Source organism: Kitasatospora sp. NPDC094028, from assembly GCF_049543595.1.
Taxonomy (GTDB): Bacteria; Actinomycetota; Actinomycetes; order Streptomycetales; family Streptomycetaceae; genus Kitasatospora.
Genome location: NZ_JBMVFA010000015.1, coordinates 140,871 through 186,810 on the forward strand (window position 1 = coordinate 140,871; position 45,940 = coordinate 186,810).

The 45,940-nt window shown below is 73.9% G+C and carries 39 protein-coding genes and 2 tRNA genes; 21 read left to right on the plus strand and 20 right to left on the minus strand.

Features of this window, described 5'->3' with window-relative positions; translation table 11 throughout:
- Positions 1 to 172: 172 nt before the first annotated feature.
- Together ACPC54_RS22825 and ACPC54_RS22830 are read right to left on the minus strand one after the other, a co-directional pair.
- Positions 173 to 1,078: an alpha/beta fold hydrolase gene (locus ACPC54_RS22825; RefSeq protein ID WP_498967172.1), complete on the minus strand. Its 906-nt coding sequence runs from the start codon at positions 1,076 to 1,078 to the stop codon at positions 173 to 175.
- A 110-nt stretch (positions 1,079 to 1,188) separates the two neighbouring features.
- Positions 1,189 to 2,175: a quinone oxidoreductase family protein gene (locus ACPC54_RS22830; protein ID WP_498967173.1), complete on the minus strand. Its 987-nt coding sequence runs from the start codon at positions 2,173 to 2,175 to the stop codon at positions 1,189 to 1,191.
- A gap of 111 nt (positions 2,176 to 2,286) precedes the next feature.
- On the opposite strand from ACPC54_RS22830, the gene ACPC54_RS22835 reads away from it, so the two are divergent.
- Positions 2,287 to 2,646 carry an ArsR/SmtB family transcription factor gene (locus ACPC54_RS22835; RefSeq protein WP_498967174.1) on the plus strand — a complete coding sequence of 120 codons (360 nt, stop codon included), beginning with the start codon at positions 2,287 to 2,289 and terminating at the stop codon, positions 2,644 to 2,646.
- 335 nt (positions 2,647 to 2,981) lie between these two features.
- Here the strand turns inward: ACPC54_RS22835 and ACPC54_RS22840 are convergent, their stop codons facing one another.
- Positions 2,982 to 3,749 (minus strand): CDP-alcohol phosphatidyltransferase family protein, encoded by a 768-nt coding sequence (locus tag ACPC54_RS22840; protein ID WP_498967176.1) that lies wholly within the window; start codon positions 3,747 to 3,749, stop codon positions 2,982 to 2,984.
- A gap of 301 nt (positions 3,750 to 4,050) precedes the next feature.
- On the opposite strand from ACPC54_RS22840, the gene ACPC54_RS22845 reads away from it, so the two are divergent.
- The gene (locus tag ACPC54_RS22845; protein WP_498967178.1) at positions 4,051 to 4,614 is read left to right on the plus strand and encodes an NUDIX hydrolase; all 564 of its coding nucleotides are present in this window, start codon (positions 4,051 to 4,053) and stop codon (positions 4,612 to 4,614) included.
- Positions 4,615 to 4,672: 58 nt separating this feature from the next.
- A complete protein-coding gene (locus ACPC54_RS22850) occupies positions 4,673 to 5,362 on the plus strand; it encodes an HAD family hydrolase (protein WP_498967180.1) in 690 nt (229 codons plus the stop codon).
- Positions 5,363 to 5,402: 40 nt separating this feature from the next.
- Here the strand turns inward: ACPC54_RS22850 and ACPC54_RS22855 are convergent, their stop codons facing one another.
- Positions 5,403 to 6,095: a YidC/Oxa1 family membrane protein insertase gene (locus ACPC54_RS22855; RefSeq protein ID WP_498967182.1), complete on the minus strand. Its 693-nt coding sequence runs from the start codon at positions 6,093 to 6,095 to the stop codon at positions 5,403 to 5,405.
- A gap of 81 nt (positions 6,096 to 6,176) precedes the next feature.
- A complete protein-coding gene (locus ACPC54_RS22860; RefSeq protein WP_498967184.1) occupies positions 6,177 to 6,470 on the minus strand; it encodes a DUF6412 domain-containing protein in 294 nt (97 codons plus the stop codon).
- A gap of 180 nt (positions 6,471 to 6,650) precedes the next feature.
- On the opposite strand from ACPC54_RS22860, the gene ACPC54_RS22865 reads away from it, so the two are divergent.
- Together ACPC54_RS22865 and ACPC54_RS22870 are read left to right on the plus strand one after the other, a co-directional pair.
- Positions 6,651 to 6,935, plus strand: a complete 285-nt coding sequence (locus ACPC54_RS22865) for a type II toxin-antitoxin system Phd/YefM family antitoxin (protein WP_498967186.1) — start codon at positions 6,651 to 6,653, stop codon at positions 6,933 to 6,935.
- Positions 6,928 to 7,350: a type II toxin-antitoxin system VapC family toxin gene (locus tag ACPC54_RS22870; protein WP_360350217.1), complete on the plus strand. Its 423-nt coding sequence runs from the start codon at positions 6,928 to 6,930 to the stop codon at positions 7,348 to 7,350. Before ACPC54_RS22865 ends, ACPC54_RS22870 begins: the two co-directional genes overlap by 8 nt.
- A gap of 18 nt (positions 7,351 to 7,368) precedes the next feature.
- On the opposite strand, the gene ACPC54_RS22875 is transcribed toward ACPC54_RS22870, so the two are convergent.
- Together ACPC54_RS22875 and ACPC54_RS22880 are read right to left on the minus strand one after the other, a co-directional pair.
- The gene (locus tag ACPC54_RS22875) at positions 7,369 to 7,974 is read right to left on the minus strand and encodes a hypothetical protein (RefSeq protein ID WP_498967188.1); all 606 of its coding nucleotides are present in this window, start codon (positions 7,972 to 7,974) and stop codon (positions 7,369 to 7,371) included.
- Between the two features lie 51 nt (positions 7,975 to 8,025).
- On the minus strand, positions 8,026 to 9,099 hold the full coding sequence (locus ACPC54_RS22880) for a Gfo/Idh/MocA family oxidoreductase (protein ID WP_498967190.1): 1,074 nt from the start codon (positions 9,097 to 9,099) through the stop codon (positions 8,026 to 8,028).
- 201 nt (positions 9,100 to 9,300) lie between these two features.
- On the opposite strand from ACPC54_RS22880, the gene ACPC54_RS22885 reads away from it, so the two are divergent.
- The 5 genes from ACPC54_RS22885 (at position 9,301) to ACPC54_RS22905 (ending at position 14,412) form a co-directional block, all read left to right on the plus strand.
- The gene (locus tag ACPC54_RS22885) at positions 9,301 to 10,122 is read left to right on the plus strand and encodes a lipase family protein (protein ID WP_498967192.1); all 822 of its coding nucleotides are present in this window, start codon (positions 9,301 to 9,303) and stop codon (positions 10,120 to 10,122) included.
- 202 nt (positions 10,123 to 10,324) lie between these two features.
- Positions 10,325 to 11,104, plus strand: a complete 780-nt coding sequence (locus ACPC54_RS22890; RefSeq protein WP_498967194.1) for an HAD-IIA family hydrolase — start codon at positions 10,325 to 10,327, stop codon at positions 11,102 to 11,104.
- A gap of 84 nt (positions 11,105 to 11,188) precedes the next feature.
- The gene (locus ACPC54_RS22895) at positions 11,189 to 12,421 is read left to right on the plus strand and encodes a low temperature requirement protein A (protein WP_498967196.1); all 1,233 of its coding nucleotides are present in this window, start codon (positions 11,189 to 11,191) and stop codon (positions 12,419 to 12,421) included.
- 117 nt (positions 12,422 to 12,538) lie between these two features.
- Positions 12,539 to 13,216, plus strand: coding sequence for a uracil-DNA glycosylase (locus tag ACPC54_RS22900; RefSeq protein WP_498967249.1), 678 nt, complete (start codon positions 12,539 to 12,541; stop codon positions 13,214 to 13,216).
- Positions 13,217 to 13,428: 212 nt separating this feature from the next.
- A complete protein-coding gene (locus tag ACPC54_RS22905) occupies positions 13,429 to 14,412 on the plus strand; it encodes a glycoside hydrolase family 6 protein (RefSeq protein ID WP_498967198.1) in 984 nt (327 codons plus the stop codon).
- 12 nt (positions 14,413 to 14,424) lie between these two features.
- Here the strand turns inward: ACPC54_RS22905 and glxA are convergent, their stop codons facing one another.
- From glxA to ACPC54_RS22925, 4 genes are all read right to left on the minus strand, one after another.
- A complete protein-coding gene (gene glxA / locus ACPC54_RS22910; protein WP_498967200.1) occupies positions 14,425 to 16,365 on the minus strand; it encodes a radical copper oxidase GlxA in 1,941 nt (646 codons plus the stop codon).
- Between the two features lie 55 nt (positions 16,366 to 16,420).
- A complete protein-coding gene (locus ACPC54_RS22915) occupies positions 16,421 to 18,493 on the minus strand; it encodes a glycosyltransferase family 2 protein (RefSeq protein WP_498967202.1) in 2,073 nt (690 codons plus the stop codon).
- Between the two features lie 431 nt (positions 18,494 to 18,924).
- The gene (locus ACPC54_RS22920) at positions 18,925 to 20,205 is read right to left on the minus strand and encodes a polysaccharide deacetylase family protein (RefSeq protein ID WP_498967204.1); all 1,281 of its coding nucleotides are present in this window, start codon (positions 20,203 to 20,205) and stop codon (positions 18,925 to 18,927) included.
- Positions 20,206 to 20,522: 317 nt separating this feature from the next.
- Positions 20,523 to 21,110, minus strand: a complete 588-nt coding sequence (locus ACPC54_RS22925; RefSeq protein WP_498967251.1) for a DedA family protein — start codon at positions 21,108 to 21,110, stop codon at positions 20,523 to 20,525.
- 572 nt (positions 21,111 to 21,682) lie between these two features.
- On the opposite strand from ACPC54_RS22925, the gene ACPC54_RS22930 reads away from it, so the two are divergent.
- Positions 21,683 to 22,774 (plus strand): LLM class flavin-dependent oxidoreductase, encoded by a 1,092-nt coding sequence (locus tag ACPC54_RS22930; protein WP_498967206.1) that lies wholly within the window; start codon positions 21,683 to 21,685, stop codon positions 22,772 to 22,774.
- Between the two features lie 3 nt (positions 22,775 to 22,777).
- Here the strand turns inward: ACPC54_RS22930 and ACPC54_RS22935 are convergent, their stop codons facing one another.
- Positions 22,778 to 24,784, minus strand: a complete 2,007-nt coding sequence (locus tag ACPC54_RS22935; protein WP_498967207.1) for a putative bifunctional diguanylate cyclase/phosphodiesterase — start codon at positions 24,782 to 24,784, stop codon at positions 22,778 to 22,780.
- A gap of 386 nt (positions 24,785 to 25,170) precedes the next feature.
- The gene (locus tag ACPC54_RS22940) at positions 25,171 to 25,596 is read right to left on the minus strand and encodes an OsmC family protein (protein WP_498967208.1); all 426 of its coding nucleotides are present in this window, start codon (positions 25,594 to 25,596) and stop codon (positions 25,171 to 25,173) included.
- Between the two features lie 239 nt (positions 25,597 to 25,835).
- Here ACPC54_RS22940 and ACPC54_RS22945 point away from each other — a divergent pair, with 239 nt between their 5' ends.
- Together ACPC54_RS22945 and lepB are read left to right on the plus strand one after the other, a co-directional pair.
- Positions 25,836 to 26,171 (plus strand): chorismate mutase, encoded by a 336-nt coding sequence (locus tag ACPC54_RS22945; protein WP_498967210.1) that lies wholly within the window; start codon positions 25,836 to 25,838, stop codon positions 26,169 to 26,171.
- Between the two features lie 123 nt (positions 26,172 to 26,294).
- Positions 26,295 to 27,095 carry a signal peptidase I gene (gene lepB / locus ACPC54_RS22950; protein WP_498967212.1) on the plus strand — a complete coding sequence of 267 codons (801 nt, stop codon included), beginning with the start codon at positions 26,295 to 26,297 and terminating at the stop codon, positions 27,093 to 27,095.
- Between the two features lie 8 nt (positions 27,096 to 27,103).
- Here the strand turns inward: lepB and ACPC54_RS22955 are convergent, their stop codons facing one another.
- The 3 genes from ACPC54_RS22955 to ACPC54_RS22965 form a co-directional block, all read right to left on the minus strand.
- Positions 27,104 to 28,093, minus strand: a complete 990-nt coding sequence (locus ACPC54_RS22955) for an EamA family transporter (protein ID WP_498967213.1) — start codon at positions 28,091 to 28,093, stop codon at positions 27,104 to 27,106.
- Positions 28,094 to 28,211: 118 nt separating this feature from the next.
- Positions 28,212 to 30,599 (minus strand): transglycosylase domain-containing protein, encoded by a 2,388-nt coding sequence (locus ACPC54_RS22960; protein WP_498967215.1) that lies wholly within the window; start codon positions 30,597 to 30,599, stop codon positions 28,212 to 28,214.
- Between the two features lie 218 nt (positions 30,600 to 30,817).
- A tRNA-Lys gene (locus ACPC54_RS22965) sits at positions 30,818 to 30,891 on the minus strand.
- A gap of 204 nt (positions 30,892 to 31,095) precedes the next feature.
- Here ACPC54_RS22965 and ACPC54_RS22970 point away from each other — a divergent pair.
- Positions 31,096 to 31,950: an alpha/beta fold hydrolase gene (locus tag ACPC54_RS22970; protein ID WP_498967253.1), complete on the plus strand. Its 855-nt coding sequence runs from the start codon at positions 31,096 to 31,098 to the stop codon at positions 31,948 to 31,950.
- Positions 31,951 to 32,089: 139 nt separating this feature from the next.
- On the opposite strand, the gene ACPC54_RS22975 is transcribed toward ACPC54_RS22970, so the two are convergent.
- Positions 32,090 to 32,163, minus strand: a tRNA-Lys gene (locus ACPC54_RS22975).
- 570 nt (positions 32,164 to 32,733) lie between these two features.
- Between ACPC54_RS22975 and ACPC54_RS22980 the strand changes: the two genes are divergently transcribed.
- The gene (locus tag ACPC54_RS22980) at positions 32,734 to 33,939 is read left to right on the plus strand and encodes a low temperature requirement protein A (protein WP_498967216.1); all 1,206 of its coding nucleotides are present in this window, start codon (positions 32,734 to 32,736) and stop codon (positions 33,937 to 33,939) included.
- A 4-nt stretch (positions 33,940 to 33,943) separates the two neighbouring features.
- On the opposite strand, the gene ACPC54_RS22985 is transcribed toward ACPC54_RS22980, so the two are convergent.
- Positions 33,944 to 34,960: a LysR family transcriptional regulator gene (locus tag ACPC54_RS22985; protein WP_498967218.1), complete on the minus strand. Its 1,017-nt coding sequence runs from the start codon at positions 34,958 to 34,960 to the stop codon at positions 33,944 to 33,946.
- A 216-nt stretch (positions 34,961 to 35,176) separates the two neighbouring features.
- Between ACPC54_RS22985 and snpA (ACPC54_RS22990) the strand changes: the two genes are divergently transcribed.
- The 4 genes from snpA (ACPC54_RS22990) to ACPC54_RS23005 all read left to right on the plus strand — a co-directional run bounded on the left by snpA (ACPC54_RS22990) (position 35,177) and on the right by ACPC54_RS23005 (position 39,841).
- On the plus strand, positions 35,177 to 35,836 hold the full coding sequence (gene snpA, locus ACPC54_RS22990) for a snapalysin (RefSeq protein WP_498967220.1): 660 nt from the start codon (positions 35,177 to 35,179) through the stop codon (positions 35,834 to 35,836).
- 311 nt (positions 35,837 to 36,147) lie between these two features.
- Positions 36,148 to 36,789 carry a snapalysin gene (snpA, locus tag ACPC54_RS22995; protein ID WP_498967221.1) on the plus strand — a complete coding sequence of 214 codons (642 nt, stop codon included), beginning with the start codon at positions 36,148 to 36,150 and terminating at the stop codon, positions 36,787 to 36,789.
- A gap of 188 nt (positions 36,790 to 36,977) precedes the next feature.
- Positions 36,978 to 37,637, plus strand: a complete 660-nt coding sequence (locus ACPC54_RS23000) for a pentapeptide repeat-containing protein (protein ID WP_498967223.1) — start codon at positions 36,978 to 36,980, stop codon at positions 37,635 to 37,637.
- A 164-nt stretch (positions 37,638 to 37,801) separates the two neighbouring features.
- The gene (locus ACPC54_RS23005) at positions 37,802 to 39,841 is read left to right on the plus strand and encodes a phosphocholine-specific phospholipase C (protein ID WP_498967224.1); all 2,040 of its coding nucleotides are present in this window, start codon (positions 37,802 to 37,804) and stop codon (positions 39,839 to 39,841) included.
- Positions 39,842 to 39,896: 55 nt separating this feature from the next.
- Here the strand turns inward: ACPC54_RS23005 and ACPC54_RS23010 are convergent, their stop codons facing one another.
- Positions 39,897 to 40,676 carry a phosphoribosyl-dephospho-CoA transferase MdcG domain-containing protein gene (locus tag ACPC54_RS23010; protein WP_498967225.1) on the minus strand — a complete coding sequence of 260 codons (780 nt, stop codon included), beginning with the start codon at positions 40,674 to 40,676 and terminating at the stop codon, positions 39,897 to 39,899.
- A 200-nt stretch (positions 40,677 to 40,876) separates the two neighbouring features.
- Here ACPC54_RS23010 and ACPC54_RS23015 point away from each other — a divergent pair, with 200 nt between their 5' ends.
- The gene (locus ACPC54_RS23015) at positions 40,877 to 41,107 is read left to right on the plus strand and encodes a hypothetical protein (RefSeq protein WP_498967227.1); all 231 of its coding nucleotides are present in this window, start codon (positions 40,877 to 40,879) and stop codon (positions 41,105 to 41,107) included.
- A gap of 9 nt (positions 41,108 to 41,116) precedes the next feature.
- Here ACPC54_RS23015 and ACPC54_RS23020 read toward each other — a convergent pair whose 3' ends face one another.
- Positions 41,117 to 44,353: a S41 family peptidase gene (locus ACPC54_RS23020; RefSeq protein ID WP_498967229.1), complete on the minus strand. Its 3,237-nt coding sequence runs from the start codon at positions 44,351 to 44,353 to the stop codon at positions 41,117 to 41,119.
- A 278-nt stretch (positions 44,354 to 44,631) separates the two neighbouring features.
- Here ACPC54_RS23020 and ACPC54_RS23025 point away from each other — a divergent pair, with 278 nt between their 5' ends.
- Complete coding sequence (locus ACPC54_RS23025; protein ID WP_498967231.1) at positions 44,632 to 45,849, plus strand: MFS transporter; 1,218 nt, start codon at positions 44,632 to 44,634, stop codon at positions 45,847 to 45,849.
- The last annotated feature ends 91 nt before the right edge of the window (positions 45,850 to 45,940 follow it).

A 45,940-nucleotide genomic window follows, 5' to 3' on the forward strand; every position in this document is an offset into this window, starting at 1 on the left:
CGGGGGGGCCCGCCCCACCCCCCCCCCCCCCCCCCCCCCCCCCCCCCCCCCCCCCCCCCCCCCCCCCCCCCCCCCCCGGGGGCGGGGGGCCCCCCCCCCCCCCCCCCCCCCCCCGCGGCACCGTTTGCCGGCTCGGCCCGCAGATCGGAATTCGGCCCGATATTCCACCCTGCTAGGCGATGTGCTCCCGAATGATCTCGCCGATCTGCCGGGGAAGGCCGGGCGAGAACAATGCGTGCCCCATTCCCGGAATCGGCCGGAACCGGGAACGCGGGATCTCCCCGGCGAGGGCACGGCCGTGCGGGAGCGGGCGCAGCGGGTCCTCGGTGCCGTGCAGGACGAGGGTCGGGGCCTCGATCGAGGACAGTGGGACCAGACGGTCCTCGGTCATGGCGCGTCCGGCCAGGTCGTGGTTGAGGGCCGCGGTGGGGTCGCCGGTCAGGTCGAAGGAGGCCGCCACGAAGCGGCGGGCGGCGGGCTCGTCGAACGGGAGGGCGTCGCCGTGGAGCACCCGCCAGGTCTCCACGTTCGCCGCGACGTACTCGTCCCGGGTGCCCTGGGGGCGGGCGGCCCGCTGGGCGAGGTGCGTCAGGAAGCGGGCCGAGGGCGGCGGCAGGTCGCCGGGGTCGGGGGCCTGCCCCGCCAGGGCGCGGGCCCAGGCCGGGCCGGGGTTGTGGCCCATCGGGCCGGTCATCATCGCGGTCAGGGTCAGCACGCGTTCGGGGCGGTGCACGGCCAGCCACTGGCCGATGGCACCGCCCAGGGACGCCCCGACGACGTGCGCCGCGGCCACGCCGTGGCCGTCGAGCACCGCCGTCGCGTCGGTGGCCAGGTCCGCCAGCGTGTACGGGCGGGCGGCGAAGTCCACGCACGAGGACCGGCCGGTGTCGCGGTGGTCGTAGCGGATGACCTGGCGGCCGCCGGCGGCCAGGGCGTCCACCAGCTCGTCCGGCCAGCCGATGCCCGGCGCGGCCGTGCCCATCACCAGCAGGACCGCCGGGGCGTCCGGGGCGCCGAACCGTTCGGTCCGCAGCCGCAATTCACCGGACCCGACGAATAACTCGGTGTGTGAAGTCATGGCCGCCAACATAGCGAACGGGAAATCAATTATCCATTCGCGCGCGAATATGACTTTCCATTGTTTTCGTGATAAAATAAAGGCTGTCTGGGGGAGTGGGATCGCTCCGCTCAGCCGGCCACGCGCACCACGTACTTGCCCAGCGCCCGCCGCTCCTGCATGGCGTCGTGCGCGGCCGGGACGGCCTCCAGCCCGGCGAGTTCGGTGACCGCCAGGCCGAGCCCGCCGCCTGCGAGCAGGTCGAGGACCCGGCGGATCGCCCGGCCCAGCCGCGCGGGGTCGCCGGCGGCCATGGCGCGGTGGCTGAAGCCGGTGACGGTGAGGTTCTGGGCCATCAGGCGGCCGAGCGGGGGCAGGGCGTCGAGGGCGCCGCCGCCCGCGTTGCCGAACAGGACGATCCGGCCGCCGTGCACGGCGAGGTCGAGGTCCAGGTCCAGCGCCTCGGTGCCGAGTGGGTCGAGCACGAGGTCGACACCCCGCCCGCCGGTCGCCTCCCGGACGGCGTCGAGCAGGCCGGCGTCCCGGGCGAAGGCGTGGTCGTAACCGGCGTCGACGGCCGCGGCGGCCTTCTCGGGCCGGCCCACCGTGCCGATCAGCCGGCCGCCGCCGAGCAGCGGGACGAGCTGGGCGATCGCGTTCCCGATCCCGCCGCCGGCCGAGTGCACCAGCACGGTGTCCCCGGCGGTGAACCGGCCGGCGTCGCCGAGCAGCAGCATCGCGGTGGCCAGGCCGAGCGGGACGGCGGCGGCCTCGCGCAGCGGCACGCCGTCCGGAACGGGCACGGTGAGTGCGGCCGGGGCGAGCGCGACCTCGGCCAGTCCGCCGCCGGCCGGTGCGGCCACCACCCGGTCGCCGACCGTCAGACCGGTGACGCCCTCGCCGAGTTCCCGGACGGTGCCGGCCACTTCCTTGCCCGGCAGGTGCGGCCACGCGGCGGTGTAGCCGCCGTCGCCCCGGCGGGCCATCACGTCGACGAAGTTGAGTCCGGCGTGGGCGACGTCGATCGCGACCTCGCCGGGGCCGGGGCGCGGCGCGTCGATCTCCCGGACCTGCGAGTTCTCGCTCCCGCCGGCCGCCGTCATCACCAGTGCACGCATGGCGAAACCCCCTCCGTTACGATGTTCTACGAACATCGAATTTGGTGTTGCGACAGTGGTACCACTCCTTTTCGGTGATTGTCGAACATCGCAGATCAGGGAGGTCGTCAGATGCCCCGAAGCACCCGCCGCCGACCGGCGCTCGCGCACCCCGAGCCCGAGCAGATCGATCTCTTCGACGTCCTGCACGCGCTCTCCGACCCCACCCGGATGACCATCGTCAGCGTGCTGCGCGCCGAACCGGAACGCGTCTGCGGCACCTTCCCGGTGAACGTCGCGCCCTCCACGCTCAGCCACCACTTCAAGGTGCTGCGCGAGGCCGGCCTGATCCGCCAGCGGGAGGAGGGCAACCGCCGGTTCAGCGCTCTGCGCATCGTCGACCTGGAGCAGCGCTTCCCCGGCCTGCTCGACAGCGTCCTCGCCGCCCACGCCCGCCCGGTGGATGCGGCGGGCGCGGACGACGAGGGCTGAACGGTCGGTCAGCGCATCGGGGGCGGGGTCGGGCCGGGCGCGGAAAGCCGACGACCCCGGCCGCACGGGGGTGGCGGCCGAGGTCATCGGTCAAGGGGGAGCGGGCTGGCGCCCGGCTCCCGGTCCGGTGGTCGAGGGGCCTCGACGGTGACGGCGGCGCACTGGCCCGCTGTCATGTCCTCAGCCTCCCACCGGAACCGGTGCCGCCGCCTCCGACCTGCGACGGGCTTCGCGCCGCCGCCTCCCCCCGGTGGGGGAGGACCGGCTCCACCCGGAAGACGGGCTGCTCAGCGCCGCCATGGGGTATACGAAGGGTTCGGCGCGGGCGGCGGGCCTCAGCGCAGCCGCGAGGAGGACAGGATCGACGCCAGGTGCGCCACCACCATCCCCCAGGTGATCACCGTGATCCCGGCGAGCGTCCACCGCGTCGCGTCCAGGTTGTGCAGGCCCGCGTCCACCACGGCCGCCGCCAGCAGGACGAGGGAGGCCTCGATGCCGTTCGTCACCCGGTGGATCTTGAAGATCGAGGCGAGCCGGCGGGCCGTCGCGATGCCCTGCGAGCGCGGCTGGGTCGACTCCTCGTCCGCCGGCGCCTGCCCGCTGCGGGCCCGGGCCACGTCCACCAGGTCCGTCGAGGCCTTCAGCAGCACCACGCCGAGCGCGGCCGCCAGGCCCGCCGACACCCACAGGTCCGAGCCGCCGCGGGCCGCCCGGACGCCGGCGCCGATCATCAGCGCGGCGTCCGCCAGGTAGGCGCCGAGCCGGTCCACGTACACCCCGGCCATGCTGAACTGGCGCTTCCAGCGCGCCACTTCGCCGTCCACGCAGTCGAACAGCAGGAACAGCTGGAACAGCACGGCGGCCAGCACCGCGCCGGTCAGGCCGGGGATCAACAGTGCCGCGCCGCCGCCGACCCCGCACACCACCATCACCCAGGTGAGCGTGTTCGGCGACACCGAGGTGCGCACCAACTGCCGGGTGGTGCGCAGCGAGAGGGCCCGCATGTACAGCCGGCCCGCCCAGTGCTCACCGTTGCGGCTCTGCAGCTTGGCCTGCGGCTGGCACACCTCGCGCAGTTCGGCGAGCGCCGGAGCAGCCACCATGACGAATTCCCTCCACCTGTCCCGAAACGATCACCACGAAGGCTAAGGCCTGCGGGAGGGTGCTCCGACCAGCTCTCAGACCAGCCCGCCGGCCAGCTCTCAGGCCAGCCCTCCGACCAGTCCTCCGGCCGGCCCGCCGGACCGACCGGCGGGCCCCGAAAACCGGTGGGCCGCCGAAGGCCCCCGGGCTAGGCTGCCCGGGTTCGCCGGAACCGGAGCCCCCGGGCCCGATCACCCGCTCCCGCAAGCCGGTTGAGGCGGTCCGACGCGGCCGCGGGGCGGATGACGAGGAGCACACACCATGGTGACCACGGGCGCCCCGCAGAGCCCCGAACTGGCCCGACTCCTGGACGGCCACCGGCCGCAGGGCCCGGCCGAGACCGCCGACCACGCCCGGGTCCGCCCGCGGGCCGACGCCCCGGACGCCTGGGAGCGCGCCACCCCGCTGCACTTCACCGCCTCGGCGCTGATCGTCCACCCGCCGACCCGCCGGGTCCTGCTGCGCTGGCACGCCCGCCAGCAGGCCTGGCTGCAGGTCGGCGGCCACGGCGACCCGGGGGAGACCGGCCCGCTGGACATCGCCCTGCGCGAGGGCCGCGAGGAGACCGGCCTCGCCGACCTCGCCCCCTGGCCCGACGCGGCGCTCGTCCACCTGGTCGTGGTGCCCGTCCCCGCCTCGCCCGTCGAGCCCGCCCACGAGCACGCCGACCTGCGCTTCCTGCTGGCCACCGACACCCCGGACGACGCCCGCCCGGAGAACCCGGCCGCGCCGCTGGCATGGCTGACCATCGAGGAGGCCAAGGAGCGGACCACCGAGGAGAACCTGCGGGAGACCCTGGACCGCGCCGCCCGCCTGCTCGCCTGACGCCCCCGCCCGTTCGCCCGCTGCCCCCGCCCGCCGTCCAGACGGAGAGAACCCCCCGATGCACACCGACCAGATCCTCATCTTCGACGCCGACGACACCCTCTGGGAGAACAACGTCCTCTTCGAGCGGGTCACCGAAGGCTTCCTGGACTGGGTCGCCGCCCCGGCCGAGCGGGACGGCGCCCTCGCCCTCCTCAACGAGATCGAGGCCGCCAACACCCCCGTCCTCGGCTACGGCGCCGGTGCCTTCCGGCAGAGCCTCGCCGACTGCCTCGGCCGACTGCGCGGCGACCGCACCCCCACCGCCGCCGAGCTGGCCCGGATCGACGACCTGCTCGCCCCGCTCACCAGGCGCGACGGGATCGAGCTGATCCCCGGCGTCGCCGACACCCTCGCCGAACTCGCCGGCCGCCACCACCTGCTGCTGCTCACCAAGGGCGACCGGCGGGAGCAGCTGGCGAAGGTGGCGGTCTCCGCCATCGACCACCACTTCCGCGGCATCCACGTGGTGGCCGAGAAGTCGACCGACACCTACCACCGGTTCACCGCCGACCTCGGCCTCGACCCCGCCCGCAGCTGGATGATCGGCAACTCGCCGAAGTCCGACATCGCCCCCGCCCGCCGGGCCGGCCTGCGCACGGTCTTCATCCCGCACGAGCACACCTGGGTGCTGGAGCACCAGGAGCTGGGCCCGGACGAGGCGACGCTGCAGCTCACGGCCTTCCCGGAGCTGCTGCGCCACTTCTGAGCCGCACCGCCGCGTCGTACCGCCGAGTCGTCCCGCCGAGCTACATCGCGAGCGCGGCGACCGGGGCCTGGCTCGTCCCCCGGTACAGCCAGGCCCGCTCGGCGGCCGACCAGACGCTCGTCGTCAGCAGGTAGAGCGCCGCGGCCACCGGCACCAGCAGCGCGAAGAACACCGACCCGAACGACAGGTACGGCAGCAGCGCCGCCCCCGGCTGCGGGGTGGTCTGCGCCGCCGCCGCGCGCCGGGCCCGGCGGTAGTTGACGTACCCCACCGCCGCCAGCCCGGCGTACAGCACCGCGAACACCGCGACCTGCCCGGCGCCGTGCGCGTTCCCGGCGTGCAGGCCGAGCGGGACGCCGAACAGGGTGTGGTCCAGCAGGTCGTTCGGGGTGGTGAACAGCCGGTACATCACCGAGAAGAACGGGATCTGGATCAGCACCGGCAGGCACCCGGCGACCGGCGAGACCTGCTCCTTCCGGTACAGCTCCGCCATCGCCTCCCGCAGCTTCTCCGGCTGGTTCTTGTGCTTCTTGTTCAGCTCGGCGACCTTCGGCGCGAGCTTCGAGCGGGCCTTCTCCCCGCGCGCCGCCGCCCGCGCCAGCGGGTGCAGCGACAGGCGGACGACGAGGACGAACAGGACGATCGCGAGTGCGGTCGGCAGGACGTGGGCGAGAGCGGCGACCGCGGCGTGGGCGACGGTGACGGCCGGGTCGAGAACGGCGAGAACGGACATGGTGGAGCGAGCCCTCCGGGGTCTCAGGACATGAGTGGTCGACGGAGGACGGCCGCGCGGAACGCGTGCGAACGTGCGGGGTTACGCGGCCGCCGGGGCCGCACCCGGTGCCCTGGGACGTCGCCTGCCCCGGGCGTCCGGATCACGCTGCGGAAGGAACGCGGTACGGAAGGCCCGGCGCCGCAGCACTCCGCTGCGCACCACGGCGGGCGCCCGCGCGCCCAGCAGCCGGGCACCGGCCAGTGTCCCGGCGACCGCCCCGGCCACCAGGGCCAGGGCCGCCACGGTGGCGACGGACGTCAGCACGCCGCCCTCGGTCACCAGCTCCCCGGTCAGCACCCGGAGCAGCCCGAGCAGCATCGCGACGACGCCCACAGCGCATTCCCCCTCGGTGTTGTCCCGGTTCCGATGTCCACGCGTCCAGCAGGACGATCGTACGGCCCCCCGAGTTCCCGCCCTCCCCGGGGCGTCGTACCGGCTGTCGTAACCGGCTGTCGTAACCGGTTGTCGCGCGGGGTGTAGCCGCCGGTGCTACGCGGGGCTACCGTGGAGGACATGAAGACCATTACCCAGCGGGAGTTCCGGAACAACTCCGCCGCCGTGATGGACGCGGTGGAGGCCGGGGAGACCTTCCACATCACCCGGAACGGGGTCGAGGTCGCCGAGCTGCGGCCGGTCACCGGGCGGCGCCGGCTCACGGCCGAGGAGCTGGTGGCCCGGCACGTGAAGCTGCCCAAGGTGGACTACCAGCAGATGCGCAAGGAGGCCGAGGAGTACTTCGGCCCCGAGGAACTGGTCGGCGACGAGGGCGACGACCCGTTCGAGCGCCGGCGTGGCTGAGCGCCGCCGCGCCCCCCGCCGCCGGCCGGCCGGGGTGCTGGACACCTGCGTCTACATCGACCTCGCGCTGCTCAACCCGGCCGACCTGCCGGCCGTGCCCGAGCTGACCGCGATCACCTTCGCCGAGCTGCAGCAGGGCGTGTCGATGGCCCGCGACCCGGCCAGCCGCGCCGCCCGGCTGGAGGTGCTGGGCGCCGCGATGGCCGACTTCGACCCGCTGCCCTTCGACGCGGCCGCCGCCGCCCGCTACGGGACGCTGGTGACGCTCACCATCGCCGCCGGACGGCAGCCGAGGCCGCGCCGGATCGACCTGATGATCGCCGCCGTCGCCTCCGCGCACGGGCTGCCGCTCTACACCCGCAACGTGGCGGACTTCCGCGGGCTGGGCTCGGCGGTGGAGGTCATCGGGATCTGACCCGGCCCGGGGCGGCGCTCAGCGGGACCGGAGGGCGACGGCTCCGTCCCGCTCGATCCGGTCGGCCAGGGCGGCCGCGTACCGGAGGGCATCCGACCGGCGCCGGGTGCGCAGCAGGACGGTGTTCCCGCCGCCCTTGGCCCGCTCGCTCCCCGCCTTGGCGGCGACGGCCCAGCGTGGGCGGCCGAGCAGGGCGAGGAGCAGCCAGCGGACCCCGAAGTTCAGGCCCACCAGGAGGGCGATGGGGATCAGCAGCAGGACCCCTTCGCCGCCGGCGTTGCCGCTGAGGTGGCGCATGGGGTCGTAGGCGTGCAGCGGCCTGGCGGTGGCCCGGAGCCGGCCGAGCCACACGACGGCGATCCGGACCGGTTCCCCGTCCGGCCCGGTCGTGTCGACGTGGCCGATGGAGCCGGTCCGCCTGCCCCCGCTCCAGGACTCCCGCTCCCTGGCGGTGTTCTCGATCCGCTGCCGCTCGCGCAGCTCGGCCTCCCCTGCGGCCGCGCGCTGCGCGAACTCGGCGTTCCAGACCTTCTCGCGCTGCTTCTGCGCGGCCGCCCACTCCCGCTCGCGCTGCCGCCGCTCGTCCGCGTCGGCCGGGGCCCGCCACCCTCGCTGATCAGCCATCCGATCAGCTTAGAAGATCAACGGGAGGCAGGTCTGCCCCCCGACCCGGCATCAGCCCACCCTGACCGTCGTCCCCGTGGCGGCCGAGCTGCGGGCGGCCTCCAGCACCGCGAGGACGGCCACCGCGTCGTACGGGTCGACCGGCGGCGGGGTGCCCGGGGTGGCCAGGGCTGCGGCGACGCCCGCGTAGAAGGCGGGGTAGTCGCCCGGGTCGGTGGGCAGCGAGATCGCCGACTCGTCGGTGCCCAGGGTGCCGTACCGCTCGGGCCGGTCCGCGCCCCACGGGCGGCCGCCGTCCGGGCGCAGGCCCGCCCGCAGGTCGGCCTCCTGCGGGTCCATGCCGGTCTTGACGTACCCGGCGGTGTCGCCGAGCACCCGCAGCCGGGGGCCGATCAGCGGGGCGACGGCGCTGGTCCACAGGTGCGAGCGGGTGCCGGAGGCGTGGGTCAGGGCGAGGAAGGCGTCGTCGTCCACCACCGCGCCGTCGCGCCGCACGTCGATCTCCGCGTACACCGTGTCGACCGGGCCGAACAGCGTGAGCGCCTGGTCGACCAGGTGGCTGCCCAGGTCGTACAGCGTGCCGCCGGCCTCGGCCGGATCGGCCAGCTCTCGCCAGCCCGGCTTCGGCTTGGGCCGGAACCGCTCGAACCGGGACTCGAAGCGGTGCACCCGGCCCAGCGCGCCGCCGCGCACCAGCCGGCTCGCGGTGAGGAAGTCCCCGTCCCAGCGCCGGTTCTGGAACACGGACAGCAGGACGCCCCGGGCCTCGGCGAGCCGGCACAGCTCCAGCGCCTCGGCCGCCGTGCCGGCCAGCGGCTTGTCCACCACGGTGGCCAGCCCGGCCCGCAGCGCGGCGCGGGCGAGCGGGGCGTGGGTGCGGTTCGGGGTGGCGACGACCACCAGGTCCAGCGCGTCCGGATCGGCCAGCAACTGCTCCGGCGTGTCCACGGCCCGCGCTCCCGGATGCTCCCGCGCCAGCCGTTCCCGGCGCTCGGCGTTCGCGGTGACCACGGCCGCCAGCCGCAGCCCCGGGGTGGTGGCGATCAGCGGGGCGTGGAACGCGGAGCCGGCCAGGCCGTACCCGACCAGGCCGACCCGGATCGGGCCAGGGTTCTCGGAACTCATGCCGCCCACTCAACCACGCCCCGCCCGATCGCTCCCGGTATCACCCCGTGCGGGCCGATGGGGGCGGTTCCCGTTCGGGCGAAGCCGGAGCGCTCCCACGGCGACAAGCGGGCGAGGGCCCGATACGAAGGTGGGGGAACAAGTTCGAGGCCGAACCGACACCTCGTCGGCCTCCCCCGGCCTCCGGAAAGGACCTCCCCCATGGCCGTGCCCACCACCTTCGACCACCACGCCACCGGCTACAGCCTCGCGCACGCGTACTGCCTCGCCCTCGCCTCCGACCTGGCGTACAAGGACGACGCCGTCATCGACCGGCAGGCCGCCGACTGGGGCTACACCGCGACCCGCCACCACGAGACGCGCTTCACCCCGCCGTTCCCGCTGGAGGACACCCAGGCCTACACGATGGCGAGCGACCGGATGATCGTGGTCGCCTTCCGCGGCACCGAGCCCAGGGAGATCCGCGACTGGCTCTCCGACGCCACCACCCCGCCCTGGCCGGGCCCGGCCGGCACCGGATACGTCCACTACGGCTTCGCCCAGGCCCTCGAATCGATCTTCCCGGACGTCCGGAAGGCGATCGCCGAACTGCGCACCGACGACCAGAGCGTGTGGCTCACCGGCCACAGCCTCGGCGGCGCCCTCGCGATGCTCGCCGCCGCCCGGCTGGAGCTGGAGGAGCCCGCCCTCCGGGCGGACGGCGTCTACACCTTCGGCCAGCCGCGGACCTGCGACCGCCTCCTGGCCGCCGCGTACAACAAGGGCCTGAAGGAACGCAGTTACCGCTTCGTCAACGCCAACGACATCGTGCCGCAGCTGCCGCCCGAGCCCGCCTTCACCCACGTCGCCGCCCTGCGGTACCTCGACACCGCCGGAAAGCTGCACGACAGCCTCCCGCTGATGGCCGGGCTCACCGAGCGCGCCAAGGGCCTGTCCGCCGCCGCGTTCGAGCCCACCGGCGAGGGCCTGCGCGACCACTTCATGGCCAACTACCTCGCGGCGCTGCGCAAGAACCTCGCCTGACACCGCCCGCGGCCGCGCCGCCCGGACCTCCCGGACACCCTCCCCGGAGGTCCGGGAGCCCGGGCCCTGTGGGCCGCACAGGCGGGCGACTACGCTGGTCGGCGTTGGGGCAGCCTGTGGCGCCCGGCCGGCCGAGGGTGTCCGGTCCGGAGCGATGTGCGAAATCGTTCAGAACCGTTGCAAGACCGAGGGAGACACCTACGTGGCAGAGCGCAAGCCCATCGAGTCGTGGCTGACCGACATGGACGGGGTCCTCATCCACGAGGGCACGCCGATCCCGGGGGCCGCCGAGTTCATCAGCAAGCTGCGGGAGTCCGGCAAGCCGTTCCTGGTGCTGACCAACAACTCCATCTACACCCAGCGCGACCTGCACGCCCGGCTCTCCCGGATGGGGCTCGACATCCCCGCCGAGAACATCTGGACGTCGGCGCTGGCCACCGCCAAGTTCCTCAGCACGCAGCGCCCGGGCGGTACCGCCTACGTGATCGGCGAGGCCGGCCTCACCACGGCCCTGCACGACGCCGGGTACGTGCTGACCGACAGCGAGCCCGATTTCGTCGTCCTCGGCGAGACCCGGACCTACTCCTTCGAGGCGCTCACCAAGGCGATCCGCCTGATCAACCAGGGCGCCCGGTTCATCTGCACCAACCCGGACGAGACCGGCCCCTCCACCGAGGGCGTGCTGCCGGCCACCGGCTCGGTCGCGGCGCTGATCACCAAGGCCACCGGCGTGGAGCCGTACTTCGTCGGCAAGCCGAACCCGCTGATGATGCGGGAGGCCCTGAACACCGCCGGCGCCCACTCGGAGACCGCGGTGATGATCGGCGACCGGATGGACACCGACATCGTGGCCGGCATGGAGGCCGGGATGGAGACCATCCTGGTGCTCACCGGCCTGACCGCCGCCGAGGACGTCGAGCGGTTCCCGTACCGGCCGACCCGGGTGGTCAAGTCGATCGCGGACCTGGTCGAGCTGGTCTAGCCTCTGCGGTGCTGTCGTGAGCCCCGTTCCGGCCGAGTGCCGGCGCGGGGCTCGTCTCGTACCTGCGGGGAGGGCCGGGCGGAGATGAGTGTCACCGGGGAAACGGTGGGGTCGGTGGGGCCGGGGGAGCAGGGGGAGCCGGCGGAGTCGGCGGGGGAGAAGCGGGTCACCTGGGCCGAGTTGTACTTCGACCTGGTCTTCGTCTTCGCCATCACCCAGGTCTCGGCCCTGCTGCACCACCACCACGACCTGACCGGCCTGGTCGAGGCGCTGGTGGTGTTCGTCCCGGTCTACTGGTGCTGGGTCGGCACCACCGTGCAGGCCAACATCCGGGACGTGGACAACCCGCGCGACCGCCTGGGCATCCTGCTGGTCGGCCTGGCCGGGCTGTTCATGGCGCTCGCCATCCCGGGCGCGTACGGCCGGCGCGGTCTGCTGCTCGGCGTCGCGTACTGGCTGGCCCGGGTGGTGCTGCTGCTCCTGGTGGCCCGCCTCCCGGGGGTCTGGCGCGGCCCGTACGGGGTGGCCGTGCTGATCAGCGGGCCGCTGCTGGTGGCGGGCGGGCTGCTGCCGGACGGGCCACGGCTGGCGCTGTGGTCGGTGGCCGCGCTGTGCGACCTGGCGGCGCCGCTGGTGTTCCGGCGGCGGCTCGCCGCGGTGTCCTACCACCCGGCGCACATGCCCGAGCGGTTCGCGCTGTTCCTGCTGGTGGCGCTCGGCGAGTCGGTCGTCGGGATCGGCGGCCCGGCCGCCGCCGCCCGGCTGGACGCGGCCGAACTCACCGCCGTCGCGGCCGCGTTCACCATCTCGGTGGGCCTGTGGTGGCAGTACTTCGTGCACGCGGCGGACGCGATGCGGCACGCCGTGGAGACCGCCGACTCGCGCCGGGACGTCGTCCGGCGGATCTTCCAGTACGGCCACCTGGCGCTGGCCGCCGGGGTGATCGGGGTGGCGGTCGGCTTCGAGGAGACGGTCGCCGACCCGTGGGCGGCGCTCGGCCCCGGCTCGGTGGCGCTGCTGTACGGCGGGTGCGGGCTGTACCTGCTGACCTTCGGCTACACCCGCTGGATGATGTTCCGCCGGGTCGCCGTCACCCGGCTCACCGCCGCGGCGGTAGTGCTGGCGCTGCTGCCGGCGATGGTGCGGCTGCCCGCGCTGGTGGTGCTGGTGACGCTGGCGGTGCTGCTGGTGGCCCTCAACGTGGTGGAGCACGTGGCGATCGCGCGGGCGGCCGCCGCCGCGAAGACCGGTGTCCGGGAGGCTCCGCCGGAGCCCGTGACCGCTCCGGCGGACCGGGCTGTCGGTGGGCCTGTGTAGCGTTCGGGGTGAAAGCGGGCGTGCGGCACAACAGCCGCGATGTGGGAGGTAGATGTCGTGACGGAGACGGTCGAGTCGGTCGGGGCGGGCGCGGTCGAGGCCGGCGCGGGCGGCGGGCTGGAGCTGCCCGAGTCCTGGCGCGCGGTGCTGGGCGCCGAGGCGGAGAAGCCGTACTTCGCGCAGCTGGCGGACTTCGTGGCGGCCGAGCGCGCGGAGCACCAGGTGTTCCCGCCGAGCGGCCAGGAGTTCGCCGCGCTGGAGGCCACGCCGTACGAGAAGGTCCGGGTGCTCGTCCTCGGCCAGGACCCGTACCACGACGACGGCCAGGCGCACGGCATGAGCTTCTCGGTGCTGCCCGGCACGAAGACGCCGCCCTCGCTGCGCAACATCTTCAAGGAGCTGGACGCCGACCTGGGCGTCCCGGCCCCGGACAACGGCTACCTGATGCACTGGGCCGAGCAGGGCGTGCTGCTGCTCAACGCGGTGCTCACGGTCCGCGCGCACGAGGCCAACTCGCACAAGGCGAAGGGCTGGGAGAAGTTCACCGACGCCGTGATCAAGGCGGTGAGCGCGCGCGAGGAGCCGGTGGTCTTCGTGCTGTGGGGCAACTACGCGAAGAAGAAGCTGCCGCTGATCGACACCGAGAAGCACGTGGTCGTGCAGGGCGCGCACCCGTCGCCGCTGTCCGCCAAGCTGTTCTTCGGCAGCCGCCCGTTCTCGCAGATCAACTCGGCGCTGGACGGCTTCGGCGGCGAGCCGATCGACTGGCGGGTGCCGGACCTCAAGCAGGGCTGAGCCCGCCCCCGGGGGGCACGGGTGGCCGCGAGCGGACGGAAGTCCACCCGCGGCCGCCCGGCGTTCACCGATGCGGGCCGTACGGCCACCCCGGGTGTGCTTAGCTGGTGCCGGCAGGCCCTGGGCTGGGTGGGGAAGGGCGGTACGTGCACGTGCGACGACGGGCAGGATCGTTTCGGTGGGCCGCTCCGGCCGCGGGACTCGCGCTGGCGGTGACCGGCTGCGGCGGCTCGGACGGCGGCGGCGCGAACGGCGGGCCGCCCCCGGCGGCCCCGCCCGCCACGACCACCGGCCCGGCAGCCGACGCCCTGCCCCAGCTCCCCGGCCAGGCCTTCTACGTGTCCGACCGCACCAACGCCGCCCAGCAGCTCACCGCGCTGCGCGGCCAGGGCCGGACGGCCGACGCCGACAGCCTGCTGAAGATCGCCGCCCAGCCCTCCGCGCAGTGGCTCGGCGAGCAGGGCGCCCGGGAGATCGCCGACCAGGTCAGCCGCCGGGCCACCGAGGCGGACCGCACCGCGGTCTTCGTCGCCTACAACATCCCGCACCGCGACTGCGGCCTCTACTCGGCCGGCGGCGCCGCCGACGCCGCCGCCTACCGCGCCTGGATCACCGGCGTCGCCGAGGCCCTCGCCGACCGCCGGGCCTGGGTGGTGCTGGAGCCGGACGCCGTCCCGCACACCCTGGACGGCTGCGGCGTCAAGGGCGACCAGGCCGCCGAGCGGTACGGCCTGCTGGCCTTCGCCGTCCAGGAGCTGAAGAAGCGCCCGAACGTCCGGGTCTACCTGGACGCGGGCAACCCCGGCTGGGCGCAGGACCCGGCCGAACTCGCCGGCGCCCTGCGCAAGTCGGGCATCGCCGCGGCGGACGGCTTCGCCGTCAACGTCGCCAACTTCTACGACACCGGCCGGAACGCGGCCTACGGCGACGGTCTCTCCACCGCCCTGGGCGGGAAGCACTTCGTCATCGACACCAGCCGCAACGGCAACGGCCCGCTGGGCGGCGACTCCTGGTGCAACCCGCCCGGGCGCGCGCTGGGCGAGCGGCCCACCGCCGACACCGGGCGGCCCGGGGTCGACGCCTACCTGTGGGTCAAGAACCCGGGGGAGTCGGACGGCGAGTGCGGCCGGGGCGAGCCCAGGGCGGGCGAGTTCTGGCTGCCGTACGCCCTGGGGCTGGCCCGGGCCGCCCGCTGATCCGACGTACGGTCAGGCCTTCACCTCGACCCAGCGCGCCACCGAGGGCGTGCCCTGGCCGTCCGTCAGGAACAGCATGTACCAGCCGGGCGGCAGCAGGTCGGGGTTGGCCGGCAGGGCGAGCGAGACCCCGTCCGCGGTCCGCCCGGTGATGTCCAGGGCCACCGAGCGCTGCTCGACGTCCGTCACGTGGGTGACCGAACTCGGCCGGATCAGCTTGGCGGTGGCCACCGCGTCCGGCCGCGCGGTGCCGACCCGGACGGTGCCGCCGAGCTTCGCCGCCGCGGGCGCGTCCGTCACCTGCGGGCGGTCGCCGTGGTACAGGTACGGCGGGGTGTAGATCTCGATCCGCTGCTCGAAGCCGCCCGGCTGGGTCTCGTCCTTGTCCGCGAACAGCGGGTTGGAGCCGAGCACGGCGACCCGCCCGTCCGGGAGCAGCACCGCCTCGGAGTGGTAGTTGCGGCCCACCGTGGGCTCGGCGGCCTTCTTGAAGGTGTTGGAATCCGGGTGGTACACCTGCGCCTTGAGCAGGTCGCTGTCGCCGCGGCCGCGGTAGCCGCTGGAGCCGCCGGTGGTGAACACGGTGTCGTCCGGGAGGATCACGCTGTTGAGGTAGCGGGTGCCGCCGGCCGGCAGGTCCGGGCCCGGGGTGAAGACGGGCTTGGCGGCCGAGAGGTCGGCGATGTCGGTGCGCGCGGTGGACAGCGGGGACTCGCCGACGCCGCCGCCGCCGAGCAGCATCACCTTCTGCGCCTGCGCGGGCGGCAGCAGCACCGAGGAGGAGGTCTCGGTCAGGTTCTGGTCGCGCAGGCCGGGGACGGGCTGGAAGCTGTTGTCCGCGAGGTTCCACAGGCCGGGCTGGCGGCCCTTGTCGGCGGGCCCGTAGCCCGCGTTGGAGCCGGAGTAGAAGAGCTTCCCGTTCGCCGTCAGGAAGATCGACGGGTAGGTCGGGAAGTAGCGGTCGGGGCCCTTCGCCCAGGTCCTGGTCTTCGGGTCGTAGATCTCGTTGTCGTTGCCGTTGAGGATCTCGCCGGTGTCGTCGAGGCCGGAGACGGTGACCACCCGGCCGTCGCCCAGCCCGGTGAGGGTCGGGTACCAGCGGGCGTGGGCCATGTCGGTGACCTGCTCGTACAGCTCGGTGTCCGGGTTGAACTCGAAGGCGGAGCGGATGCCCTGGTACTCCTGCTTGTCCAGGGTGATCCTGGCGCTCTGCCCGTACAGGTTGTGCGAGTCGACCCCGGCCAGGCCCTTGATCCGGTACTGGGCCGGCGCGCCGGAGACCCAGTCCTTGCCCTCGCCGAGGGCCTCGACGAAGACGTGCGTCTCGCCGGCGGTGACCTTGGTCTGCGCGCCGGCGCCGGCCTTGGTCGCGGCCGGGACGGTCACGTCCGCGGTGGAGGCGTACTCGCGGCCGTTCGGGGCGACGAAGACGGTGCCCTTGGGGAAGCTCCGGGCGCGCTCCGGGCTCTCGTTGCGCACGCGCATCACGCCGCCCGCCTTCTTCACGGCGCCGTCCAGCTTCTCGTACCGGGCGGTGCCGCCGGCGACCAGCACCCGGCCGTCCGGGAGGGACGTGTGGCCGCCGCAGAACATGTCTGCGGGGGTGGGTATCAGCTTGTACGTGTTCGCGGCCGGGTCCCACAGCAGGCTCTTGAAGGTGCCCGCGTTGAACTGCTTCTCGTCGTTGCCGGAGCCGGCCACGATGAGCACCTTGCCGGTGCGCAGCACGGTGGCGTGCACGGCGTTGACGCGGAACTGGGCGGGCAGGCCGAGGGTCTGCCAGTGGCCGTACTCCGCCTTGTAGCCGGGCTGGTTGATCACGTAGTCGTGGTACCGGTCGTTGGCGAAGCCGAGCACGGCCGGGGCGTTCATCCCGGCGACGGTCAGCGCGACGGTGCTGCCGAGGGCGAAGCGCTTGGTCCGGCCGGTCTTGTGGATCTTCTGGATCTTCACGGTGCAGAGGTCCCCTCAGGAGGCTGGCAGGGTGCCGGGCGTGGGGCGGGCCGGCTCAGTGGGGCCCGCGGCCGGCGCGGTCGGGCGCGACCAGGCGCAGCGGGACGGTCGGGCTGTCGAGCGGGCCGCCCTGGGCGGGCACGGTCGGCGGCGGCGCGGGGGCGGCGCCGCGGGCGTGGCGCGGGCGGCGCTTCTCCAGGACGACCTTCGGGGCCGCGGTGGCGCCGGTGACGGTGAGGGTGGCGGTGGGCCTGGTCCGGCGCCGCCGGACGGCGTCGGCGGCCAGCACCAGGATCGGCAGCAGGGTCAGGCCCAGCGCGATCGCGGCCCAGGTGCGCATCGCGACGTGGTCGTAGCCGGTGTGGAAGGACGCGGCGATGGCGCCGCCGAACACCAGCGTCCAGAACAGGTGGTAGCGGAAGGTGCCGAGCCGGTCGGCGCTGGCCGAGCGGCCCTTCGGGGTGACCACGAAGCGGCTGCGCCGGCGCACCAGCGCCTGGAGCAGTGAGGCGGCGTACACCGGGCCGCAGAGCGCCGACATCACCATGCCCGCGACCCCGGAGGAGCCGGCCGGCTCGTGCGGGCTCACGTTGTGCTTGCGGTTCCAGGTGTAGAGCAGCAGTTGGAGTGCGGCGGCGTCGCTGTAGAGCATCATCCAGATCTCCGAGGAGACGTGGACGCCGGAGGAGCCGAAGCCCAGGTAGAGCACGCTGGAGACGCCGCCGAGCAGCCAGGTGAGCGCCGCCATCGGGTAGAAGCCCACCATCAGCGTGTAGTTGAGCAGCCGGCCGGGCGACAGCCGCCACATGACCCGCCAGTACTGGGTGAGCAGGGTCTCGTAGGTGCCGCGGCTCCAGCGCAGTTGCTGGGAGAAGAAGTCGGTCCAGGAGGACGGGCCCTCGCCGACCGCGAGCACGTCCGGGGTGTACACGGACTTCCAGCGTTCCCCGGTCTCCGGGTTTCGGCGCCGGTGGAACTCCAGGCCGGTCGCCATGTCCTCGGTGATCGAGTCGGACAACCCGCCGATCGACTGGAGGGCGCGGATTCTGACGGCGTTGTTGGTGCCGACGAACATCGGCGCGCCGTAACGGTTTCCGGCGCGCTGGATGAGGGCGTGGAAGAGGTACTGCTGGCTCTCGGAGAATTTGGTCACGGCCGAGCCCGAGCTGCGGTAGTTCCCGTATACCTGCGGGCCGACCACGAATGCCACGTCGGGGTCGCGGAAGTAGCCGAGCATGCGTTCGCAGAAGTCCGGGAGCGGCACGTGGTCGGTGTCCACGGAGACCCAGAAGTCGTAGTCGTCGCCGTGCGCCTGGAGCCAGGCGTTGTAGTTGCCGTGCTTGGTCCCGGCGCGGAACCGGCCCTTCGGCCGGTTCCAGTGCGGCCGGCCGACGCGGCTGAAGTGGCGTACGCCCAGCTCGGTGCACAGGGACCGCATTGCAGGATCGTTTCCCTCGTCCAGCAGCCAGACGTCGTACGGGCCGTCGTGCCGGACGCCGCGCGCCGCGAGCAGCGTGGCCCGCACCATCTCCGGCGGTTCCTTGCCCGGGACGCAGGTGGTCAGGAAGGCGACCCGGGTGCCGGCCTCGGGCGTCACGGGTATCGGATCGCGGGCGACGAGGGTGGCGTGGGTGTTGGAGATGACGTTGACCAGCCGGAACACCTCGACCACGGCGATGATCCCGATCATCACCTTGTCGCCCAGCAGCACCAGGACGTTGGTCTCGTCGGCGCGTTCGGGCCAGTGCTCCGGCAGCAGCAGCCACACCAGCAGCACCGCCTCCAGCAGCGGGGCCGCCACCAGCAGCAGGGCGGCCCTGACGCGGTGCGGCTCGCGGCGCAGCAGGCTGCGGTACCGGACCCGGTACGGGGTGGCCGGGGCGGCCTTCGCGGCGGTGCCCGGGTCGGGCCGGTAGACGCCGCCGAGGTCGTCATGGTCGTCGCGGTCGCCGTGGCCGAACGGGCCGGCCGGGTCGTCCGGATCGGTAGCGGGGCCGGCGAGGCGGCTGAAGTGGACGTAGTCGTACGGGGCTTCGGGCGTGGGAACGGTGGCCAGGGTGTGGTCGAACCGTTCCCCGTCACTGCTCTCCCGGGCCGTTCCGACGTCCCCTCGTCGTGAGAACGGCATGGTCATATGGCTCCCCCCGGAGTGTTGCGACGTGCTTCTTCGTGCGGTTCCGCTCGGCCTTCGAGGGCCGTACCGAGTCCCCGCCGTGGCGCTGTTCCAGACAGAACGGCCCGGTGAACTGCACTCTCCAGTGCAGTTTCCGGGCGGTCCAGCACGTGAATCGTGCGGCGGGTTCAGTTATTCGTCTGTTCCTCGGCGCGTTCAACTCTGCGGGAACGCAAGGGAGATCGCAACCGATCCGAGGAATGATCACCACTTGGGCATGAACATACTATGGTTCCAGGCCAACTTGGCTCGCGAAGGTGGTAGCGGCACGAATTTCCGAAGGCCGCCGCGGGCCCCCGGCCCGATGGGTCCGTCCCCGAACGAGTGCGGCCGGTGGCGGAGTTCGACTCCACCACCGGTCGCCCGGCTGCGCACCCGTCGCGACGTCAGCCCGCCGCGCCGAGGAAGGCCTCCCAGCCGCCGGCCGGGGCCTGGCCGACCCCGAGCGAGCGCAGCTTGCGCAGCGTCGACTGGTCCTGCACCTCCAGCCACTCGACCAGCTGCTTGAAGGAGACCAGTCGCACGTCGGGCTTGCCCGCGATCTGCTTGAGGGTCTCCTCGACGGCGTCCATGTAGATGCCGCCGTTCCACTGCTCGAAGTGGTTGCCGACGAAGAACGGCGCCCGGTTGCTGTTGTAGGCGCGGTCGAAGCCCGCCAGGTACGAGTTGGTCGCCTGGGTGCGCCAGTCGTTGTACTTCGACGGGTCGCCCTTGGTGCTGCCGGCGGACTGGTTGGCCAGGATGTTGTAGTCCATCGACAGCACCTGGAAGGTGTGCCCGGGGAACGGGATGCCCTGCAGCGGGAAGTCCCAGATCTTGCCGTCCTGCACCTTCTGCGGCCATATCTGCAGGCCGCCCGGCGAGCTGGCGTCGTACTTCCAGCCGAGCTTGGCGATGGTCGGCAGCAGTGCCTTCTGGCCCTCCAGGCACGGCGTGCGGCCGCCGATCAGCTCCTTCCTGTAGTCGAAGGGCAGCGGGTCGACGTCGGTGAAGCCGGTGTTGGTGCGCCACTGGGTGACGAAGCCGATCGCCTGGTCGATCTCGCTCTGCCAGTCGTCCGGGGTCCACATGTTGACCCCGTTCTTGTCCGGACGGCTGGAGCAGAAGTGCCCGTTGAAGTGGGTGCCGATCTCGTGCCCGGCCAGCCAGGCCTGGCTGATCAGCTTGAGGGTGCTCTTGACCGCGCCGTCCGACAGGTACGGGATGTCCGAGGCGCCGACCGAGTGCTTCGGCGGGTGGTACAGCTCGGACTTGCCCTTCGGCAGGGCGTAGATCCCGGACAGAAAGAAGGTCATGGTGGCCTTGTACTGCTCCGCCAGCTTCAGGAACCGGGGGAACTGGCCGTCGTCGGTGCCGCCCGCGCCGTCCCAGGAGAACACCACGAACTGGGGCGGGCGCTCGCCCGGCTTGAGCTTCTCCGGCTTGGGCTGGTTCGGCTGCGGGCCGGTGTCGGCGTTGGAGCCGTCGCCGATCGGGGTGCCCTTGGGCACCTGCGCCTTGGTCGGGTCGCCGGTGGAGCCCTTGGGGGTGCCCGCGTCACCGCCGGGGGGTGCGGAGGAGGAGCCCTGGCCCGAACCCGACCCGCCGCTGGAACAGGCCGCGACCGCGCCGAGGGCGGCGGTCGCGGCGGTCGCACTGAGCACCGTCCTGCGCGAGATCTTGGTCATGGTCTCCCCTGGTCGCCGACGCCGGTGGGTGAGGTGGCGGGGGCCACACCGGTCAAATCGGGCAATTGATGAACATTCCGCCGTAAGCATGTCATGTGGCCGGAGCCGCCACCAAGGTCGTGGAGCTCCGACGACGGTGTACACGCCGGGAGGGCCGGTCCGGGCTGCGGCGACCGGCAGTCTGTTGCCGTCCTGTGACGCTTCGCTCGCCACACCGCCAGGGCAGTACGGTACCGCCGGTCCGTCCGGATCGGTCAGGGTTCGTCAGCGGCCGGTAGGATCCGTCGCCCGTCCGGGCAGACTTCCGGCCGGTCCGCTCAGAGCGCTGCCAGCCGCCGGTTGCGGCGCACGATCCGGGCGATCGCGGTGCTGATCGCGGTGGCCGCGGCGCAGGACACCGCCATGCTCAGCCAGGCCGTGTCGAACCAGTGGCTGTTCAGCCAGCCCAGCGTCACGATGTACGCGGCCCAGACCAGTGCCGCCAGCGCCGACCAACGCAGGAACCGGTGCGGATGGGCGGGGGAGTGGCCGATGGCCACGTCCAGCACCGTCCGCCCGCCCGGGACGAACCGCGCGATCACCACCATCGCGGCGGCCCCGCCGTGCGGGCGCTCGACCAGCGCCTGCTGGACCCGGGCCACGCTCGCCGCCAGCTTCGGCCGGCGGGCGAGCCGGCGCTGCAGCAGCGGCGCGCCGCGTCTGGCCAGGTGGAGCAGCAGCACGTCGCCGAGGAACGAGGCCACCGCCACGCCCAGGCCGAGCAGCACCGGGGCGCCGTCGATCCGCGCGGTCTTGAGCACGGCCAGGATCACCAGCGTCCCGCTGGGGAGGAACGGCAGCAGGGCGTCCCCGAGCACGGCGCACAGCGCCAGGGCGCAGATCCACGAGGATCCGATCGCCGCCACGAAGTCCAAGGCCCTAACTCCCTCCACCGCCGCCCGAGGGAGCAGGTGGCTGCTGGGTCAACGCTAGCGTCTCGACTTTTCATGCCCTGAAGCACCCCGGGGAAGCCGCGGTTCCCGGCCAATGCGTGGACGGACGGTCCCGGCGCGGTGTTCCTGCGAGCCCCCGCCGCAACGGCACGAGCCCCCGGGGCGGGGTGCCGCGCCGAGGGCTCGCCGGGGTCGTTCGGCGCTGGTCCGGCCCGACGACCTTGCAGGTGGGAGCCGGACCCCGCTCGCGGATCCGCTCCTGGCTCCCAGCCTGCCGGACGCTGCCGGCCGATCGCGAGCACCCGGCCTGGCGACTTCCGACCCTGGCGTGAAGTCGCCACCCGTAGCCGTCCGTTGACTCTGCGCTGAGCGGGAGGCCGGCCGCAGGGTGCCCCGGAACACGCCGGGCGGCGGGAACAGCGGGCCCGCGGCGGTGGTTGACCCCGGTCGGCAGCAGCGACCGCGGGGCCACCCGAGCCCGTGCGGTCGCCGACGACGGAGCCGGCGGCGAGGCCGGCCCGAGGAGAGCCCGGAGGACGGACGGCATGACCAGCGAGGACCAGCAGACGCACGTGACAGGGCCGGGAGCAGAGACCGCGATCCGGGGCACCGCGCGCGGCACCGCCCCCGCCCCGCTCTCGATCCTCGACCTCGCCACGGTCGGCTCCGGCTACACCCCCGCCCAGGCCCTGGCCGCCACCACGACGCTGGCCCAGGAGGCCGAGCGCTGGGGCTACCACCGCTTCTGGGTCGCCGAGCACCACGGCATGCCCGGCGTGGCCAGCTCCTCCCCGCCCGTCCTGCTCGCCCACCTCGGCGCCCGCACCACGACGCTGCGGCTCGGGTCGGGCGGCGTCATGCTGCCCAATCACGCCCCGCTGACCGTCGCCGAGCAGTTCGGCCTGCTGGAGGCCCTGCACCCCGGCCGGATCGACCTCGGCCTCGGCCGCGCCCCCGGCACCGACCCGGCCACCGCCCGGGCGCTGCGCCGCGGCCGGACGGACGGCCCGGACGAGTTCCCGCAGCAGCTCGCCGAGCTGACCCACTTCCTCGACGGCGACTTCCCGGCCGGCCACCCCTACCGCGGGCTGACCGCCGTCCCCAAGGGCGACGGCCGCCCGCCGGTCTGGCTGCTCGGCTCCTCCGGCTTCAGCGCCCAGCTGGCCGGCCGCCTCGGCCTCCCGTTCGCCTTCGCCCACCACTTCAGCGGCGCCAACACCGTCCCCGCGCTGGACCTGTACCGCTCGTCCTTCCGCCCCTCCGCGGTGCTCTCCGAGCCGTACGCGCTGATCGGCGTGACGGCGGTCGCCGCCGACGACGAGCCGGCCGCCCGCCGCCTGGCGCGCTCCGCGGCCCTCGCGATGCTCCGGCTGCGGCGCGGCACCCCCGGCCCGATCCCCACCCCGGAGGAGGCGGAGGAGTACCCGTACAGCCCGGCCGAGGCGGACTTCGTCGACGACTGGTTCGCGAACGTGGTGCTCGGCGCCCCCGGCCACGTCGCGGACGGCCTGGAGGCGCTGCGCAAGCGCACCGGCGCGGACGAGCTGATGGTCACCTCGCACGTCCACGGCCACGAGGCCCGGCTCCGCTCCTACGGCCTGATCGCCGAGGCCTACGGCCTGACCGGGGCCGTTTAGCGTTCAGGACGCGGCGGCCGGGCGGCCCTCGCGCAGTATGGCCGCGACCAGCTCGGCCTCGCCGGGCCGGGCGAAGTACCAGCCCTGGGCGGTGTCGCAGCCGGTGAGCCGGAGGCGCTCCGCCTGGGCGGCGCTCTCGATCCCCTCGGCGGTGACGGTCAGGCCCAGGGTGTGGGCCAGCTGCACCATGGCGCCGACGATCTGCTCGTCGGCGTCGCTGCGCCGGGTGCCCGGCTCGGGGAGGTTCGGCCGGGCCGCCGGGGCCGGGTCCCGGAAGCTCTTGATGAAGGTGCCGTCGAGCTTCAGCACGTGCACCGGGAGCCGGGACAGGTAGGCCAGGTTGGAGTAGCCGGTGCCGAAGTCGTCGATCGCGATCCGCACGCCCATGTCGGCGAGCGCCTGGAGGGCCTGCGAGGGCCGGCCGCCCGGGCCGAGCAGGGCGCTCTCGGTGATCTCCAGCTGGAGCAGCCGGGCCGGCAGCCCGGTCAGTTCGAGCGCCCGGGCCACGTCGGCGACCACGTCGGAGTCCCAGATCTGCCGGGCGGCAAGGTTGACGCTGACGAAGGTCTCGGTCTCGGGGAACTCGGCGAGCCACCGCCGCGCCTGCCGGCAGGACTCCTCCAGCACCCACTTCCCGAGCGGCACGATCGCGCCGGACTCCTCGGCGAGCGGGATGAAACGGTCCGGCGAGAGCGTCCCGTAGCGGGGGTGCCGCCAGCGGACCAGGGCCTCGGCGCCGTGCACGGTGCCGTCCGCCAGGCCGACCAGCGGCTGGTACTCGATGGTGAACTCGCCCCGCTCCAGGGCGGGCCGCAGCGCGGTGGCGAGCAGTTGGCGGGTGAGCTGGTGGGCGCCGCGGTCCGGGTCGTAGAGCGTCCAGCGGGCGCGGCCGTCCGCCTTCGACCAGTACAGCGTGGCGTCGGCGTCCTTGACCAGGTCGGTCGGGGTGGTCTCGTGCACGGACCGCTCCACCACGCCGACGCTGGCGGTGATCACCAGCCGGTGCCCGGCGACGTCGAAGGGACGTTCCAGCACCTCCAGGACGCGGGCGGCCAGCTCGGTCAGCTGCTCGTGGCCGAGGCTGTCGGTGACCAGGAGGGCGAACTCGTCGCCGCCCATCCGGGCCACCAGCGGGGCGCCGGGGCCGGCGAAGCCGCTGCGCAGCCGGGCGGCGACGGCGATCAGCAGCTGGTCGCCGATGTGGTGTCCGAGGGTCTCGTTGATCGCCGCGAAGCCGTCGAGGTCCAGGTAGCAGACGCCGACCCGGCGCCCGTCCGCGGCGTCGGTCCCCTCGCTCCCCTCGGCCCCCGGGGCCGCGGCGGTGAGGCAGGCGGCGTCGAGCCGTTCGAAGAAGGAGGTCCGGTTGGGCAGCCGGGTCAGCGGGTCGTGCAGGGCCTGGTACTCCAGCCGGTCGCCGAGCCGGCGCTGCTCGGTCAGGTCCTCCACCAGGGCGAGGGTGTAGAGCGGCTCGCCGGCGCCGTCCCGGATCAGCGAGACGGTGAGCTTGCTCCACACCGTGTGGCCGGCCCGGTGCCGGAGCTGCTTCTCCACGCGGAACCGTTCCCGCCCGCCGTCGACGAGCTCCGGGAACAGGCTGCTCGGCATGCCCTCCGGGTCGACGATCTCGTGCAGGTGGGTGCGGACCAGCTCGCCGACGCTGCGTCCGACCAGGGCGGCGAAGGCGGGGTTGACCTCGATGATCCGGTCGTCCGGCCCGATCAGCGCCATCCCGATGACGGCGTCGCAGAAGGCGGCGCGGAACCGGGACTCGCTGGCGCGCAGCGCGGCGAGCGGGGCCGCCTCGAGGGAGGGGTCGGAGTCACCCGCCGGGGTGCCGAGGTGCGCGTCGCCGGCCAGCGGGGCCGAGCAGGTGGGGCAGAGCAGCACCCCCGGCTCCTCCAGCGTGCCGCACCCCGCGCCCGCGCCGGCCGGGCCGGGGCGGCGGCGTGGCGGATCCTCGTGCCGCACGCCCGAGTGGTGTGCGTCGGCCCCCTCGTTCTGGCCCGGCACGGCATGCTCCCGTCCGCTGCTGACGCTCGATGCTGGTCAGGCCGGCCGAACGGGGCTCCGGCGGCCGGCTCCGCACTCTGTCGCGGTCCTCGGAGTCGGTCCGCCGGCGGGGCGCCCGCCGTGGGGCGCTGTCGCGCGGAGACCCGCGTGAAGAACAGGGCGCTGCGGCCGATCATAGGCCGCGGCGGCAACGCGCGGTGACCGCCGCCAGGGTGATTCGACCCCTTTGTGATCATGTGTGGCGGTACGCGCGGACGCCCCCGGTGCACATCACATGACGTGCGCCGGGAGCGTACGCGCCGAACCCGCGCCCCCGGGCGCTGGTCGCGCGCCGGAACGGGCCGAAGCGGACGGGCGCGCCCGCCTTGGGCCCGCGCCCCCGGGGGTCAGGCCAGCGAGGCCGACAGCGTGATGGTCGTGCCGGTCAGGGCCTGGCTGACCGGGCAGTTGGCCTTGGCGTCCTCGGCGGCCTTGACGAAGCCGGCCTCGTCCAGGCCGGGCACCTCGCCGACGACGGTCAGGTGGACGCCGGTGATGCCCTTGCCGGGCTGGAAGGTCACGTCGGCCTTGGTGTGCAACTTGGTGGGCGGGTTGCCGGCGCTGCTCAGACCGTTCGAGAGGGCCATCGAGAAGCAGGCGGAGTGGGCGCCGGCGATCAGCTCCTCCGGGCTGGTCTTCCCGTTCGGCTGCTCGGCGCGGGCCGGCCAGGAGACCGGGAACTCGCCGATCCCGGACGAGTCGAAGGTCACCAGGCCACTGCCGTCGAGCAGGTTGCCTTCCCACTCGGTGTGCGCGGTGCGGGTGGTTGCCACGATCGGTACCTCCATCACTGGGGGACTGCTGGTACGAGGACTGCGAAGTCGTCACATCCGGTCATGCGCGCAACAGCCTACGGGCCGTGCCCGCACCACCGGTCCACCGACGTGTCCGCATGCTGGAACCGGGCCGTCCGGCGTGGGGTCCGGGGGCGGCCGCCCTGTTAGATTTGCCCGGGCCCGAGCCCGGCCGCCGTACGGTCGGGCGCCCCACCCAGACACCGGGAGCCGCCTCGATGACGGACCACCCCACGACCCCCGCCGCCGGCCCGACCGAGGGGATCGACGACGCCGTGCTGGCGGAGCTGACCGGCCTGCGCGAGAGCATCGACAACATCGACGCCGCGGTGGTCCACATGCTGGCCGAGCGGTTCAAGGCGACCCAGCGGGTGGGCCGGCTCAAGGCCGAGCACAAGCTGCCGCCGGCCGACCCGGCGCGCGAGCGGGACCAGATCAAGCGCCTGCGGGAGCTGGCCGCCGGGGCGAAGCTGGACCCGGTCTTCGCCGAGAAGTTCCTCAACTTCATCATCGCCGAGGTGATCCGGCACCACGAGGCCATCGCCCGCGCCTGACGGCCCGCGCCGGACCGGCCCGCGCCCCCGGGATGTCGGGGGCGGCTAAACGCCCGATTTCTCCACGCCCCGGGGTTGGCGTAGCGTGCAGGTTTCCCCAGCCGGAGAGGTGGAGCAGCGACGATGGCGGTGAACCTGCCCGAAACGCCGAGCGAGTCCGGCCCCGGTCCGGCCCCGGGCGTCGCCGCCGAGGCCGCCGGGCATCCCGCTCCCGGTGGCCGGGCCGAGACCCGGCGCCGTGCCCGCGGCCTGCGCGGCCGCCGGGCCGGGCGGCCGGGGCGCCGGCCGCGGCCGTGGTGGGTCGAGCTGCCGGTGATGGTGGTGGTGGGCCTGGCGGTCGCGCTGCTGATCAAGACCTGCCTGTTCCAGGTGTTCACCATCCCGTCCGGCTCGATGGAGAACACCCTGCGGGTCGGCGACCGGGTCGGGGTGAACAAGCTGGCCCCGCTGACCGGTTGGAAGCCGGAGCCGGGGCAGCCGGTGGTGTTCAAGGACCCGGGCGGCTGGCTGCCGCCGCAGCCCGCCGACTCGAACCCGCTGACCGGTGCGGCGAGTTCGGTGCTCTCCTTCGTCGGGCTGGTCCCGCCGAAGGACGACAACTACCTGGTGAAGCGGGTGATCGCGACCGGCGGCCAGACCGTGCAGTGCTCGGGCAGCGCGCTGACCGTCGACGGGAAGAAGGTCGACGAGCCGTACCTGCACCCCGGCGACGACTCCTGCGCGGGCCTGGACTTCGGCCCGGTGACGGTGCCGGCGGACCACATCTGGGTCGAGGGCGACCACCGCAGCGACTCGGCGGACTCCCGCTACCACCAGCGCGGCCCGGGCGGCGGCGCCGTGCCGGTGGACAACGTGGTCGGCCCGGTCGCGGCCGTGGTCTGGCCGGTCGGCCACTTCGACTGGTTCGGCTGGGACGGGCGCTAGGAAGCGTCCTAGACGCCCTTCGCGGTGGCCCGCTCCCGCTCCGGCTCCGGGGCGGGTACCTCCGGCGCCTTGCCGGTCTGGGCGGCGAAGGCACCGGCCAGCACGAGCAGGCCGCCCGCGATCTGCGGCAGGCCCAGGTGCTCCCCGAGCAGGACCCAGGCCAGCACGGTGGCGACCACCGCCTCCAGGTTGGCCACCACCCCGGCGACCGGCGGCGAGAGGTAGCCGACCGAGACGACGCCGGTCAGGTAGGCGAGCACGGTCGCGACCAGCACCATCCAGGCGGCCGGGAGCAGCGCGGGCAGGCTGTGCCCGTTCATCACCACGGACCCGCCGAGCGGGCTCCAGTCGGCCTCCCAGGGCCGGGTGAAGGCGGTGAGCAGCACGGCGCCGATGAGCAGCCCGAACGCGCTGACGGCCAGCGGGTCGACGGGGCGTTCGCCGCGCCGTCCGGCGTCGGCGAGCACGAAGTAGCCGACCTGGCAGCAGGCCGCGCCGAGGGCGAAGAGCACGCCGAGCGCGTCGAAGCTCAAACCGTTCCACGCCTCCACCACGCAGGCCAGCCCGGCCACCGCGACGCCGGCGCCGATGGCCGAGCCCCGGCCGATCGGCTTGCGCTGGACGAACTTGACGTAGCCGATGAGCAGCGGCGGCCCGAGGTACTCGATGAGCAGCGCGACGCCGACCGGGATGCGGGAGATCGCCGCGAAGTAGCAGGCCTGGACGCCGGCCACGGCGAGCAGGCCGAAGCCGAGCAGCAGGCCGGGGCGGCGCAGGAGGGCGTCCCGGTGCCGGTAGGCGATCGGGAGCAGGGCGACGGCGGCGCCGGTGACCCGCAGCCACACGACGTGCAGCGGGGACAGGCCGGCCTCGATCAGCGGCTTGGCGGCGGTGCCGGAGCCGCCGAAGGCGAAGGCGGAGACCAGGGCGAGGGTGAGGCCGAGGGTGCGGCCCGAGGGGCGGGCCGTCGTGGCGGCTGAGGCGGTTGAGCTGGGCACCGACGCATTCTGACAGTCGTACCGGCACCTCGGTAAGGTGCCATTCCGTCATTCGGTCCTGCGCCGAACTGTCCGCAGTGGCGTGGTCACCGGCGGCCGGTGACCACGCCATGGCGCCCTAGTTGCCCGCGGCACCCGTGTTCGTGCCGGTGCCGGTGCCGGTGCCCGCGTCCGTGCCGCCCGTGGGCTGGGTGGTCGGCTGCGTCGTCGGCTGGGTGGTGGGCTGGGGCGTCGGCTGGCCGGTCGGGGTCGGCCGGGTGGTGGGCCGGGTGGTGGGCCGGCTGGTCGGCTGCGTCGTCGGGGCCGTGGTCGCTCCGCCGCCGGTGGTGCCGCCGTTGCCGCCCCAGCCGGTGCCGTCGCTCGGCGGCGTGGTGGCGCCGCCGGTCGGGCCGGTGGACGGGGTGCCGGTCGGCGTGCTCGGCGCGGTCGGCAGGTCGGTGGCGCCCGCGTCGCCGGCGTCGTCGGCCGGGGTCGGGAAGTCGCTCACCGGCTGGCCCTTGAGCGCGGCCTTCATGTAACTGGTCCAGATCTGCGCCGGGTACTGGCCGCCCGCCGCGCCGTCGATCCCGCCGACGCCGCTGAGCGAGACCTGGGCGCCGGTGCCCGGGTCCTGGCCGAACAGCGCGACCGAGGTGACCAGCTCGGGGGTGTAACCGACGAACCAGACCGACTTCTGGTCGTCCGTGGTGCCGGTCTTGCCCGCCACCGGACGGCCCAGCGCCTTCGCCCGCCAGCCGGTGCCGCCCGGGTCGCTCACCACGCCCTGCAGCATCGAGGTGACCTGGTTCGCGGTGTCCGCGCCGATCGCCTGGGTGGTCTTGTGCGCGGGCAGCTGCACGGCCTCGCCCTCGCGGTCCACCGACTGCACCAGCCACGGGGTGATCTGCTTGCCGCCGTTGTCCAGCGCGGCGTACACGCCGGCCATGTCGAGCACGCTCGGGGTGGCCGCACCCAGCGGGATGGACGGCACCGGGTCGAGCCCGGGAGTGTTGGCGGGCAGGCCCAGCGCGATGCCGGTGTCCTTCACCTTCTGCAGCCCGGTGTCCTGCGCGAGCTGGGCGAAGGCCGAGTTGACCGACCAGTCGGTGGCCTGCTGGAGGCTGATCTGGCCGTAGCTCTTGTCGCCCTCGTTCGGCGGCGCGTACGGGGTGCCCTTGCCGCCGCGGACCTTGCGGCCGCTGGTGCCGTCGTAGACGGTGCGCGGGGTGACGGTGCGGCCGTCCTGGGTCTTGGCGTTGTTCTCGAACGCGGCCGCCAGGGCGATCGCCTTGAAGGTCGAGCCGGCCTGGTAGTCGCGCCGGGTCGCGTTGTCGACGTAGTGCTTCACGTAGTCGACACCGCCGTACAGGGCGACGACCGCGCCGCTCTTCGGGTCGACGGAGACGGCGCCGGCCTGCGCGGCCGCGTCCTTCTTCCGCTTGTCCGGGTTCAGGGTGTCGCGCAGCTGCGCCTGGACGGCGTCCTGCAGGGCCTGCTGGCGGGTCGGGTCGATGCTCAGCTTGATCGTGTAGCCGCCCTTGGCCAGCTCGGTCTCGTTGATGATCCCGTTCGAGGTGAGGTACTGGGTGGCCGCGTCGACCAGGTAGCCGGCCTGGCCGGACAGGCCCGGGTTGGGCTGCGGGTCCTTGACGTCCGGGAAGGCGGTCTTGGCCCGCTCGTCGGCGGACAGCCAGTTCTCCTTGACCATCCCGTCCATCACGTAGTTCCACCGGTTGACGGCGTTCTGCTTGCCGGCCGGGGTCGCGGTGGCCACGTCGTAGGCGCTCGGCGCGTTCAGCAGGGTCGCCAGGTAGGCGCCCTGGGCCGGATTGAGCGCGGACGCGTCGACGCCGAAGTAGGCCTGGGCGGCGGCCTGGATGCCGTAGGCGCCGCGGCCGTAGTAGGAGGTGTTCAGGTAGCCGGCGAGGATGTCGTCCTTGCTCTCGGTGGCGTCCACCTTGACGGCGATGAACAGCTCCTGCACCTTGCGGCTGATCGACTGCTTCTGGTTCAGGTACGTGTTCTTCACGTACTGCTGCGTGATCGTGGAGCCGCCCTGGGTGCCCTCGCCCTTGGCGGTGTTGAGGGCGGCCCGCACCAGGCCCTGCACGTTGACGGCGCCCTCGTTGTAGAAGTTGCGGTCCTCGGCGGCCAGGGCGGCGTGCTGGGCGGCGGGGGAGACCTTGTCCAGGGTCACGTTCTGCCGGTTGGTCTGGCCGGTGCGGGTGATCACCGAACCGTCCGAGTACAGCCAGGTGTTGCTCTGCGCGACGGCGGTGGCGTTCGCGTCCGGCACCTTCACCAGGGCGATGCCCAGCGCGAACAGGCCGATGCCGAGCAGCACTGCGGAGACGAAGCCGAGCAGCGTCATCCGCCAGGTGGGTATCAGCCGGCGCCAGCCGGTGCGCTTGGGCCGGCGCGGCTGCTTGCCGCCGCCGACCGCCGGGCCGGTGGTGGAGCGCTTGAACCGCTTGACCGGCCGGAGACTGATCGACGGCATCCGGCCGCCCTGGGAGTTTCTGGACAAAGCGCGGCCTTTCCTGCGGGCGGACGGGCCGGCCTGCACAGACTGGGGACGACGGTCGGGGACCTTTGTCCCGATTCCGGTGTACTGCCCAGGACGACTCGGCGGGCCGAATGGCTCCGCCCGAGCGGCGATCGAGACCGACATCACACGCAAAACGGACGTCGAGGGCCAAAAAATCGGGGAGCCCCTCGCTGCTGCGAGAGGCTCCCCGATGTCTGTGCGCCGCCAGGGACTCGAACCCCGGACCCGCTGATTAAGAGTCAGCTGCTCTAACCAACTGAGCTAGCGGCGCCTGCTGACCTGGAAAACAATACACGCTCCCGGGGGGTGCTCCGGACCACCCGGGAGCCGCGGCCGCCGAATCGCCCCTTTCCGCCCGATTGGGGCGCAGTTCACCTGCGGTTAGGGTGGAACGGTGCCCAGCCCCCAGCCAGCACGCCGCGAACCGCCGCACCCCGCCCCGGAGCAGCGCGGCGAGCGGGCCCGTTTCCTGCGGATCGGCGGGGTGCCGCTGCACGTGCGCACCGAGGGCGGCGGTCCGGTGTGCGTCCTCACCGGCGGCCTCGGCAGCAGCTGGTTCGACTGGGACCTGGTCGTCCCGTTCCTCACCCCCTACCGCACCGTCGTCCGCTTCGACCGGCCCGGCTACGGGCTGAGCGCCCCCGAGCCCGCCGCCGGGCGGCCCGCACCCACGGCGGCCGGCGAGGCCGGGCGGATCCTGGCCGTGCTGGACGGCCTCGGGCTGCCCGGGCCCTGCACCCTGGTCGGCCACTCGCTGGCCGGCTTCCACGTCGAGGCCTTCGCCCGGTTGCACCCCGAGCGGGCCGCCGCCCTGGTGCTGGTCGACGGCAGCGTCGAGCCGGGGGCCCGCCCGTACCCCGCGCCCGGGGTCCGCGACCTGGCCGTCCGCGCCCTCGCCGGGGTCGCCACCGCCGTCGCGGTGCCCTACCTGTTCGGCCCGGCCGCCCGCCGGGCGGCGGCCCGGCTCAGCACCGTCCGTCACGAGGACCTCGCCCCGGCGCCGCTGGCCCGGCACTGCTACCGCACCGGCCGGGCGCTGCGCGCGCTGCTGCGGGAGAACGCCCGCTACCTCGACGTCGCCGCCGAGGTGGACGGGCTGCGCCGCACCCGGCCGCTGCCCGCGGGGCTGCCGGTCACCGTCCTGGCGGCCGACGACGGCTGCCGCAGCCGTCGCACCGAGACCTGGCTGGCCGAGCAGCGGGAGCTGGCGGCGCTGCTCGGCGCCGAGTACCGCACCACCGCCCCGGCCGGGCACCTGGTGATGTTCGACCGCCCGGACGCGGTGGCCTCCGCGGTCCTCGACACCGGCGGGGCCGTGCCGGGCGGCTGAGCCGGGCGGCCGGGAGGGGCGGCGGCCACCGCGCCCGGGCCGCCGGGGTCAGTCGTCGAAGGGGGGCATGGGAACACCTGGACCCGCCCCGGAAACGACTCAGGCCGCCCACCGAAGTGGACGGCCTGAGACTGTCGGGTGCGCCGCCAGGGACTCGAACCCCGGACCCGCTGATTAAGAGTCAGCTGCTCTAACCAACTGAGCTAGCGGCGCTTGCTGACGTGGAAGACATTACACGGCGCCCGGCCGATCCGCCGAATCGTATCCGACCGGTGACTCCTGGTGACGGTCGGCGTCCGGGGTGGCGGAAGCGCCGGTGGGGGTGGTGGTGGAAGGCGGCACGGCGGGCGCTGGCGAGCAGCGCGGTGATCACGAGGCCGGTGGGGCGGGCAGAGCGCGGCCGGTCGCGCCGCCCCCGTCCTTCCGCCACCAGCCTTGACCTTCCGCAGTGCCCGCAGGCCGCCCGTGTCGTGGGGCCCCGCAGGGCCCGCGCTCGCTTCCAACCGGGCACGAATGTAGCGGGGTGCTCCGGCCGGTCGCCGCATCGCGCGCGGGGCGCGCCCGGAAATCCGCCGTGCTGTCACCCACTTCGCGCACCTTGCCGTCAACTGGGGCTGACGACAAGGAAAAAAGGGACATACGTCATCATCTCGACCGTGTTCGGGTCGGGTTGACGCGGGTGTTCGGGTCGGAGCGGCGCGTCGCGCCGGTGCGTGCGTCCGGCCCCCGTCGCTGCCAGGATGCGCGGGACGGCCCACCCCGGCACCCTGTGGAGCAGCACCGATGGCCAGCGATCCCGCCGCCGCAGCACCGCGGCCGCACCACGTCGACCCGCGACCGGTGCGCCGGATGGTCCCGCGCGACCGTGCCGAGCCGCACCGGGTGGCGACCCCCCTGGAGCTCTTCTTCGACCTCTGCTTCGTGGTCGCGGTCGGCCAGGCCGGGCGCGAACTCGCCCACGCGCTGACGGTCGGCCACTACGCGGACGGCCTGCGCGGCTTCGTGCTGACCTTCTTCGCGATCTGGTGGGCCTGGATGAACTTCACCTGGTTCGCCTCCGCCTACGACTGCGACGACGTGCCGTACCGGGTCACCACCCTGGTGCAGATCGCCGGGGTGCTGATCCTCGCGGCCGGGGTTCCGCGGCTGTTCACCGCCCAGGACTTCGCGCTGGCGATCACCGGGTACGTGGTGATGCGCCTGGCGATGGTGACCCAGTGGCTGCGCGCGGCGGCCAGCGAGCAGGGCGAGGCGCGCCGGGTCGCGCTGCGCTACGCGGCCGGGATCGCGCTCTGCCAGGTCGGCTGGGTGGTGATGCTGTTCCTGCCGGACGCCGCCCGGCCGGTGGTCATCCCGCTCGGCGTGCTGTGCGAGCTGGCCGTGCCGGTGATCGCCGAACTGCGGATGCAGACCACCTGGCACCCGCACCACATCGCCGAGCGGTACGGGCTGTTCACCCTGATCGTGCTCGGCGAGACGGTGGCGGCGGCGACCGTCGCGGTGCAGTCGGCGGTGGACGAGCACGAGGAACTGGGCCGGCTGGTGCCGGTCGCGGCCGGCGGGCTGCTGATCTGCTTCGCGGCCTGGTGGATCTACTTCGCCCGGCCGGTGCACGAGCACCTGCGCTCCAACCGGCAGGCGTTCGCCTGGGGCTACGGCCACTACGTGGTGTTCGGCTCGGCGGCGGCGATCGGCACCGGGCTGGAGGTGGCGGTCGAGTCGGCCGTGCACAAGGCGGAGATCTCCGGGACGGCCGCCGCCGCGACCGTCACCGTGCCGACCGCCGTCTACCTGCTGACCGTCTGGTTCCTGCACTCCCGGCACACCAAGCGGGGCCTGCTCGCCCAGGCGGTGGCGCCGACCGCGGCCGTCCTGGTGCTGGCGTGCACGGCGTTCGGCGGCTCCGGGGTGCCGGCGGCGGGCCTGGTCTGTGCGGTGATGATCGCGTTCGGCGTGTGGCTGCACAGCCGGGAGACCGCGGCCGCCTGACGACCTACACCCGGTCCAGCAGCACCGGTTCGTGCCGGGCCAGCCAGTCCAGGTACGCCGGGTTCACCTTGGCCAGATCCAGGTAGGCGGCGCGCAGGTCGGCGTAGAGCGCGTCCAGGGCGGGCGGGCTGAGCACCTGCGGCCGCCAGGTGAACAGCAGCCGGACGGCCAGCGGGTCCCCGTGCACCGGGCGGACGACGGTGCCCGGCCCGGGCAGGGAGGTCGGCTGGCAGTGCCGGACGGCCTCGCCGGAGGCGACCAGCTCGGCGGCGGTGGCGTTGTCCCGCACCTGCACCACCCGGGGGTTGAGGCCCGCCTCGCTGAACACCCGGCGCATCGCCGCGTACTCGTGGTCGGCGGTCGGGTCCACCATCCAGGTGTCCTCGGCCAGGTCGGCCAGGTGGACGACCGGGCGGGCGGCGGCCGGGTGCCCGGCGGAGAGCGCGACGAACTGCGGTTCGCGGGCCATCAGGACGCGGTGCTCGGCGTCCGGCGGCACCCGGAGCGGGAAGCCCTCGCTCTCGTACACGAAGGCCACGTCCAGCTGGTCGGCGGCGACCATCCGCAGCAGCGCGCTGGCCGAGATGTCGACGTGGATGGTGGTGTCGGTGTCCGGCAGCCGCTCGTGCACCCGGCGCAGCCAGGCCGCGACCGCCCGGCTGCCGACGCTGCCGATGCGCAGCCGCCGGTGCCGCCCGGGGCCGGCGGTGTCGCGGGCCTCCTGGCGGGCGGCGGAGACCAGTGCCGCCATCTCGGCGATCACCGGCCGGGCCCGGGACAGCACCGAGTGGCCGAGCGCGGTGGGCCGGCTGCCGGTCTGCTCGCGGGTGAACAGGCTGCCGCCGATGGCTCGTTCGATCCGGTGCAGCTGGGTGGTGAGGGAGGGCTGGGTCATGCCGAGCTGGAGCGCGGCCTTGCGGAGGCTGCCGGTGTCGGCGATCGCGCACAGCACCCGCAGGTGTCTCACGTCGAGCTCCACGTCCGGAGCATAGACGCCGGTGACCTGACTCGCCAAGGACATGACATTCACTCAACTGTGCCCGTGTCCGCGCCTCCCGTGCCATAAGGCCGGGCTATCGCCGGTTGGCATCATCCGCGACGGCCCCCGGCGGGTCGAAGCTCGGGGTCGGCACACCGCCCCGGCCCGGCCGGGGCGGCCCCCACCACGCGCCGCCGCCGTACGCCGGCCCCCACCGGCCCCGGCGGGCCGGCGCGTCGCGATCTACGGAGCCCCCACATGAAGCGATCCGTGCTGTCCGCCACCCTCGGCCTGGCCCTCGCGGCCGGCCTCGCCGTACTGCCCGTCACCGCCGCGTCCGCCGCCCCGGCCGCGCCCGCCGCCGTGCAGGGCTACACCGCGACGGCGAACTCCGCCTCGACGTACGCCGGTTCGGCCGAGGAGGCGGCGAACAACCAGGCCTTCTTCCAGGCCGTGATGGCCTCCGCCAAGGCCAAACAGGCCGCCAACCCCTGGCTGCAGACCGTCACCGTCACCTACGACACCTCGGGCGCACCCTCCTTCACCGGCCAGATCGCCAACGCGGCGCAGATCTGGAACAGCTCGGTGCAGAACGTCCAGCTCCAGCAGTCCAGCGGCACCGGCGACTTCTCGTACTACGAGGGCAATGACAGCCGTGGCTCCTATGCCAGCACCGACGGTCACGGTCACGGCTACGTCTTCCTCGACTACTCGCAGAACCAGCAGTACGACTCGCTGCGCGTCACCGCGCACGAGACCGGGCACGTGCTCGGCCTGCCGGACCACTACTCCGGGCCGTGCAGCGAGCTGATGTCCGGTGGCGGCCCCGGCCCGTCCTGCACCAACCCGTACCCCGACAGCAACGAGCGCAGCCAGGTCGACTACCTCTGGGCGAACGGCGTGGCACCGGCCAACTAAGGCCCACGACGAGGGAGTTCGGGCACGGCGGGCCGACCGGCCGGAAACGGTCGGCCCGCCGCTCGTAACTTCCCCGCCGGTGAGCCTAGCCGCCGACCGAACGGAATGCCAGGGGCATGGGTCGGTCAAGGCCGATTAAAGGCCCCCTGAATCCCGGGGAATCGCGGGCTATTGGACCGAGCTATCGCAGGCTGGCATCATCCGCTCGCCCCTCGGGCTGTCCGAAGCTCTGGGGACACCACCCGTTCATCGGGTGTCCCCCCGCGCCGGCCCCAACCCGGCTCGGTACTCCAGGAATTCGGAGCCCCCACATGAAGCGATCCGTGCTGTCCGCCACCCTCGGCCTGGCCCTCGCGGCCGGCCTCGCCGTGCTGCCCGCCACCGCCGCCTCCGCCGCCCCGGCCGCGCCCGCCGCCGTGCAGGGCTACACCGCGATGGCGAACTCCGCCTCGACGTACGCCGGTTCGACCGCCGAGGCGGCCGACAACCAGGCCTTCTTCCAGGCCGTGATGGCCTCCGCCAAGGCCAAGCAGGCCGCCAACCCGGGCCTGGCGACCGTCACCGTCACCTACGACGCCAGCTCGGCGCCCAGCTTCCGCAACCAGATAGCCCAGGCCGCGCAGATCTGGAACAGCTCGGTCTCGAACGTCCAGCTGCGGTCCGGCTCGGCCGCCGACTTCCGCTACTACGAGGGCAACGACAGCCGCGGCTCCTACGCCAGCACCGACGGCCACGGGCGCGGCTACATCTTCCTCGACTACCAGCAGAACCGGCAGTACAGCTCCGTCCGCGTGACCGCCCACGAGACCGGGCACGTGCTCGGCCTGCCGGACCACTACTCCGGGCCGTGCAGCGAGCTGATGTCCGGCGGCGGCCCCGGCACCTCCTGCACCAACCCGTACCCGAACGGCACCGAGCGCAGCCGGGTGAACTCCCTCTGGGCGCGCGGCTGAGCCCCTGGCAGCTGACCCCCGGGTGCTGATCCCCGGGTGCTGACCCTGAGAGCTGACCCCTGAGCACTCGCCCTGAGCGCCACCGGCCGGTCGCGACGCCCGCGGCCGGCCGGTGGCGCTGCCGGTCCGGGGCGGTGTCGGTGGGGCGTGCGAGCATGCGGGCGAGACCCGTCCCGAAAGGTGCCGCCATGCCCCGTGCCGTCCCCGAGCAGCTCGCCGACCTGCCGTACGCCGACCTGCTGCGCCCGCACAGCGGGCCGCTGCGCGCCGACGAGCGCTACGACACCGTGCACTTCGACGGCGGCGAGCACACCGACGAGTCGGGCGCGGGCGCGGCCTTCCTGGAGTGCGCCTTCACCGGGGTCGCGTTCAGCGGGGTCAAGCTGCGCCAGGCCCGGTTCAACGAGGCCTGGGTGCAGGCCGGCCGCTGGGTCGCCTGCGACCTGAGCGACTCCGACTGGCAGGACAGCGCCGTCACCGGCGGCGTGCTGGCCGGGATCTCCGCGTACGGCTCGGCGCTGCGCCGGGTGGTGTTCCGCGGCTGCAAGCTGGAGGCGGTCAACCTGCGCTCGGCGGTGCTGCGCGACGTGGTCTTCGAGGACTGCCTGCTGCGCGACGTGGACCTCGGCGGGGCGAAGCTGACCGGGGTCTCCTTCCCCGGCTCGACGCTGGAGGAGGTCCGGCTGCGCGGGGCCACCCTGAGCAGGGTCGACCTGCGCGGCGCCGCCCGGCTCGACCTGCCGGACGGCCATGAGGGGCTGCGCGGCGCGCTCATCAGTTCCACCCAACTACTGGACCTGGCACCGCAGTTCGCCCATGCTTTGGGAATCCAGGTGAAGGATGTCTGAACAACTCGTTCACCGGCCGGTCGTTCGGCGATGGGCCGGTGAACAGTCCGCCAAAGCTTGAGCGAAGGGTCTGTCCGGCGGTCGCGACCTGCGCAAAGATGCTCGCCGTTCGGGGGCTGGGACACGACCTGTATACACACCTCGGGATTGGACGGGCCGGTCAGATGGCTGAGCTGAATCGCAGGAAGTTCATGGCGCTCTCCGCGGGAGCGGCGGGGGCGGCGGTGACCGGCGGATCCGTCGTCGCCGGCGGCGCCCCGGCGGCGGCCGCGACACCGGGCACCACCGGGACCATCACCGACGTCCGGCACGTCGTGATCCTCATGCAGGAGAACCGGAGCTTCGACCACTACTTCGGCACCCTCAAGGGCGTCCGCGGCTTCGCCGACAAGGCCACCATCCAGATCTCCGGCGGTTACAGCGTCTTCAACCAGCCGAACGGCCTGTTCGCCCGCCAGTACCCGTGGGCCCTCAGCGCGAGCAGCGGCGAGCAGATCGCGCAGTGCAACGGCGATCTCTCGCACGCCTGGTCCGACCAGCACAAGGCCTGGAACGGCGGCAAGATGGACTCCTGGGTGTCCGCCAAGGGCACCGTCCGCACCCTCGGCTACCTGCAGCGCGCCGACATCCCGTTCCACTACGCGCTCGCCGACAACTGGACCATCTGCGACGCCTACCACTGCTCGGTGCTCAGCGCGACCGGCCCCAACCGCACCTACCACTGGTCGGGTTGGATCGACCCGGCCGCCACCGCGGGCGGCCCGGCCTACGACGGCGGCGACGAGAAGGGCCTGCACTGGCAGACCTACGCCGAGGCGCTGGAGAACGCCGGCGTCAGCTGGAAGGTCTACCAGAACGCCGCCGACAACTTCGGCGACAACGCCCTCGCCTACTTCACCCAGTTCTCCGGCGCCCCGGCCGGCAGCCCGCTCGCCGTCAAGGGCATGGGATCCGTCCCCAAGGTCACCGGCCGGACCCCGGACGACATCGCCGCCGCGATCAAGGCCGACGTGCTGGCCGGCACCCTGCCGCAGGTCTCCTGGATCGTCGCCGACCAGCAGTCCTCCGAGCACCCGTACGCCACCCCCGAGGACGGCGCGCACTTCGTCCACATGGTGATGGACGCCCTGAACGCGGACGCGAACGTGTTCAACTCGACCGTCCTGCTGCTCAACTACGACGAGAACGACGGCTTCTTCGACCACGTCCCGCCGCCCGCCGCGCCCGCCGGCACCGCGGACGAGTTCTACAGCTCCACCAACATCGGCCTCGGCTTCCGCGTCCCGATGATCGCCATCTCCCCGTGGAGCCGCGGCGGTTGGGTCAACTCCGAGACCTTCGACCACACCTCGGTGCTGCGCTTCCTGGAGGTGTGGACCGCCGCGATCGGCCGGCCCGCCCAGTGCGCCAACATCAGCGCCTGGCGCCGGAAGGTCTGCGGCGACCTCACCTCGGTCTTCGACTTCGCCAACCCGGTGTACGGCATGCCCGCGCTGCCCGACACCTCGCAGACCATCGGACTGTCCACCTGCGGCCCGCTGCCCAACCCCTCGCCGACCAACAACGCGCTGCCCGCCCAGGAGCCCGGCACCCGCCCGGCCCGCGCCCTGCCGTACCAGCCGAACGCCAACCTGGACCACTGGGACACCAACGCCAGCGGCGTCATGCACGTCTGGCTGAAGATGACCGACGACGGCGCCGCCCGGCCCGCGCACTTCTCCGCCTACGCCAACGCCTACCGCGGCGGCGGCCCCTGGCAGTACACGGTGGACCCGGGCGGCCAGGTCACCGACTTCTTCAACTGCGGCACCAACGGCTTCGGCAACGGCAAGTACGACCTGTCCGTGGTCGGCCCGAACCGCTTCCTGCGCCGCTTCACCGGCGACCTCACCCAGGCGGGCAGGAACGCCGCCGTCACCGCCTCGTACGCGGTCGAGCCGGGCACCGGCAAGCTCGCGGTCTACTTCGCGATGGCCAACGCCGGCAGCACGCCGATCACCTTCACCATCACGTCCGACAACTACCGCACGGACGGCCCCTGGACGTACCAGGTCCCGGCCGGCGGCAGCGTCACCGACTTCTTCAACGCCGTCGCCTACACCAACGGCTGGTACGACTTCACCGTCACCGTGGACGTCGACGGCAGCTGGTCGCAGCGCTTCACCGGCCACCTGGAGACGGGCACGGCCAGCATCAGCGGCTGATCCGCCCGGCTCGCGTCCGGACGGCTCGGGCCGGCACGGCCCGCAGCCGCCCGCCTCACACGAACGGGCCCCGGGGGAACCACGGATCGTGGACCTCCCGGGGCCCGTACGGCGTCAGCAGGGTGACGGTGAGCGGTGAGGCGGCGTACTCGGCGAGCAGCACCGCGCCGTGCCGGGTCACCAGCTCGGCCTGCACCGGCACCGGCAGCTTGCTCAGTGCCCGGCGCAACTGCAGCGCGTCCCGCCGGCTGACCGGCTGCGGTGCGCGCAGCACCAGCCGCAGCGGGCTGAGCGGCCCGGTCACCGGCACGCCGGAGGCCAGCTCGTAGCCGACCGCGCCGATCGGGCCCCAGGGCAGCCGGTGGTCCGCGACCAGCCGCCCGGCCTCCGGCAGCAGCGCCAGCGCGGGGACGGCGGCGATCCGCTCCGGGGCCAGCCGGCCGCGCCGCTCGGCGAGCCGTTCCGGCCGCAGGGTCCGGGCCACGGCCGCCCAGGGGGCCAGCGCGTCCAGCCGCTGCCCGGGGCGGGGGCCGCGCACGGTCACCGGGATCCAGTGCTCGGGCGCCGCCTCCGGGTCGCGGGTGCAGCGCTGCGGGTGCGGCAGGTCGGCCGGGGTGCCGGTCACGGTGGGCGCCCGGCCGACCGTCACCCACGGGTGGGCGCGCAGCACCGCCCGTGCCCAGTCGGGCAGTTCGCCGCCGGTCACCGGGCGCAGCGAGCTCGGGCACTGCATCAGCAGCAGGTCGTGCGGGCCGGGCAGCCGCCCGTCCAGCGCGGCCAGCGGGCCGACCTGCCGGCGCGGCCCGTCGTGCGGGTCGTCGATCGCGTTCCTCACACCGCCACCCTGCGCCCGGCGCGGGCCGCCCGGCTACGGCCGTTGGGCGCGACCGGCCGGGACCAAAGACTCAAGGGGCCGAGGTTCCCGAGCCCGAGGTTCCCGGGCCCGGGGCTCCCGGGGCCGAGGTGCATCCGCGCGGCCCCGGTGTGAGAGTGGGGGCAGCCCGGCATTCCGTCATTCCGTCCGGAGGAGGAGTCATGGGCATCTTCGACAGGTTGTTCCACCGCGCCCCGCACCACGAGGAGACCGGTGAGGGCGCCGCCCAGCGGGCCGCCCTCGCCCACGATGAGGCCGCCGACGCGTTCGGCGACGACGTCGAGCGCACCCGGGAGTCGCAGGAGCGCACGGCCCGGGAGCGGATGGCGCAGGAGGAGGCCGACCGGCGCGCCGCCGAGAACATGACCGCCGAGGGCGACCCCTGGGGCTGAGCCCCCGGCTCACCGGGCCCGCGGCGGCAGCGGCGGGCGCCGCAGGTCCGGCCGGGGCGTGTCCTCGGGCGGGGGCGTCGCCGCGGGCGCGTCCTCCAGCAGTTCCAGGGCCAGCTGGACGGCGGCGACCAGTTCGGGCTGGTGCCCGCGCGCCCAGTCCCGGGGGGCGCGCAGCACGTGCACGTCCGGTTCGACGCCGCGGTTCTCCACCGACCAGCCGAGCCCGCCGCCGAACCAGGAGGCGTTCTTCGGCACCGAGATCTGGGTGCCGTCGCCGAGGGTGTGCCGCCCGGTCATCCCGACCACCCCGCCCCAGGTGCGGGTGCCGACGACCGGGCCGAGGCCGAGCAGTTTGATCGCCGCGATGACGACGTCGCCGTCCGAGCTGGTGGCCTCGTCGGCGAGTGCGACCAGCGGGCCGCGCAGGGCGTGGCGGGGCCAGCGGACGGGCCGGCGGTCGCGGCTGAAGTCCCAGGCGAGGACCTGCCGGGTGAGCTTCTCCAGGACGAGCTCGGAGACGTTGCCGCCGGCGTTGCCGCGCACGTCCAGGACCAGGGCGGGCTTGTCGAGTTCGCGCCGCAGGTCCCGGTTGAACTGCGCCCAGCCGGAGCCGCCGAGGTCGGGGATGTGCAGGTAGCCGCACCGGCCGTCACTGAACTCCCGGACCAGGGCGCGGCGTCTGGTCACCCAGTCCTGGTAGCGGATCGGCCGCTCGTCGGTCAGCGGGGAGATCGCGATCCGCCGCACCGGGCCGTCCGGGCCGGTGCGCAGGGCGAGTTCGACGGTGGTGCCGCCGGTGCCGGCCAGCAGCGGCAGCGGGCCGCGCCCCGGGTCGACCGGGCGGCCGCCGACCTCCAGCAGTTCGTCGCCGTCGCGCACGCCCTGGGCGGCGAGCGGGGCGCGGGCGCGCGGGTCGGAGGACTCGCCGGGCAGCACCCGGTCGAGCAGCCAGCGGCCGTCCGGGGTGCGGTGGGCGGTGGCGCCGAGCAGGCCGAGCGGCTGCTGGCCGAGGGAGGGGCCCTCGCCGCGCCGGGAGGGGGTGACGTAGGCGTGCGAGGTGCCGAGTTCGCCGAGGAGTTCGCGCAGCAGGTCGGCGAAGTCGTCGGGTGAGCAGACGCGTTCCAGCAGCGGTTCGTACTGGGCGACCAGCGCGGGCCAGTCCAGGCCGGACATCCGCTCGTCCCAGAACTGGTCCCGGACGATCCGGGCGGCCTCGTGGTAGGCCTGGCGCCACTCGGCGGCCGGGTGCACGGTGTGGGTGATCCGGCGCAGGTCGACGGCCGTGCCGGCGGAGGGCGCGGTGGCGGGGACGATCCGCAGGGTGCCGGCCGAGTAGACGGCGATGGAGCCGCCGTCCCCGGAGACGGCGTAGCCGTCCAGCTTGTCGACCAGGGTGGTGCGGGTGCCGCGGGCCAGGTCGAAGTGCTCCAGCGAGGGGCGGGCGGAGGTGTCGTCGGGGTTGGCGAAGGTCTGCCCGAGGGTGCCGGAGATCGGCCAGCGCAGCCAGACCAGGCCGCCGCGCACCGCGTCGGTGGCCGAGTACTTGGAGGAGATCACCGGGAACTGCAGCAGCCGTTCGCCGATGCCCTGCGGGTCGACGCGCACGGTGCCGTCGCCGCCGCCGTCGCCGCGCGGGGCGCCGTCCTCGCTCGGGGCGGCGAACGGGGAGGGCGTGTCGGCGGCGAGCGGGACGAGGTAGGGGCGGCAGCCGAGCGGGAAGGAGAGGTCGCCGGTGTGTACGTCGTGGACGGGATCGAAGCCGCGCCAGGACAGGAAGGCCAGGTAGCGGCCGTCCCGGGTGAAGACCGGCTGCTCGTCCTCGAAGCGCCCGTCGGTGACCTCGGTGATCGGTGCGGGCGCGTCGGTGCGGGTGAGCCGGATGCGGCGCAGCGACCGGCCGGCGACCGGCTGGGACCAGGCGATCCAGTGCGAGTCGGGGGAGAAGCGGGCGCTGGAGACCGGCCCGTAGCCGGAGGCGGCGAGTTCGCGGACCTCGCCGTCCCCGGCGGAGACCAGCAGCAGCCGCCCGTCCGAGGCGACGACGGCGAGGCGGGCGCCGTCCGGGGCGGCGGTCAGTTCCAGGACGCGGCCGAGCCGGCCGGCGGCGAGCACCCGGTGGTGGTGCTTGGGGCCGCTCTCGTGCCCGGGGGCGGCCTCGTGCCCGGGCAGCGGCATCACCTCGATCGCGTCGGCGCCCTCGGCGTCGGTGATCCAGGCGGCCTCGCCGGTGTGCCCGAGCACCACCGGCAGCCTGGTCCGCACACCGGGGGTGTCGGCGAGCGCGCGGGCCGGGCCGTCCTTGTGGGTGAGCCAGTACTGGCTGCCGCGCACGGTGATCACCCCGGCCCGGCCGGTCTGGTCGCAGGCGAGGTCCTTGACCTGGGCGGCGGCGCCGACCTGGTACGGGCGGCGGCCGGCCCGGGCGCCGCCGAGCGGGACGTGCAGCCGGCGCGGGGCGGGGGCGTCCAGGCCGTCCAGCAGCCAGAGGTCGCCGGCGTGCTGGTAGACGATCCGGGTGCCGTCGCTGGCGGCCTCGCGGGCGTAGTAGGAGGCGTGGTCGGTGTGCCGGCGCAGGTCGGTGCCGTCCGGGCGGCAGGAGTAGACGTTGCCGATGCCCTCGTGGTCGGAGAGGAAGGCGATCCGGTCCCCGTGCGGCCCGGTGACGGGCATGGGGGAGGAGAGGTGGCCGGGGTGGTCGGGCAGGATCCGCTCGCCGTCGACCCAGAGCCGGCCGGTGGCGCCGCCGCGGTAGCGCTTCCAGGCGGCGGGCGCGTGCGGGGCGGTGCCGGTGAGCAGCACGGTGTGCGCGCGGTCCATCTGGGCGTCGCCGACCGGGCCCCAGGGCATCCGGCGGCCGGGGGCGCCGTCCGGCGGCAGGGCGTGCGCCCAGGTGTAGTGGCCGAAGGGCTCGTGGTAGGAGGTGACGGCCAGCACCTCGCCGTCCGGCAGCCAGCCGCGCACCCGGGTGTCCTGGCTGCCCCAGAAGCTGAGCCGGGCGGCCTCGCCGCCCTCGACCGGGGCGGTCCACACCTCGGGGGTGGGGCCGAGCCAGCTGGTCCAGGCGAGGACGGTGCCGTCCGGGGAGAAGCGGGGGTGGCTGACCCGGGTGCGGTCGCCGCTGACGCGCCAGGCCCGGCCGGTGCCGCCGTCGCCGTCCAGCGGGGCGACCCAGACGTCGTCCTCGGCGGTGAAGGCGAGCAGGCCGCCGTGCAGGTGGGGGTGGCGGAGGTAGCCGGGCTGGGTCACCTCTCCATCCTTCGACGGGGTGTCACCCCCGGCAACCGGGGCGGGCTGCGAAGGGGTGACGACACCGGTCTGGACCATTGACAGCGCACTGGCGAATCCACTTCAGTGGTCTAGTCCAACTTGGGTGCCAGGCCGGGCCGTTCCCCCCACTGGCGCGTGCTCCGGCGTGCCCTCGGACGTCCCCCACCAACTTCGACGGCTACTTCGGCCGCTGAGCCCGGGCCCGGGCGGGGGCCGTGCTTGAACCTGACACCGGTGTGAGGTCCGAGGATGGCCCCATGGCGACCACGCGGCTCACAACCCCCGTACCCCCCAAGGCCTTTCCGCTCCCGGCGCTGCTCGCCCTGGCCACCGCCGTCTTCGTCACCGCGCTCACCGAGAACCTGCCGGCCGGCGTGCTGCCCGGCATGGGCGGGTCGCTCGGGGTGAGCGAGTCGGCCGCCGGGCAGACCGTCACCGTCTACGCGGTCGGCTCCGCCGCCACCGCGATCCCGCTCAGCGCGGCCACCGCGGGCTGGGGCCGCCGGCGGCTGCTGCTCGCCGCGATGGCCGGCTTCGCGGTGGCCAACACCGTGACCGCGGCCTCCACCGGCTACCCGATCACGCTGGCCGCCCGCTTCCTCGCGGGCGTCGCGGCCGGGCTGGCCTGGGCGCTGCTGGCCGGGTACGCGCGGCGGCTGGTGCCGGTCGAGCAGCAGGGCCGGGCCATGGCGGTGGCGATGGCGGGCGTGCCGGTGGCGCTGTCCCTGGGAGTGCCGGTCGGCACCTTCCTCGGCCGTGTGCTCGACTGGCGGGTGCCCTTCCTGGCCATGACGGCACTGGCGCTCGGCGTGGTCGGCTGGATCGCCGCCCTGCTGCCCGAGCAGCCCGGCCGGGCGCCCGGCGAGCGGTCCGAGCCGGGCGGGGGAGTCCGGCGCGCGCTCGCCGTGCCCGGGGTGGCGCCGGTGCTCGCCGTGACGGTGCTCCTCGTGCTCGCCCACACCATCCTGTTCACCTACGTCGCCCCCTTCCTCGACCGGGCCGGCCTCGACGGGAGCGTCGGCACCGTGCTGCTGGTCTTCGGACTGGCCTCGCTGCTGAGCATCTGGTTCGTCGGCGCCCGCATCGACCGCCGGCTGCGGCAGTTGACGATCGGCGGCGCGCTGCTGATCGCCCTGACCGCGGGCCTGCTCGGCCTCTGGTCGCGCAGCGCGCCGCTGGTCCACCTCGCCGCCCTGCTCTGGGGCCTCGGCTGGGGCGGCGCGCCGACACTGCTGCAGACCGCGGTCGGTGACGCGGGCGGCGAACGGGCGGACGCCGCCCAGGCGATGCTGGTCACCCTGTGGAACGCGGCGATGGCGGGCGGCGGGCTGGTCGGCGGCCTGGTGCTCGGCCGCCTCGGCACCGGCGCACTGCCCTGGACGGTGCTCGCCCTGCTGCTGCCGGCCCTCGCGGTGGTCCTCGCCGCCCGCCGCCACGGCTTCCCCGCCGAGCGCGGTCAGGGCGTGTCCACCTAGTGCCGCATCAGGCAACGTTCGCCCCGTTGCGGCATGCTGTCCGGTTGCCGTTGGCGGCAACCGGACAGTCAGAATGATCACGTGGCTGAAC

Excerpts from the sequence above, each read along its gene's own strand:
- ACPC54_RS22915 (WP_498967202.1), bottom strand. The coding sequence starts at position 18,493 with ATGCCGTTCTCACGACGAGGGGACGTCGGAACGGCCCGGGAGAGCAGT.
- ACPC54_RS22830 (WP_498967173.1), bottom strand. The coding sequence starts at position 2,175 with ATGCGTGCACTGGTGATGACGGCGGCCGGCGGGAGCGAGAACTCGCAG.
- ACPC54_RS23000 (WP_498967223.1), top strand. The coding sequence starts at position 36,978 with ATGCCCCGTGCCGTCCCCGAGCAGCTCGCCGACCTGCCGTACGCCGAC.
- ACPC54_RS22825 (WP_498967172.1), bottom strand. The coding sequence starts at position 1,078 with ATGACTTCACACACCGAGTTATTCGTCGGGTCCGGTGAATTGCGGCTG.
- ACPC54_RS22840 (WP_498967176.1), bottom strand. The coding sequence starts at position 3,749 with ATGGTGGCTGCTCCGGCGCTCGCCGAACTGCGCGAGGTGTGCCAGCCG.
- ACPC54_RS22875 (WP_498967188.1), bottom strand. The coding sequence starts at position 7,974 with ATGGCTGATCAGCGAGGGTGGCGGGCCCCGGCCGACGCGGACGAGCGG.
- ACPC54_RS22855 (WP_498967182.1), bottom strand. The coding sequence starts at position 6,095 with ATGTCCGTTCTCGCCGTTCTCGACCCGGCCGTCACCGTCGCCCACGCC.
- ACPC54_RS22845 (WP_498967178.1), top strand. The coding sequence starts at position 4,051 with ATGGTGACCACGGGCGCCCCGCAGAGCCCCGAACTGGCCCGACTCCTG.
- lepB (WP_498967212.1), top strand. The coding sequence starts at position 26,295 with ATGGCGGTGAACCTGCCCGAAACGCCGAGCGAGTCCGGCCCCGGTCCG.
- ACPC54_RS22895 (WP_498967196.1), top strand. The coding sequence starts at position 11,189 with ATGAGTGTCACCGGGGAAACGGTGGGGTCGGTGGGGCCGGGGGAGCAG.
- ACPC54_RS23015 (WP_498967227.1), top strand. The coding sequence starts at position 40,877 with ATGGGCATCTTCGACAGGTTGTTCCACCGCGCCCCGCACCACGAGGAG.
- ACPC54_RS22850 (WP_498967180.1), top strand. The coding sequence starts at position 4,673 with ATGCACACCGACCAGATCCTCATCTTCGACGCCGACGACACCCTCTGG.
- ACPC54_RS22920 (WP_498967204.1), bottom strand. The coding sequence starts at position 20,205 with ATGACCAAGATCTCGCGCAGGACGGTGCTCAGTGCGACCGCCGCGACC.
- snpA (WP_498967221.1), top strand. The coding sequence starts at position 36,148 with ATGAAGCGATCCGTGCTGTCCGCCACCCTCGGCCTGGCCCTCGCGGCC.
- ACPC54_RS22885 (WP_498967192.1), top strand. The coding sequence starts at position 9,301 with ATGGCCGTGCCCACCACCTTCGACCACCACGCCACCGGCTACAGCCTC.
- ACPC54_RS23005 (WP_498967224.1), top strand. The coding sequence starts at position 37,802 with ATGGCTGAGCTGAATCGCAGGAAGTTCATGGCGCTCTCCGCGGGAGCG.
- ACPC54_RS22865 (WP_498967186.1), top strand. The coding sequence starts at position 6,651 with ATGAAGACCATTACCCAGCGGGAGTTCCGGAACAACTCCGCCGCCGTG.
- ACPC54_RS22835 (WP_498967174.1), top strand. The coding sequence starts at position 2,287 with ATGCCCCGAAGCACCCGCCGCCGACCGGCGCTCGCGCACCCCGAGCCC.
- ACPC54_RS22945 (WP_498967210.1), top strand. The coding sequence starts at position 25,836 with ATGACGGACCACCCCACGACCCCCGCCGCCGGCCCGACCGAGGGGATC.
- ACPC54_RS23025 (WP_498967231.1), top strand. The coding sequence starts at position 44,632 with ATGGCGACCACGCGGCTCACAACCCCCGTACCCCCCAAGGCCTTTCCG.
- ACPC54_RS22930 (WP_498967206.1), top strand. The coding sequence starts at position 21,683 with ATGACCAGCGAGGACCAGCAGACGCACGTGACAGGGCCGGGAGCAGAG.
- ACPC54_RS22985 (WP_498967218.1), bottom strand. The coding sequence starts at position 34,960 with ATGTCCTTGGCGAGTCAGGTCACCGGCGTCTATGCTCCGGACGTGGAG.
- ACPC54_RS22880 (WP_498967190.1), bottom strand. The coding sequence starts at position 9,099 with ATGAGTTCCGAGAACCCTGGCCCGATCCGGGTCGGCCTGGTCGGGTAC.
- snpA (WP_498967220.1), top strand. The coding sequence starts at position 35,177 with ATGAAGCGATCCGTGCTGTCCGCCACCCTCGGCCTGGCCCTCGCGGCC.
- ACPC54_RS22980 (WP_498967216.1), top strand. The coding sequence starts at position 32,734 with ATGGCCAGCGATCCCGCCGCCGCAGCACCGCGGCCGCACCACGTCGAC.